This is a genomic window from Promicromonospora soli (genome assembly GCF_014653785.1).
Lineage (GTDB): Bacteria > Actinomycetota > Actinomycetes > Actinomycetales > Cellulomonadaceae > Promicromonospora > Promicromonospora soli.
The window spans coordinates 597,588-654,235 of sequence record NZ_BNAS01000003.1 but is presented as its reverse complement, the minus strand read 5'-3'; the positions used below and the strand labels follow the sequence as shown (position 1 = coordinate 654,235).

The 56,648-nt window shown below is 70.5% G+C and carries 55 protein-coding genes (2 of these 55 cut by a window edge); 18 read left to right on the top strand and 37 right to left on the bottom strand.

Annotated elements, in window-relative coordinates:
• The 5 genes in view from trpS to sigE are tightly spaced (at most 55 nt apart) and all read right to left on the bottom strand, a layout consistent with a single transcriptional unit that may run on beyond the window.
• Window positions 1–472 carry the 5' end (the start) of a tryptophan--tRNA ligase gene (gene trpS / locus IE250_RS13020; RefSeq protein ID WP_189669674.1) on the bottom strand. It extends 602 nt beyond the left edge of the window, so only the first 472 of its 1,074 coding nucleotides appear in the window; it begins with the start codon at window positions 470–472; its stop codon lies beyond the left edge, outside the window.
• Between the two features lie 40 nt (window positions 473–512).
• Complete coding sequence (locus tag IE250_RS13015; RefSeq protein WP_189669673.1) at window positions 513–899, bottom strand: twin-arginine translocase TatA/TatE family subunit; 387 nt, start codon at window positions 897–899, stop codon at window positions 513–515.
• Window positions 900–954: 55 nt separating this feature from the next.
• Window positions 955–2,394, bottom strand: a complete 1,440-nt coding sequence (locus tag IE250_RS13010; RefSeq protein ID WP_189669672.1) for a S1C family serine protease — start codon at window positions 2,392–2,394, stop codon at window positions 955–957.
• Window positions 2,391–3,332 (bottom strand): anti-sigma factor, encoded by a 942-nt coding sequence (locus tag IE250_RS13005; protein ID WP_189669671.1) that lies wholly within the window; start codon window positions 3,330–3,332, stop codon window positions 2,391–2,393. The genes IE250_RS13010 and IE250_RS13005 overlap by 4 nt, the downstream gene beginning before the upstream one ends.
• Window positions 3,329–3,934 carry an RNA polymerase sigma factor SigE gene (gene sigE / locus IE250_RS13000; protein WP_229872411.1) on the bottom strand — a complete coding sequence of 202 codons (606 nt, stop codon included), beginning with the start codon at window positions 3,932–3,934 and terminating at the stop codon, window positions 3,329–3,331. The genes IE250_RS13005 and sigE overlap by 4 nt, the downstream gene beginning before the upstream one ends.
• 98 nt (window positions 3,935–4,032) lie before the next feature.
• Between sigE and IE250_RS12995 the strand changes: the two genes are divergently transcribed.
• Entirely contained in the window at window positions 4,033–4,683 is a 651-nt protein-coding gene (locus tag IE250_RS12995) for an O-methyltransferase (RefSeq protein ID WP_189669761.1), read from the top strand.
• A 72-nt stretch (window positions 4,684–4,755) separates the two neighbouring features.
• On the opposite strand, the gene IE250_RS12990 is transcribed toward IE250_RS12995, so the two are convergent.
• The 4 genes from IE250_RS12990 to dapE all read right to left on the bottom strand — a co-directional run bounded on the left by IE250_RS12990 (window position 4,756) and on the right by dapE (window position 8,112).
• Complete coding sequence (locus IE250_RS12990) at window positions 4,756–4,923, bottom strand: DUF3117 domain-containing protein (RefSeq protein WP_084467633.1); 168 nt, start codon at window positions 4,921–4,923, stop codon at window positions 4,756–4,758.
• A 189-nt stretch (window positions 4,924–5,112) separates the two neighbouring features.
• Entirely contained in the window at window positions 5,113–6,066 is a 954-nt protein-coding gene (locus IE250_RS12985; protein ID WP_189669760.1) for a dihydropteroate synthase, read from the bottom strand.
• Between the two features lie 54 nt (window positions 6,067–6,120).
• Window positions 6,121–6,975 carry an LOG family protein gene (locus IE250_RS12980; protein ID WP_189669670.1) on the bottom strand — a complete coding sequence of 285 codons (855 nt, stop codon included), beginning with the start codon at window positions 6,973–6,975 and terminating at the stop codon, window positions 6,121–6,123.
• Window positions 6,976–6,984: 9 nt separating this feature from the next.
• Window positions 6,985–8,112 (bottom strand): succinyl-diaminopimelate desuccinylase, encoded by a 1,128-nt coding sequence (gene dapE / locus IE250_RS12975; RefSeq protein ID WP_189669669.1) that lies wholly within the window; start codon window positions 8,110–8,112, stop codon window positions 6,985–6,987.
• A 42-nt stretch (window positions 8,113–8,154) separates the two neighbouring features.
• On the opposite strand from dapE, the gene dapD reads away from it, so the two are divergent.
• Window positions 8,155–9,102, top strand: a complete 948-nt coding sequence (gene dapD / locus IE250_RS12970) for a 2,3,4,5-tetrahydropyridine-2,6-dicarboxylate N-succinyltransferase (RefSeq protein ID WP_189669668.1) — start codon at window positions 8,155–8,157, stop codon at window positions 9,100–9,102.
• A gap of 46 nt (window positions 9,103–9,148) precedes the next feature.
• Window positions 9,149–10,117, top strand: a complete 969-nt coding sequence (locus IE250_RS12965) for a hypothetical protein (RefSeq protein WP_189669667.1) — start codon at window positions 9,149–9,151, stop codon at window positions 10,115–10,117.
• An 85-nt stretch (window positions 10,118–10,202) separates the two neighbouring features.
• Here the strand turns inward: IE250_RS12965 and IE250_RS12960 are convergent, their stop codons facing one another.
• The 5 genes from IE250_RS12960 to IE250_RS12940 all read right to left on the bottom strand — a co-directional run bounded on the left by IE250_RS12960 (window position 10,203) and on the right by IE250_RS12940 (window position 17,281).
• Entirely contained in the window at window positions 10,203–12,020 is a 1,818-nt protein-coding gene (locus tag IE250_RS12960) for an ABC transporter ATP-binding protein (RefSeq protein ID WP_189669666.1), read from the bottom strand.
• 2 nt (window positions 12,021–12,022) lie between these two features.
• A complete protein-coding gene (locus tag IE250_RS12955) occupies window positions 12,023–13,021 on the bottom strand; it encodes an ABC transporter permease (RefSeq protein WP_189669665.1) in 999 nt (332 codons plus the stop codon).
• Window positions 13,022–13,048: 27 nt separating this feature from the next.
• Window positions 13,049–14,569, bottom strand: coding sequence for an ABC transporter permease (locus IE250_RS12950; protein ID WP_189669664.1), 1,521 nt, complete (start codon window positions 14,567–14,569; stop codon window positions 13,049–13,051).
• Window positions 14,570–14,769: 200 nt separating this feature from the next.
• Complete coding sequence (locus IE250_RS12945) at window positions 14,770–16,584, bottom strand: ABC transporter substrate-binding protein (RefSeq protein ID WP_189669663.1); 1,815 nt, start codon at window positions 16,582–16,584, stop codon at window positions 14,770–14,772.
• Window positions 16,585–16,831: 247 nt separating this feature from the next.
• Window positions 16,832–17,281: a cold-shock protein gene (locus tag IE250_RS12940; protein ID WP_189669662.1), complete on the bottom strand. Its 450-nt coding sequence runs from the start codon at window positions 17,279–17,281 to the stop codon at window positions 16,832–16,834.
• 280 nt (window positions 17,282–17,561) lie between these two features.
• Here IE250_RS12940 and IE250_RS12935 point away from each other — a divergent pair, with 280 nt between their 5' ends.
• Window positions 17,562–18,143 carry a histone deacetylase gene (locus tag IE250_RS12935; RefSeq protein WP_229872410.1) on the top strand — a complete coding sequence of 194 codons (582 nt, stop codon included), beginning with the start codon at window positions 17,562–17,564 and terminating at the stop codon, window positions 18,141–18,143.
• 9 nt (window positions 18,144–18,152) lie between these two features.
• The gene (locus tag IE250_RS12930; protein WP_189669661.1) at window positions 18,153–18,725 is read left to right on the top strand and encodes a GNAT family N-acetyltransferase; all 573 of its coding nucleotides are present in this window, start codon (window positions 18,153–18,155) and stop codon (window positions 18,723–18,725) included.
• Here the strand turns inward: IE250_RS12930 and IE250_RS12925 are convergent.
• Window positions 18,685–19,473, bottom strand: a complete 789-nt coding sequence (locus IE250_RS12925) for a GNAT family N-acetyltransferase (protein ID WP_189669660.1) — start codon at window positions 19,471–19,473, stop codon at window positions 18,685–18,687. The two genes, IE250_RS12930 and IE250_RS12925, sit on opposite strands and share 41 nt — an antisense overlap.
• A 159-nt stretch (window positions 19,474–19,632) precedes the next feature.
• Window positions 19,633–21,486: a BCCT family transporter gene (locus tag IE250_RS12920; RefSeq protein WP_189669659.1), complete on the bottom strand. Its 1,854-nt coding sequence runs from the start codon at window positions 21,484–21,486 to the stop codon at window positions 19,633–19,635.
• A 315-nt stretch (window positions 21,487–21,801) separates the two neighbouring features.
• Between IE250_RS12920 and IE250_RS12915 the strand changes: the two genes are divergently transcribed.
• The gene (locus tag IE250_RS12915) at window positions 21,802–24,153 is read left to right on the top strand and encodes a pectinesterase family protein (RefSeq protein WP_189669658.1); all 2,352 of its coding nucleotides are present in this window, start codon (window positions 21,802–21,804) and stop codon (window positions 24,151–24,153) included.
• Between the two features lie 82 nt (window positions 24,154–24,235).
• On the opposite strand, the gene IE250_RS12910 is transcribed toward IE250_RS12915, so the two are convergent.
• Genes IE250_RS12910 through IE250_RS12900 form a run of 3 tightly spaced genes read right to left on the bottom strand, consistent with a single transcriptional unit; the run spans window position 24,236 to window position 25,347 of the window.
• Window positions 24,236–24,661, bottom strand: coding sequence for an SRPBCC family protein (locus IE250_RS12910; protein ID WP_189669657.1), 426 nt, complete (start codon window positions 24,659–24,661; stop codon window positions 24,236–24,238).
• 27 nt (window positions 24,662–24,688) lie between these two features.
• Window positions 24,689–25,072 (bottom strand): hypothetical protein, encoded by a 384-nt coding sequence (locus tag IE250_RS12905; protein ID WP_189669656.1) that lies wholly within the window; start codon window positions 25,070–25,072, stop codon window positions 24,689–24,691.
• 20 nt (window positions 25,073–25,092) lie between these two features.
• Complete coding sequence (locus IE250_RS12900) at window positions 25,093–25,347, bottom strand: nickel-binding protein (RefSeq protein ID WP_189669655.1); 255 nt, start codon at window positions 25,345–25,347, stop codon at window positions 25,093–25,095.
• Between the two features lie 173 nt (window positions 25,348–25,520).
• Here IE250_RS12900 and IE250_RS12895 point away from each other — a divergent pair, with 173 nt between their 5' ends.
• Window positions 25,521–29,153, top strand: a complete 3,633-nt coding sequence (locus IE250_RS12895) for an ATP-binding protein (RefSeq protein WP_189669654.1) — start codon at window positions 25,521–25,523, stop codon at window positions 29,151–29,153.
• Window positions 29,154–29,174: 21 nt separating this feature from the next.
• Here IE250_RS12895 and IE250_RS12890 read toward each other — a convergent pair whose 3' ends face one another.
• The 6 genes from IE250_RS12890 to IE250_RS12870 form a co-directional block, all read right to left on the bottom strand.
• Window positions 29,175–31,499, bottom strand: coding sequence for a beta-L-arabinofuranosidase domain-containing protein (locus tag IE250_RS12890; RefSeq protein ID WP_189669653.1), 2,325 nt, complete (start codon window positions 31,497–31,499; stop codon window positions 29,175–29,177).
• A 154-nt stretch (window positions 31,500–31,653) separates the two neighbouring features.
• Window positions 31,654–31,914 (bottom strand): hypothetical protein, encoded by a 261-nt coding sequence (locus IE250_RS24545; RefSeq protein ID WP_229872409.1) that lies wholly within the window; start codon window positions 31,912–31,914, stop codon window positions 31,654–31,656.
• Window positions 31,914–32,537 (bottom strand): SPFH domain-containing protein, encoded by a 624-nt coding sequence (locus IE250_RS12885; protein WP_229872408.1) that lies wholly within the window; start codon window positions 32,535–32,537, stop codon window positions 31,914–31,916. The genes IE250_RS24545 and IE250_RS12885 overlap by 1 nt, the downstream gene beginning before the upstream one ends.
• Before the next feature lie 205 nt (window positions 32,538–32,742).
• Window positions 32,743–33,372, bottom strand: coding sequence for a response regulator (locus IE250_RS12880; RefSeq protein ID WP_189669652.1), 630 nt, complete (start codon window positions 33,370–33,372; stop codon window positions 32,743–32,745).
• Complete coding sequence (locus tag IE250_RS12875) at window positions 33,369–33,782, bottom strand: sensor histidine kinase (RefSeq protein WP_189669651.1); 414 nt, start codon at window positions 33,780–33,782, stop codon at window positions 33,369–33,371. The genes IE250_RS12880 and IE250_RS12875 overlap by 4 nt, the downstream gene beginning before the upstream one ends.
• On the bottom strand, window positions 33,719–35,032 hold the full coding sequence (locus tag IE250_RS12870) for a sensor histidine kinase (RefSeq protein WP_189669650.1): 1,314 nt from the start codon (window positions 35,030–35,032) through the stop codon (window positions 33,719–33,721). Before IE250_RS12870 ends, IE250_RS12875 begins: the two co-directional genes overlap by 64 nt.
• Here IE250_RS12870 and IE250_RS12865 point away from each other — a divergent pair.
• Window positions 35,022–35,261, top strand: coding sequence for a hypothetical protein (locus IE250_RS12865; RefSeq protein WP_189669649.1), 240 nt, complete (start codon window positions 35,022–35,024; stop codon window positions 35,259–35,261). The genes IE250_RS12870 and IE250_RS12865 overlap by 11 nt on opposite strands.
• A gap of 127 nt (window positions 35,262–35,388) precedes the next feature.
• Here IE250_RS12865 and IE250_RS12860 read toward each other — a convergent pair whose 3' ends face one another.
• From IE250_RS12860 to IE250_RS12840, 5 genes are all read right to left on the bottom strand, one after another.
• A complete protein-coding gene (locus IE250_RS12860) occupies window positions 35,389–35,736 on the bottom strand; it encodes a hypothetical protein (RefSeq protein ID WP_189669648.1) in 348 nt (115 codons plus the stop codon).
• Window positions 35,737–35,818: 82 nt separating this feature from the next.
• Window positions 35,819–36,904 (bottom strand): redox-regulated ATPase YchF, encoded by a 1,086-nt coding sequence (gene ychF, locus IE250_RS12855; protein ID WP_189669647.1) that lies wholly within the window; start codon window positions 36,902–36,904, stop codon window positions 35,819–35,821.
• Window positions 36,905–36,915: 11 nt separating this feature from the next.
• Window positions 36,916–37,722: a DinB family protein gene (locus tag IE250_RS12850; RefSeq protein ID WP_189669646.1), complete on the bottom strand. Its 807-nt coding sequence runs from the start codon at window positions 37,720–37,722 to the stop codon at window positions 36,916–36,918.
• 76 nt (window positions 37,723–37,798) lie between these two features.
• Window positions 37,799–39,418, bottom strand: coding sequence for a hypothetical protein (locus IE250_RS12845; RefSeq protein ID WP_189669645.1), 1,620 nt, complete (start codon window positions 39,416–39,418; stop codon window positions 37,799–37,801).
• Window positions 39,400–40,230 (bottom strand): ABC transporter ATP-binding protein, encoded by an 831-nt coding sequence (locus IE250_RS12840; protein WP_189669644.1) that lies wholly within the window; start codon window positions 40,228–40,230, stop codon window positions 39,400–39,402. The genes IE250_RS12845 and IE250_RS12840 overlap by 19 nt, the downstream gene beginning before the upstream one ends.
• A gap of 175 nt (window positions 40,231–40,405) precedes the next feature.
• On the opposite strand from IE250_RS12840, the gene IE250_RS12835 reads away from it, so the two are divergent.
• On the top strand, window positions 40,406–41,896 hold the full coding sequence (locus IE250_RS12835) for a DNA recombination protein RmuC (protein ID WP_189669643.1): 1,491 nt from the start codon (window positions 40,406–40,408) through the stop codon (window positions 41,894–41,896).
• 11 nt (window positions 41,897–41,907) lie between these two features.
• Here the strand turns inward: IE250_RS12835 and IE250_RS12830 are convergent, their stop codons facing one another.
• Entirely contained in the window at window positions 41,908–42,945 is a 1,038-nt protein-coding gene (locus tag IE250_RS12830; protein ID WP_189669642.1) for a 4-hydroxy-3-methylbut-2-enyl diphosphate reductase, read from the bottom strand.
• Window positions 42,946–43,008: 63 nt separating this feature from the next.
• On the opposite strand from IE250_RS12830, the gene xseA reads away from it, so the two are divergent.
• The 3 genes from xseA (at window position 43,009) to IE250_RS12815 (ending at window position 46,401) form a co-directional block, all read left to right on the top strand.
• Window positions 43,009–44,271: an exodeoxyribonuclease VII large subunit gene (xseA, locus tag IE250_RS12825; protein WP_189669641.1), complete on the top strand. Its 1,263-nt coding sequence runs from the start codon at window positions 43,009–43,011 to the stop codon at window positions 44,269–44,271.
• Between the two features lie 33 nt (window positions 44,272–44,304).
• A complete protein-coding gene (locus IE250_RS12820) occupies window positions 44,305–45,183 on the top strand; it encodes a phosphotransferase enzyme family protein (RefSeq protein WP_189669640.1) in 879 nt (292 codons plus the stop codon).
• 75 nt (window positions 45,184–45,258) lie between these two features.
• Window positions 45,259–46,401: an epoxide hydrolase family protein gene (locus tag IE250_RS12815; protein WP_189669639.1), complete on the top strand. Its 1,143-nt coding sequence runs from the start codon at window positions 45,259–45,261 to the stop codon at window positions 46,399–46,401.
• 6 nt (window positions 46,402–46,407) lie between these two features.
• Here IE250_RS12815 and IE250_RS12810 read toward each other — a convergent pair whose 3' ends face one another.
• The gene (locus tag IE250_RS12810; protein WP_189669638.1) at window positions 46,408–47,157 is read right to left on the bottom strand and encodes a class I SAM-dependent methyltransferase; all 750 of its coding nucleotides are present in this window, start codon (window positions 47,155–47,157) and stop codon (window positions 46,408–46,410) included.
• 63 nt (window positions 47,158–47,220) lie between these two features.
• Here IE250_RS12810 and sigJ point away from each other — a divergent pair, with 63 nt between their 5' ends.
• Window positions 47,221–48,174, top strand: coding sequence for an RNA polymerase sigma factor SigJ (sigJ, locus tag IE250_RS12805; RefSeq protein ID WP_189669637.1), 954 nt, complete (start codon window positions 47,221–47,223; stop codon window positions 48,172–48,174).
• On the opposite strand, the gene IE250_RS12800 is transcribed toward sigJ, so the two are convergent.
• Complete coding sequence (locus IE250_RS12800; RefSeq protein WP_189669636.1) at window positions 48,140–48,883, bottom strand: SDR family oxidoreductase; 744 nt, start codon at window positions 48,881–48,883, stop codon at window positions 48,140–48,142. The genes sigJ and IE250_RS12800 overlap by 35 nt on opposite strands.
• A 156-nt stretch (window positions 48,884–49,039) precedes the next feature.
• Here IE250_RS12800 and IE250_RS12795 point away from each other — a divergent pair, with 156 nt between their 5' ends.
• Window positions 49,040–49,654, top strand: coding sequence for an HAD family hydrolase (locus IE250_RS12795; RefSeq protein WP_189669635.1), 615 nt, complete (start codon window positions 49,040–49,042; stop codon window positions 49,652–49,654).
• 58 nt (window positions 49,655–49,712) lie between these two features.
• Here the strand turns inward: IE250_RS12795 and IE250_RS12790 are convergent, their stop codons facing one another.
• Window positions 49,713–51,332 (bottom strand): ABC-F family ATP-binding cassette domain-containing protein, encoded by a 1,620-nt coding sequence (locus IE250_RS12790; protein ID WP_189669634.1) that lies wholly within the window; start codon window positions 51,330–51,332, stop codon window positions 49,713–49,715.
• A 97-nt stretch (window positions 51,333–51,429) separates the two neighbouring features.
• On the opposite strand from IE250_RS12790, the gene IE250_RS12785 reads away from it, so the two are divergent.
• From IE250_RS12785 to IE250_RS12770, 4 genes are read left to right on the top strand one after another with little or no spacing between them, the layout of a single operon-like run.
• Window positions 51,430–51,711: an exodeoxyribonuclease VII small subunit gene (locus tag IE250_RS12785; RefSeq protein ID WP_189669633.1), complete on the top strand. Its 282-nt coding sequence runs from the start codon at window positions 51,430–51,432 to the stop codon at window positions 51,709–51,711.
• Entirely contained in the window at window positions 51,708–52,664 is a 957-nt protein-coding gene (locus IE250_RS12780; RefSeq protein ID WP_189669632.1) for a carbohydrate kinase family protein, read from the top strand. Before IE250_RS12785 ends, IE250_RS12780 begins: the two co-directional genes overlap by 4 nt.
• Window positions 52,661–53,362 carry a carbonic anhydrase gene (locus IE250_RS12775; RefSeq protein WP_229872407.1) on the top strand — a complete coding sequence of 234 codons (702 nt, stop codon included), beginning with the start codon at window positions 52,661–52,663 and terminating at the stop codon, window positions 53,360–53,362. The genes IE250_RS12780 and IE250_RS12775 overlap by 4 nt, the downstream gene beginning before the upstream one ends.
• A gap of 55 nt (window positions 53,363–53,417) precedes the next feature.
• Window positions 53,418–54,860, top strand: a complete 1,443-nt coding sequence (locus IE250_RS12770) for a class II fumarate hydratase (RefSeq protein ID WP_189669631.1) — start codon at window positions 53,418–53,420, stop codon at window positions 54,858–54,860.
• Between the two features lie 148 nt (window positions 54,861–55,008).
• Here IE250_RS12770 and IE250_RS12765 read toward each other — a convergent pair whose 3' ends face one another.
• The 3 genes from IE250_RS12765 to phoH2 form a co-directional block, all read right to left on the bottom strand.
• On the bottom strand, window positions 55,009–55,275 hold the full coding sequence (locus tag IE250_RS12765; RefSeq protein WP_189669630.1) for a TM2 domain-containing protein: 267 nt from the start codon (window positions 55,273–55,275) through the stop codon (window positions 55,009–55,011).
• A gap of 221 nt (window positions 55,276–55,496) precedes the next feature.
• Entirely contained in the window at window positions 55,497–56,282 is a 786-nt protein-coding gene (locus tag IE250_RS12760; protein ID WP_189669629.1) for a GOLPH3/VPS74 family protein, read from the bottom strand.
• Window positions 56,283–56,555: 273 nt separating this feature from the next.
• Window positions 56,556–56,648 carry the 3' end of an RNA 5'-3' helicase PhoH2 gene (gene phoH2 / locus IE250_RS12755; RefSeq protein ID WP_229872423.1) on the bottom strand. It continues 1,167 nt past the right edge of the window, so only the last 93 of its 1,260 coding nucleotides appear in the window; its start codon lies beyond the right edge, outside the window; the stop codon is at window positions 56,556–56,558.

Below are 56,648 nucleotides of genomic sequence, written 5' to 3'. Positions count from 1 at the left end.
ACAGCAGGATGTCGGCCGCCATCAGCACGGGGTACGTGAAGAGACCGACGGTGGTGCCCTCACTGCCCTGCTTAGCGGACTTGTCCTTGAACTGCGTCATGCGCCCGGCCTCGCCGAACCCGGTCTGGCAGCTCAGCAGCCACGCCAGCTCGGTGTGCGCGGCAACGTGGGACTGCACGAACAGGATGGACCGCTCGGGGTCGATGCCACCGGCCAGGTACTGCGCGGCGGTGCGACGGGTGCGCTCGCGCAGCTGGGCCGGGTCAGGGTTCACCGTGAGCGCGTGCAGGTCGACGACGCAGTAGAGCGCGTCGTACGAGTCCTGCAGGGCGATCCACTGAGACAGGGCACCGATGTAGTTACCCAGGTGGAGCGAGCCGTCGGTCGGCTGCATCCCGGAGAAGATGCGCTTCCGGGTGGGGCGGTCGGCAACAGTCTTGGTGCCCACCACGGTCGAGGTTTCGGACGACATGGCCAACATTCTGGCAGGTCCCCTCGCACTCACCGAATCGTCAGGTTGCCTCGTCGTCGTACGGCGCCTTCCCGGGTTCCGCCACCGCGGCGGCGGGCGCCGCGGGCGTGCCATTGGGCGCCGCCGCGCGCGCCGCCTGGGCCGCGGCGGTCCGGGTGTACGTCGACGGCGGGCCGTCGTCGAGCAGGGCATCCCGGACGATCTTGCGCGGGTCGTACTGCCGTGGGTCGAGCTTGGACCAGTCCACGTCGCTGAACTCTGGCCCGAGCTCGTCGTCCACGCGGGCCTTCGCGTTCTGGAGCAGGTCGCGGCCACGCCGCACGAGGGAGCCGAGCTGCTCCGCGTAGACGGGCAACCGCTCTGGGCCGATCACGAGCATCGCGACCACCAGAATGATCACGAGCTCCCAGCCATTGATGCCGAACACGGTCAGAGCCTACTCGCGTCGCGGGACCCGCCGGAGAACGCCAGGTGAACCCGGTTCACTGGCCGCTGGACCGCTCTTCGAGGACCACACGGACCTCGCGCTCCTCGTCGCCGGAACGCACCTGCAGCGTTACCGCGTCACCGGGCGCCTTGGCGCGGATCGCGACGATGAGCTCGTCGGCCACCGACACGGGGCGGCCGTCGATCGAGAGGATCACGTCGCCGGGCTCGATGCCCGCCTGGTCCGCGGGACCGTTCGGCGTCACGGGGGGCGAGCCCTGCTGCGCCTCCTCGGACACGCGCACGCCCTCGCCCTGGTAGCTCGGGTCAAGCAGTACGCCGATGATCGGGAACGTGGCCGTACCCGTCTCGATGAGCTGCTCGGCGGTGTGCCGCGCCTGGTTGGACGGGATGGCGAAGCCGAGGCCGATGTTGCCCGTGGCCGTCGTCGTGCCCGGCCCCTGCGCGATGGCCGAGTTGATGCCGATCACCTCGCCCGCCGAGTTCACGAGCGGGCCGCCGGAGTTGCCGGGGTTGATGGCGGCGTCCGTCTGGATGGCATCGATGAACGCGGCCTCCGCGGCCTCTCCCGCCTTGACGGGGCGGTGCAGCGCGCTGACGATCCCCGTGGTGACCGTGGCCTCCAGCCCCAGGGGCGAGCCGACGGCGAGCACGGAGTCGCCGACCACCACGTCGTCGGAGTCGCCGAGCACGAGCGGTTCCAGACCCGTCTCATCGACCCTGATCACTGCGAGGTCGTAGTCTGGCGTCGCGCCCACCAGCTCGGCGGACTGCTCGTGCCCGTCGGAGAAGGTGACCGTCACGTCGGCCCCCGACGCCGCCTCGGCGACCACGTGGTTGTTCGTGAGGATGTAGCCCTCGGCCTTCAGGATCATGCCCGACCCCGTGGCAACACCCTGCTCGGCCCGCACCTCGATCGAGACGACGCTCGGCAGCGCAGCCGCGGCGATCGCGGCGACCGACCCCTCGGGGCGCGCCACCTCGGTGCCGCCCCCCACGGGCTCGGGCAGCTCGGCGTCCGCCGGGCGCGCCGTCTCCTGCGCGTCCAGCAGCGCGTACGCGCCCACGCCGCCGCCCGCACCCGCGAGCAGCCCCAGGAGCACGACGGCGGACACGGTGCCCGCGCCGAGCCGACCGCGCCGGGACCGGGTGGCCGGACCGTGCGGGGACGCTGCGTGTTCGGACGTCTCGTGAGTCGGCGTCGGGTCCGGGCTCGCCGAGCTCACGGTCGTCAGGTAGCCCGACGTCGGGAGCTGCGCCGTCGGCTTCTCGGCGGGATGCGCGGGAAGCTGCTCGGTAGCCTGCTCGTCCGGCCTGGCGGTGGACCCGGACGTCCGCTCCTCCGGCCCCCCGGCGGACGCCGGCCCGGGCGTGGGTGCGGCGGGCGCAGTCGTCGGCTCGCTCGGAGCCGTCGGCTCGGGCGGGGGCACTGCTGCACGCGGCGTCGGAGGCGCGAACGGGTTCTCGTCGGTCATGGGCTTTCGATGACTCCTGTCACGGTATGCCACCCGCGGGCAATGCGGGGCAGGACCCCGGCATCGTAGCCATGCTCACCGAACGATGCCACGAGCTCGGTCAGCACGTCCTCGGGCGCGTCCGCGACGACGTCGACCACCATGTCGTCCGACTGCCACGCCACATGGACGGGCTCGGTGGCGAGCACCTGGACGCCGTCGACGGTCTTGCCACCGTGGGCGAGCCGGCCCGGGCGTTCCCGGACCACCGCCTGGCCCGAGGGTCCCGTCAGGTCGATCTCCAGCGTCTGGCCCTGGTCGCCGACCAGGCGCATGGCCGAGATCGTGTACCCGTCGGGCAGCTCGGCGGGCGCCACCCAGCCGTTCTCCACGGCCCAGTCGAGGGCGGCGGACGTGCGGCCGGCGGGAGCAACGTCGAGCCCGGCGAGCACGTCCTGGCCGGCCGCGGCGGTGTCCGGACCCGTGCGGCCGAGCATCGTCATGCTGGTCTGCGCGGTGAGCTGCGGGGAGACCACCGGGACGTCGCCGAGCGTGAAGAGAGCCAGCCCGAGCACGCCCGCACCGCCCACGCCGAGCGCGGTGATCCGCGCGGCCCGACGGCGGCGCGCCGGGCGGTCGAGCCGGCCGTCGAACCCGTCGAAGCCGTCAGGCCGCCACACCGGCGCGGCCAGCGGGTCGGTGCCGAGGAAAGGGCGGCGCAGCGGGTCGCCGTCGGTGGGCGGGATGCTCGCCTGGAGCGCCATCAGGCGCGCGGTGAGGGCGGGGTCGGGCACGACGTCGGCGGCGGACGAGAGCGCGCGCCGCGCGGCGCGAGCGGTGTCCAGCTCGCGGGCGCACAGGCGGCACATCGTGACGTGGGAGAGCGCCCGCTCCGTCTCCGCGGGCGAGAGCTGCCCGTCGGCCAGCGCGCTGACCAGGTCCCCGAGATGGCCGCTCATCGCACGCCCCCGCGCGTCGGCGCCAGGTGCTCCAAGGCGTCGCGGAGCTGGGCGCGGGCCCGGTGGATGCGGGACCGCACGGTCCCGAGCTTGACCCCCAGGGTCACGGCGATCTCCTCGTAGCTCAGACCCTCGATGTCGCACAGCACGACGGCGGCGCGGTACTCGGGGCGCAGTGCGTCGAGCGCCTGCTGCACGTCCTGGTCCAGGTTGGCGTGCTCGAACCCGCGTTCCGGGCGGCCGAAGTCGCCGGTGTCGGCGACGTGGCCGTCGTCGTCGCCCATCGCCTCCATGCGAATGCGCTTCTTGCGGCGCGCCTGGTCCAGGAACAGGTTGGTGGTGATGCGGTGCAGCCAGCCCTCGAACGTGCCCGGCGTGTAGCTGGACAGCGAGCGAAACACCCGGATGAACGTCTCCTGGGTGAGGTCCTCGGCGTCCTGCTTGTTACCGGTCAGCCGGTAGGCAAGGCGATAGACGCGCGCGGAGTGCTCGCGCACGATCTCTTCCCACGTCGGCGCCTGCCAGGGCGTGTCGACGGCGTCGGCACCGGTGGGTACCGACGCGCCTGCGTCTACTGCTGCACGAGTGCTCACAGTTGTCATCGTCCTCTCAACGCACTTGGAAGCCCAGGCGTTCCCACGGGCTGTACCCTGGCGCCGCACGTGATGCACACATATGCACCGTTACAGCGGAGGAAGCCATCAGCACAGCGGAGCCGTCCGGCCACGGCAAGGTCGCGGCCTGGGTCTACAGCGAAGCGTTCGTCCCCGAGGACGAGGTACTGCTGCGCGCCCGTGAACGCGCTTCGGAGCTGGGCTGCCCGGCCGTCCTGCCCGGCGTCGGCGCGGTGCTGCGGGTCCTGGCCGCCGCCACGAACGCGCATGCCGTCGTGGAGGTCGGCACGGGTGCCGGCGTGGCCGCGCTCTGGCTGCTGCGGGGTATGTCGTACGACGGTCAGCTCACCACCATCGACCGGGAGGTGGAGCACCAGCGGGCCGCGCGGACGGCGTTCGCGGAGGACGGCGTCGCCCCCCAGCGCACCAGGATCATCCCCGGCCGGCCCGGTGACGTGCTGCCCCGGCTGGCCGACGGCGCCTACGACCTGGTGCTCGTGGCGAGCGACCCGCTCGGCTATCCCGAGTACGTGAACGAGGCCCTGCGGCTGCTGCGCCCGGGCGGTGTGCTCGCCGTCGACGGCGCGCTGCTGCGGGACCGGGTAGCGGACCCTGCCCGCCGCGACGAGCTCACCACCGTGGTGCGCGAGGTGGGCCGCACGCTGCGGAACGACGAGCGGGTACTGCCTGCAATGCTGCCTAGCGGGGACGGTCTGCTGCTGGCCGTCCGCCGCTGACCCGCCGAGAGGCCGGTTCCCGCGACGGACGGCCGCGGAACTCTGCTTTTGGTCGCCTGAGTCTGCGACGAATCAGCCGACGACGGTCTGGAGAGCGTCGCCCAGCTCGCTTGCCTCGGTCGCGTTGAGCTCGACGACGAGCCGACCGCCGCCCTCGAGCGGCACACGCATGACGATGCCGCGCCCCTCCTTGGTGACCTCGAGCGGTCCGTCACCCGTTCGCGGCTTCATCGCAGCCATGTGTGGCTCTCCCATTCCGTTGTCCGGTGTGTAGCAGCATTCATGATCCCGGCGAACGCCGAGGGCACTGACCCATTCTAGTTCAAATGGCGCCCCTTACTTTCCACGCGCCAATTCGTCTGCCTTCGCCGGATCAGTCGTCGGACCAGTACAGAACCCGAGCGAGATCGCAAACTGACCGAGGCAGGATCAGGCGAGACCGCGTAGCGCGACGGCCGGTGGAGCCTCGTCGCGAAGGGCCGCGACGAGGTCGAGAACACGGCGTGTCGCGGTCACGTCGTGGGCGCGGAAGACCCGCGCGCCGAGCCACGCGGCCACCGCCGTGGCGGCCAGCGTTCCCTCCAGACGCTCCTCGGGCGGGAGGTCGAGCGTCTCCCCCACGAAGTCCTTGCGGGACAGGGCCATGAGCAGCGGAAAGCCGAGCCCGGCCAGCGCGTCCGTGCGGCGCAGCAGGTGCAGGGAGTGCCAGGTGTTCTTGCCGAAGTCATGGGTCGGGTCCACGAGCACGGACGCACGCGGCACGCCGCACGCCACGGCCCGCTCGGCGGCGGCCCGCAGGGTCGCGACGACGTCGGCCAGCAGTCCGTCGCGCCCGTCGAAGCGTCCGCTGGTCGAGCGTTCGCTGGTCGAGCTTGTCGAGACCCGGGGTTCGGCGGGCTCGGCCGGCGGCAATCGGTACTCCACGCGGTACGGGTCCGTGCGCGGCACGGCTCCCCCGGTGTGCGAGCAGACGACGCCGACGCCGGCCGCGCCGGCCGCCTCCACCAGGCCGGGGTCGTGCCCGGCCCAGGTGTCGTTGATCAGGTCCGCACCGGCGTCGATCGCGGCCCGGGCCACGCCCGCACGCCAGGTATCCACCGAGACCAGCAAGTCGGGCACGGCGCGGCGGACCGCCGCCACGAACGGGACGACACGCCGGATCTCCTCGGCCTCGTCAACCGGCGCACCGTTGCCTGCCCGCACGCCGCCGACGTCGAGGATCTCGGCCCCGGCCGCGAACGCGCGCTCCGCGGCGGCCAGCGCCGCGGCGTCGTCGGGCAGCCGGGCGGGGGCGTAGAACGAGTCCGTGGTGCGGTTCAGCACCGCCATCACGACAGGGCGTACCGCGCGCCCGTCCAGCCCCACCTCGCGCCCGCGCAGCATCAGCGGCGCGGACGCCGGCGGAACGGTCGCCCTGGGGATGTCCGAACCGTCCACCTAGGCGCTGCCCACGGCGCTCTGCGCCCCTGCTCCCGCGGCCGCCGCTTCCTCGGTGGCGCGCTCCACTGCAGCCGCCGCCAGCAGTGCTGCCTGCTCCGCCGCGATCTGGCTCGCCCGGTCGATGACGTGCCGCACGGCGTCCGCGGGGTCGTCGGTGAGGTGGATGATGTCGAGGTCGACGTCGCTGATGGTGCCGTGTTCCAGCGCCGTCTTCCGGATCCACTCCAGGAGGCCGCCCCAGTACTCCGTGCCGACCAGGACGATCGGGAACTGGGTCACCTTGTGTGTCTGAACCAGAGTCACCGCTTCGAAGAGCTCGTCGAAGGTGCCGAATCCTCCCGGCATCACGATGAATCCCTGTGCGTACTTCAGGAACATCGTCTTTCGCGCGAAGAAGTATCGGAAGTTGATGCCGAGATTCACGTACTCGTTGACGCCCTGTTCGAAGGGCAGCTCGATACCAAGACCCACCGAGGTGCCGCCCGCCAATGCGGCGCCCTTGTTCGCGGCCTCCATCACCCCTGGCCCGCCGCCCGTGATGACGGCATACCCGGCCTCGACCAGGAGCCTGCCCACGGTCTCACCCGCGGCGTAGTCAGCGTGGTCCGGTTTGGTCCGCGCCGAGCCGAACACCGACACCGCCTGCCCGAGCTCCGCCAGCGCGCCGAAACCCTCGACGAACTCGCTCTGGATGCGCATCACGCGCCACGGGTCGGAGTGCAGCCAGTCCGTTTCCTGGTCGGAGGCCAGGAGTCGCTGGTCGGTGGTGGTCCGCGGGATCTGGTTCCCGCGCAGCAGCACGGGACCGCGGGTGTACCCGCTGCCGGACTGTGGAATGCCGTCGTCGCTCATGCCACCCAATTATCCGCCCAGCAGCCAGGCCCGCAGTGCGTCCCGGCACTGCGCGAGCTGCGCCACCGGCAGATGCTCGTCGTCCTTGTGGGCGAGCAGCGGGTTGCCCGGACCGAAGTTGACCGCGGGCACGCCCAGCTCGGAGAACCGGGCGACATCGGTCCACCCGTACTTCGGGGCCGGGACGCCGCCCGTCGTGGCCAGCACCGACTTCACGAACTGGGCGGCCAGCGGGTCGTCGAGGCCGGGGCGAGCGCCGCCCGCGGCGTCGGTCACCACCACGTCGAACCCTTCGAAGACCTCCCGCAGGTGCGCCTCGGCCTCCTCGACGGAGCGCGAGGGCGCGAACCGGTAGTTCACCTCGACGGTGCACGCGTCCGGGATGACGTTGCCCGCGATCCCGCCCTCGATCCGCACGGCGTTGAGGCCCTCGCGGTAGACCAGGCCGTCGACCTCGACCTCGCGCGGCTCGTAGGCCGCGAGCCGGGCCAGCGCCGGCGCCACGGCGTGGATCGCGTTCTCGCCGGTCCACGCCCGCGCCGAGTGCGCAGCGACACCGCGGGTGCGCAGCTCGATGCGCATCGTGCCGTTGCAGCCGCCCTCGATACCGGCGTTCGAGGGCTCGCCAAGGATCGCGAAGTCGCCGTCCAGCAGCTCCGGATGGTTGCGCGCGAGGCGCCCCAGGCCGTTCAGGGCCGAGTCCACCTCCTCGTGGTCGTAGAAGATCCACGTCAGGTCGTGCGCGGGCTCGCTGCCCGGCGCCCCGAGCTCGACCGCCAGCGCCAGCGCGACGGCGACGCCGCCCAGCATGTCGACGGTGCCGCGGCCCCAGAGCTCGGCGCCGTCGTCGGTCCGGACCAGGCGGGTGGGGAGGTTGTCCGCGATCGGCACGGTGTCGATGTGCCCGGCCACGACCACGCGCCGGTCCCGGCCCAGGTTCGTCCGGGCGACCAGGGCATCGCCGTCGCGCAGCACCTCCAGGTGGGCGCAGCCGAGCAGCAAGGCCTCGATCGCGTCGGCGAGGGCCTTCTCGTCGCCGCTGACGGAAGGGATGTCACAGATGGTCCGGGTGAGGGCGACGAGATCGGCATCCTTGCCGGACGGGTCGAGCAGGGCCGGATCGAGCACAGTGTCCACAGGGCAACCCTAAGGGCGGGTCATGGCCATTAGGCTGAAGGTATGACGACCGCATGGGGTTTCGGCCTTGCCACGATCGCCGACGACGGCACCGCCCTCGACACCTGGTTCCCGGAACCCGCCCTCGGCGATGCTCCCGCCGACGCGACCCCGCCGGAGGCCCTCGCGGCGCTCGCCGGCGCGGACGACGTGCGCGGCGTCCGGCTCGAGGTGGTGACGACCGAGATCGATCTCGCCGACCCGCCCAAGGACGTCTCGGACGCCTACCTGCGGCTGCACCTGCTCTCGGCCCGCCTGGTCCGCCCGCACGGGCTGAACATGGACGGGATCTTCGGCGCTCTGACGAACGTCGTCTGGACCAGCGCCGGCCCGTGCGCCGTCGAGGGCTTCGAGGAGACCCGCCTGCGCCTGCGCGCCCGCGGCCACGTCACGGTGTTCGGCGTCGACAAGTTCCCGCGTCTGGTCGACTACCTGGTCCCGTCCGGCGTCCGCATCGCCGACGCCGACCGTGTCCGCCTCGGCGCGTACCTCGCCCCTGGCACCACCGTGATGCACGAGGGCTTCGTCAACTTCAACGCGGGCACGCTCGGCTCGTCCATGGTCGAGGGCCGCATCTCGGCGGGCGTCACCGTCGGCGACGGGTCTGACGTCGGTGGCGGCGCCTCGATCATGGGCACCCTGTCCGGCGGGGGCAAGGAAGTCGTGTCGATCGGCGAGCGGTGCCTGCTGGGCGCCAATGCAGGCCTCGGCATCCCCCTCGGCGACGACTGCGTGGTCGAGGCCGGCCTTTACCTCACCGCCGGCACGAAGGTCACTGTGCTGGGCGCCGCGGCCGATCCGTACGGTGACGGCACCGCCCCCGTCAAGGCGCGTGACCTCGCGGGCCGCAGCAACCTGCTGTTCCGCCGGAACTCCACCAACGGTGCCGTCGAGGTGCTCGACCGGACCGGCGTCGGCATCGAGCTCAACGAGGCGCTCCACTCGAACTGACTCCACGCGATCCTCCGCCAACCGCCCCGGACGACAGGGAGCACGCATGGCACTCCTGGCCGAGGCCGGCCCGCCGGTCCCACCTTCCGTCACCGGCTCCGCGCCGCGGCGTCCGATGATGCGCGTCCTCAAGTACGTCGTTGCCATCGCGTCGGTGTGCGCGGTCGCGACGGTCGGCGTCGTCGTCGGGCTGAACCGCCTGACGGGCGCCGGACCCGTCACCGAGCGCTGCACCGCCGTGCTCGACGGATCGGACTGGTACCTGTCGCCCGCCCAGGCGGACAACGCGGCGCTCGTGGCGGGCACCTCGCTCGCCCGCGGGCTGCCGGCGCGGGCGGCAACGATCGGGCTGGCCACGGCGCTGCAGGAGTCGAAGCTCATCAACATCGAGCACGGCGACCGTGACTCGGTGGGGCTGTTCCAGCAGCGCCCGTCGCAGGGCTGGGGCACGGTCGACGAGATCCTCGACCCCGTGTACTCGACCAACGCCTTCTACGACGTGCTGGTGAAGGTCGAGGGGTACGAGGACATGGCGGTGACCGACGCCGCGCAGACCGTGCAGCGATCGGCGTACCCGGACGCGTACGCGCGGCACGAGATGCGGTCACGCGCGTGGGCCTCGGCCCTGACGGGCAACTCCCCCGAGTCCCTGTCCTGCGAGCTCGCCCCCGTGGCCGACGCCGACCAGCTCGCCCCCGACGCCGCCCGCGACGTGGTGGTGGGCCGCCTCGGCCGGGATCTGGGGCTCGCGCCAGCGACCGGCGCGGCAGACCCGAACCGGCAGGACCCGGCGTCGGCCACGGTGACCGTGGACGCGGCGCCGCTCACCCCGGACGACCCCGAGCGCGGCGCCTGGGCCGCCGGCCAGTGGGCCGTCGCGACGGCCAAGGCCACGCAGGCGATCGAGGTGCACGTGGGCGGGCGGGTCTGGCTCCGCGACGAGGCCGCCTGGACCGCGGCGGAGACGCAGCTCGACCCAGGCGAGGTCCGCATCACGGTGGACGTCGCCGAGTGACCGGCCTGCCGAGATAGAACCGCAGCGAGATAGAACCAGGGCCGGTTCTATCTCGCTGCGGTTCTATCTCGGCAGGGTGTGCGGGTCAGTTGCCGCCGTCGCCCCCGTACCCAGCCAGGCCGGAGGGGTTGCCGACCTCGTCCCGCTTCGGCTGTGGACGCTCGTAGTCGTCCTCGATGTGCAGCTCCGCGATGTCGTCACCGAGCTTGTTCAGCAGCGCGTGCCGCGCCTCGCGGCGGCGGCGCTGTTCCAGGGGCTCCGGCACGGGGGCCGCCGCGATGAGGCGCTGCGTGTACTCCTCGCGGGGGTGGTGCAGCACGTCCTCGCGCGGGCCCTGCTCCACGATCCTGCCGTTCTGCAGCACCACCACACGGTGGGCGAGCAGGTCGATCACCGCGAGATCGTGGCTCACGAAGAGGCAGGCGAACTTGTAGCGCTCCTGCAGCGCAGTGAACATCTTGAGCACGTTGGCCTGCACGGAGACGTCGAGGGCCGACGTCGGCTCGTCCGCGACCAGCAGCTCCGGGTCGAGCGTCAGGGCGCGGGCGATGCTCACGCGCTGGCGCTGGCCACCGGAGAGCTCGTGCGGGTAGCGGTTGTAGACGCTGCGGGGCAGCTCGACGGCGTCGAGCAGCTCCAGAACGCGGCGTCGCCGCGAACGCTCGTCACCCTCCTTGTGCACCACGAGCGGCTCCGCGATCACGTCACCGATCGGCAGGCGCGGGTTCAGGGACGAGGCCGGGTCCTGGAAGACGACGCCGATGCGCCGGCGCATCGCCTTCAGCTCCTTGCCACGCATCTTGTTGAAGTCGGTGCCGAGGATCGACACCGAGCCAGAGGCGGCCGGGATGAGCCCCAGCGCGCACTTCGCGATGGTGGACTTGCCGGAGCCCGACTCGCCCACGAGACCCACGATCTCGCCCTGTGCCACGGACAGCGACACGTCGTCGACGGCCCGGAAGGTAGGCTTGCCCACCCGGTGGTACTCGATGACGAGGTTGCCCAGGTCGAGCGCCGGCAGGTCCTCGGGGGCCGCGACCACCGGGGCGACGTCGCCGAACTGGCCCGGCCCGGCCCCCAGGTGGGGCACGGCCGCCAGCAGGCGCTTCGTGTACTCGTGGCGCGGGTGGTTCAGCACCTGGTCGGCGGTCCCCGTCTCCACGAGGTCACCCTTGAGCATGACGGCGACGCGGTCTGCCATGTCCGCCACGACACCCATGTTGTGCGTGATCAGCAGGATGCCGGTGTTCAGCTTGTCCTTGAGCGAGCGCAGCAGGTCGAGGATGTCGGCCTGCACGGTCACGTCGAGGGCGGTGGTGGGCTCGTCGGCGATGATCACCTTGGGATCGCACGCGATCGCCATGGCGATGACCACGCGCTGCCGCTGGCCGCCGGACAGCTCGTGCGGGTACTGCTTGAGGCGGCGTTCCGGCTCGGGGATGCCGACCATGGTGAGGAGCTCCGCGGCCCGGGCGATGGCCTGCTTGCCGTAGGCGATGCCGTGCAGCTGCAGGCCCTCGGTGAGCTGGTCGCCGATCGTGAGCACGGGGTTCAGGGCGGTCATGGGCTCCTGGAAGACCATGGCCACGTCGTTGCCACGCATGTTGCGCAGCCCCCTGCCGTCGAGGCCGCCCACCACCTTGTCGCCCACGCGGATGGTGCCGCCGATCCGCGCGTTGCGCGGCAGCAGGCCGAGCGCCGTCATCGAGGTGACGGACTTGCCCGAACCGGACTCGCCCACGAGCGCCACGACCTCGCCGGGGCGTACCTCCAGGTCGATGCCCTTGACGGCGTGCACGTCGCCGAACTCGGTCTTGAACGTGACGCTGAGGTCCTCGAAGGAGAGCACGGCGTCGCCGGCCGCCGAGACCGGACCGGGAACGCTGATGTCGAGAGTGGTCATGCTCAGTCCTTGTTCCGGTTCTGGCGGGGGTCGAACGCGTCACGCAGGCCGTCGCCGATGAAGTTCACGCACAGGGCGATCGTCAGGATCAGCATGCCGGGCCACCAGAACAGCCACGGCCGGGTCGCGAAGGCGGCCTGGTACTCGTCGATGAGGGTGCCGAGCGACGTGTCGGGTGCCTGCACGCCGAAGCCCAGGTAGCTGAGCGACGTCTCGAGCAGGATGGCCGAGGCGATGGCGAGAGTCGCGGACACGATGATCACGCCTACCGAGTTGGGCAGGACGTGCCTGGTGATGATGCGCCAGGGGCTGGTGCCGACGGCCTGCGCCGCGAGCACGAAGTCGCGCTCGCGCAGGGAGAGCACCTCGCCGCGCACGAGGCGGGCCAGGCTGGTCCAGGTGACCAGCCCCAGCACGAGGGCCAGGCCCCAGATGCCCCAGCCCGACGCCGTCTTGCCGAGCACGGCTGCGACAACCAGCAGCGGGATGACGATGAAGACGTCGGTCAGCCGCATGAGGATCGCCTCGAGCCAGCCGCGGTAGAAGCCGGCCACGGCCCCGATCAGCGTGCCGACGATCGTGGAGATGATGCCGACGGAGAACGCGATGATCAGCGAGAACTGCGTGCCGCGCATGACCAGGGCGAAGTAGTCCTTGCCGCCCGTGTCCTGGCCGAACGGGTACGCCCACGTGGGCGCGCCGTCGCCGATCTTGTCGTACTGCAGCGTGTAGCCCTTGGGCCACCAGCCGGGGATGGGGCCGATCCCGATGGACGTGAACGCCACGACGATGATGAGGCCGAGCACGATCATCGAGCCGAGCGCGGCCTTGTGCCGGAAGAACCGGCGCGCCACGAGCTGGCCCTGGCTGTAGGACTTGTCCTCGCCGGGCAGCGGGCCTGCCGAACCGCCGGCCGCGAGGCCGATCGCGTCGGTGCTGGTGGCCGACACATGGGGCTCGTACTTCTCGCCGTCGGGGGCGGTGTTCCTGATGTCACTCATGTCTGTGTCTCCTGCCGTAGCCCGCGCTCAGCGCCGGATGCGGGGGTCGAGGGCCGCGTACGCAATGTCTGCCACCAGGTTCATCAGCACGGCAGCAACGCCCGTGACGAGGAAGAACGCCATGACCGGCGCTGGGTCGACGGCGTTCAGGCCGTCCTGGAACAGCGCGCCCATGCCCTTCCAGCCGAACACCTGCTCGGTGATGACCGCGCCGCCGATGAGGGCCGCGAAGTCGAATGCGACGATCGTCGTGATCGGGATCAGGGCGTTACGGAACGCGTGCTTGACGATGACCTCGCGCTCGGACAGACCCTTCGACCGGGCCGTGCGCACGTAGTCCTGGTTCAGCGTCTCGAGCATGGACGACCGCGTGTAGCGGGAGTGTGTGGCCACGGAGACCAGGGTCAGCAGGATCGTCGGCAGCAGGATCTGCGTGCCCATGTCGAGCACCTGCTCCCAGAACCCGCCGGTGAAGTTCGGCGTCTGCGAGCCGATGGTCGAGATCGGACGCGACTTGATGCTCAGGAAGCTGGCCCAGTGCGCGATGAGGATGTCCGCCACGACCATGATGCTGGTGATGAGTCCCGTGATGCCGGTGACGAGCATGACCTGCTTGCGCGCGTAGCCGCCCCAGGCGGCGCCGATCGCCACCGAGACCACGATCGCAACCACGAAGAGCACGGCGAGCAGCAGCCACGACGGGTCGTTGACCAGCATCGGGGCGAACGCAACGTACGCGACCGTGCCGACGACGGCGGTGGTGAGCGCCGCGTAGAGCGCCCGCCGGTTACGGAGGCCGACGACCAGCGCGGCGACGAGCACGCCCGCGGCAGCCGAGACCACGAGCACGCCGGCGATGCCGAACATCGGGTTACGCCACCAGTCGAGGGCGTTGAAGACGAAGAGCATGACGGTGACGAACGCGAAAGTAGCCGCGGCAGTGATCAGCCGGCGCCTCGTGGTCCCGCCGAGCACTGCCTGGAGGAGGAACCCCGCCAGTATCGCGACTATCACGATGGTCCACGGTGCGTACTGGCCCACGGCTATCCAGTTGTTGTACTGGATCGCCGCGAACTCCTTGAGCAGGGTCGCCGCCCAGAACACCGGCAGCGAGAAGAAGAGGAACGCGCTGAACGTGATCGAGTAGTCGAAGCCCGAGTACTGGCGGATCGCGGTGAGGATACCGAGCGCGATGCCGACGACGATGGCGAGCAGCGTGGCCACGGTGATGAGCCGCAGTGTCGAGGTGGCCGCCTGCTGGGTCAGGCCCAGCACGTCGACGCCGTTGATGGTGACGCCGAGGTCGCAGTTGCCCGTGAAACACCCTCCGACGCCGCTGAGCCAGTCCCAGTACCGCTCCCACGGCGAGTCGTCGAGCCGCAGCAGCGCGGACCGCTGGTCCATGAGCTGCTGCTTGTTCTGCACGTTGGACTCGCGCAGGTCCTTGAGCGGGTCGCCCGAGTTGATGGTCAAGAAGAACATGAGCAGTGAGGCGCCGAGCAGGACGAGCGCCGAAGCGCCGATGCGCCGGAGGATGAACTTGAGCACGGGTTGGCCCTTCGAGGCGGACGCAGCACGGCGTCTGCTGGGGAAAGCGATCAGCGTGTCACTATAGGACACCGGACGAAAATAGCCGCCATCGGCGCAGGTCAGACCGGGAAATTATCCTGAACGGCGGGGGACAGCCCTGCGGGGAAGGGAACAGACGCTCCCTTCCCCGCAGGTCCTTCGTGGCAGTCAGGCTCGCGTCAGGAGGCGCGAGACCACTGCTCGGCGTTCCAGAACACGCCGCTCTGGGTGGCCGTGTTCTGCACGTTGCTCAGGCTCGAGCTGTAGGCGATGACACCCGGGTGGGCGAACAGCGGGATACCGAAGAGCGTGTCCCACAGCTGCTTCTCGATGATCACGGTCTGCTCGGCGTGCACCGCCTCGTCCGTGGTCGAGGCCAGCGTGTCCCATGCCTCGTCGACGGTCTCGTCGGAGTACTTGCCGTAGTTCTGCGGGAAGCCCGTCGCGTAGATGTTCTGACCCGAGGCGATCTGGCCCGAGCCGGCCCACGCGAACAGAGCGACCTCGTAGTCACCGTTCGGCAGCGCCTTGTCGAAGAACTCCGGGTCGGCGCTGTCGACGATGTCGAAGCCCACCTGGTCGCACGAGGACTTGATGGCCTCGACCTCGGCGGCGCGACGCGGGTTCGGCGCGGCGTAGCCGATGCGAACCTTCTCGCCCTCCTTGAGGCCCGCGGCAGCGAACTTCTCCTTGGCGGCCTCGAGGTCGACCTCGTCGTACCGGCCGTCGTAGGACTCGGACACGACGTCGTCGTAGCTCTCCTGGAACGGGAAGACCTCGCGGGCGTTCATCATGACGGCGTCGGGGGCGATCGGCTTGATCAGGTCGTCCACGATCTTCTGGCGCGGCACGCAGAGCGCGAACGCCTCACGAGCCTCCAGGCTGTCGGCGAAGACGCCCGAGCCGAAGTTGAAGTCGAGGTGCTCCCAGGTCAGGTTCTGGTTGGTGTCCACCGTGACGGCGTCACCGAGCTGCTCGAGCTGCGTCACCGTGTCGACGGTGGGGCCGTTCGGCTGGATGACGTCGAGGTCACCGTTGGCGAGCGCCTGGATCTGCGCGTCGGCGGCGACGAAGCGGAGCGTGAGCTCGTTCGTGGCGGCCGGCGTGCCCCAGTACTCGGGGTTCGCCTCGAGGGTGATGTACTGACCGGCCTCCCAGCCGTCGGCCTTGAAGTTGTACTGGCCGGTGACGGGGGTGATCGCCGGGTCCGGAACCTCGCCCGGCTGCGACAGCCAGCCCTCGTTCCAGAACTTGGCGGCCTTCTCCAGGACCGTCATGTCGAGCTCCTGGATGGCGGTGACGAGCTCCTCGGTGGAGACGCCCGCCTGCTCGGCGACGACGTGCGCCGGGAAGGCGGAGCCGATCAGGATCTTCCAGTCGGCGTACACCCGCTCGTAGTCGTAGGTGAACGTCTTGGCGTCCGCGGCGTCAGCCTGCGGGCCCTCCGGGACGTAGTCACCCAGCGTCAGGCCGGAGATGTGGTTGAACAGCGGCGTCTCCGACGCGTCATCGGTGACCTTGCCGTCCTCCGTGATCGCCTGGGCGGCCCAGTCGAGCAGGTAGTCCGCGTAGCTGACCGGCGTGCCGTCCGACCAGACAGCCTCGTCGTTGAGGGTGTACTCGACCTGCAGCGGGTCCTCGGAGACGGCCTCGTAGGTGCCGTATGCCTCGTCCGTGCAGATGGTGCCGTCGGTACCGAAGTAGTAGAAGCCGCTGAACAGCCGGTCGGTGACCGCGCTGTTGTACGTCGAGTAGGTCTCCGGGGTGTTCGAGTTGTACCCGAGGAACTCGTCCTCGACGGAGGCCTTGATCTCACCCTCAGCGGTGGTGATGTCGCCGAGATCGGCCTTGCACGGGCCTTCGGCCGCAGCCGAGGTTGCCGTGGTCTCGCCGGCATCCGGGTCGTCGTTGCCCGCCGGGCTGGTGCACGCCGAGAACAGCAGCGCACCACTGGCAGCCACTGCGACGGCGGCGCTCAGTCGCCTGATCTTCAATGTTCCTCCTCAAAGGGATGCCGGTGTCGAACCACCGCCACCAGCATGGAGCCCGGTAGGGCCGCAACGCGTGGGGGTGAGATGTCCATCACCGTCATGGTTTCCACTCACGCTACTCACGCGATGGGAGGGTTTGCCCTGCTTCCTTGTTTGCCGTATCTGATCGTTACCGACCTGATATCGCTCCGTAGCGGCACCGTTGCCGCTTACCTGAGACCCGAAACAGGGCGGTAACACCCGGGTGAAGTCACACCCAACCGTGCGAGCGCGCCACCGCGACGAACGCACCTCGCGTCGCCAGGACCTGCTCGGCCGTGAGGGTCGGCACCGCCGCGAGCAGCACCTCTGTGACCTCGACGGCGAGCTCCCGTTCGGAGGGTGCGTCGTCGGAGCGCGGCCCTGCGTCGGGCAGCGGCGGGAGGAAGGTGGGAGCGGCCGGCGAGGCAGGCGCCACGGAGCCGACCGCGGCCGACGCCATCGCCGGTACCGGGGCCGGCGAGACCAGGGTGACCGACGAGGCCTTCAGGCCCCGGTCGCCGTCCTCCACCACGAAGTCCACGACGGCGCCCACCGCTAGGTTGCGCTTGTCGAACTCGAGGTCGTTGACGTGGATGAACACGTCGTCGCCGCCGGTGTCCGGAGCGACAAAGCCGTAGCCGCGAACCTCATCGAACCTGATGACCTTGCCTTGAACCACGACACACACTCCGCCTCGTAAGAACCCCTGCACCATCGAGTCTAGGACGCTTGTCCAACTCCACTTCGTCAACGCGCGTGCGTCTATCGGCGTTCCGTCAGGGCGGCTCTCGGACAGCCGGTACCAAGAATGGTTCCGGCTCGGTTCGGCTGCAGGAATCTGGGACGGGGGGGTGGTAGCGCGCCCATGTGCGCGCTAACATGGGCGTCGTTTGACTGACACCGCTCTCTTCGGGGGAGATCTTCTGCCGAGCATTTCGCCGAGTACCGAGGTCTGGTACGTGAGCTACGGGTCCAACATGGCCCGGGCTCGCCTGGCGTGCTATCTCGCCGGCGGACGCCCGCCGGGAGCTCGGCGACACTACCCCGGCGCGCGGGACCGCGCTCTCCCCCGCGAGGACCGGGCCGTACACCTGCCCGGACGCGTCTGGTTCGCGGGCAGGTCAGCCGTGTGGGGCGGCGGCACGGCGTTCTACGACCACCATGCCGTCGGCCCGACGCCGGCCCGCGCGTACCGCATCACCGCAGGCCAGCTCACCGACGTCGCCGCACAGGAGATGCACCGCTCCCCCGCGCACGACGATCCGCTGGAGGCCGCGCTCGTCGCGGGTATCGACGGTCGGCACGCGGCGGGGCCGGGCCGGTACGAGACGCTGGTCGCCGTCGGGCACCTGGACGGGCTGCCGATGGTCACCCTCACCGCGCCGCACGGGCACGCGGACGTGCCCCACGCGGCGCCTTCCGCCGCGTACGCGGCGACGATCAGCGCGGGTCTGCGCGAGGCGCACGGCTGGTCCGACGCCGAGGTCGCGGCCTACCTCGGGAAGGTCACCCCCCGCGACGACGCCGGCGGACGGCGCTAGCGTGCGGTAATGATGATCCGCGCGCTGGAGATCCCCGAGGTGCTGCGCCGCGCCGACGAGATTGCCGGGATCTTCCAACGTGCCTTCGGCCACTCCGACGAGCGCCGCGACCACTTCCGGGACACCCGGCTCGCCTACCTCCCGCTCTACGACGGCGCGCTGACGCTCGGCGCCTTCGACGGCGACGCCCTCGTGGGGTTCGTGTACGGGTTCGACTACCAGCCCGAGCACTGGTGGCCGAAGCAGGTCGGGCCGGCGCTCGAGGCCGCAGGGCACGCCGACTGGACGGTGGACACGTTCGAGCTCAACGAGCTCGAGATCCTCCCGGAGCGTCAGGGTCGGGGTATCGGGACCGCGCTCATGACCGAGCTGCTCGGCCGGACGACGCACCGCCACACGCTGCTGTCCACCACCGCCGACCCCGCCGACCGGGCCAAGGTGCTCTACCGCCGCCTCGGGTTCGTGGACCTGGTGCCGGGCTTCCGGTACGCCGGCGTCAACGAGCCGGCGAACATCATGGGCCGGCGGCGGGCGTCGCCCGTCAGCGCCGCCAGACGTACGGCGTCGTGGTCGACACCCTGACCAGGCCATAGCGCTCCAGGATGGGCCGTGAGTACTCCGTCGAGTCGCTGTGGATCAGCGTCTTGCCGCGCGCCAGGGCGGAGCGCGCGCGGGCCGCGGTCAGGGCCCGGTAGATACCGCGACCACGCCATTCGGGCCGGGAGCAGCCGCCCCAGATCCCCGCGAAGTCCGTGTCCACCACCGGCTCCAGGCGACCCGCCGTGACGATCTGCCCGTCGGCCTCAGCGACCCAGAGCTCCATGCCGTCGTCCAGACCGAGGCGACGCAGGATCGCGTTCGCGCTCTTGTCCGACGGCGGTTCGCCGAACACCTCGTCCGCCATCGCGGCCATGGAGCGCACGTCCGGCTCCTCGGTGATCCGGCGCAGCGTGACGCCGTCGGGCAGCGGGACGTCGACCGCGAGGGCTGCCGCTTCGCCGATCATGATCGACTCCGGCTCTTCCGGGACGAACCCGTGCTTCAGCAGGGCCTCGTGCAGGCCCGGGGCGTGGTCGTGGCCACGGGTCTTCCACTCGACCTTCGTGATGCCGCCGTCGGCCCGGAAGTGGGCAATGCCCTGGTCGACCAGCTCCTGCACGCCTGCCTCGTCGGCGCCGTCGAGGTCGCGGTACGAGACGAAACCACGCCCGCCCAGGAAGGTGACCAGCCGCAGCGGCCCGAGGTGGGTCACCGAGATCGCGCTCGGGGTCTCGGCGTCGGTGCGTAGCTGCTCGTCGTAGGCCCGAAGGAGGCGGGTGGTGTCGGTCATGGGCACACCGTCCTTGTGGGCGGTGGCGTCACGCAACCGAATATCGGTCGAGGCGTTGCGGGCGTCAGCGCGCGAACCGAGGAGGCACGGAACCAGTGCGGTTCCGTGCCTCCCAGGATGCGCCTGCCGGCGCGCTCGACGAGCGCGCCTGTGGCGCCGTCAGTCCTTGCCGTCGCGTCCGCTTCCGGCCCCCGCCAACGCTCCGTTGCCCGACGCCGCCGGCACGCCGTTCCCGGAGCCCGCCAGGAGGTTGTCCTCGGGGGCCGGCGCCGTGGCGAGCTCGAACGGCTCGCCGTCGTGCTTCTCGACGCCGGTGTCCACGGTCTCGGCCAGCACCTGGTCCGCCAGCTCGCGCTTCAGGACCAGCGGGTCGCGCGCGAGGTCCTTCCACAGCGCGACGCACAGCACGAGCATCACCACGACGAACGGCAACGCCGAGACGATGGTGATGTTCTTGAGGCCGTTCAGGGCGCTGGCCGGGTCGTTGCCGCCGGCCAGCAGCATGGCGGCGGCCACGGCACCCGTGCTCACGCCCCAGAACACCACCGACCTTCTGCTGGGGTGCTCGGCCCCGTTCTCGGAGAGCCCGCCCATGATGATGGAGGCCGAGTCGGCGCCGGTGACGAAGAAGATCGCCACGAGCACTACCGCGAGCCCCATCAGGACGAGCCCGACCCAGCCGGGAACCGGAAGGGCCCCGAGGGTCTGGAACAGGATGAGGTCGAAGTTGATGTCCGCCCCGCCCTCGCCGATGGCGGCAAGGGCCGCGCCGCTGTCCTGCGCCCGCTCGGCGCGCTCCTGGATGCCGATGGCACCGCCACCGAAGATCGCGAACCACAGCGTGGACACGACGGACGGCACCAGCAGCACGCCGACGACGAACTGGCGCACGGTGCGCCCGCGCGAGATGCGGGCGATGAACGGGCCGACGAACGGCGTCCAGGAGACCCACCAGGCCCAGTAGAAGATGGTCCAGGAGCCCATCCAGTCGGCCAGGGCCTGGTCCCCGGAGGCCGCCGTGCGCGAGGCCATCTCGGGGAGGTTGCCGACAAACGCGCCGAGCGATGCGGGCAGCACGTTCAGGATGAACAGGGTGGGACCGCCGACGAACACGATGATGGCGAGCACCAGGGCGAGCCACATGTTGGCGTTGGACAGCCACTGGATGCCGCGCTCGATGCCGGAGACCGCCGAGACGACGAACAGGGCGGTCAGGATCGCGATGATGACGACCAGCCCGCCGGTGCCCACGGCTCCGAGGAAGCCGGAGTGCTGGAGGCCTCCGCCGATCTGCAGGGCGCCGAGGCCGAGCGAACAGGCGGAGCCGAACAGTGTCGCGAGGATCGCCAGGATGTTGATGACCCGCCCGCCGACGCCGTTGACCGCCTTGTGCCCGAACAGCGAGGTGAACATCGAGCTGAACAGCTGGGTACGGCCAAGGCGGTAGGTGCCGTAGGCCATGCCCAGGCCCACGATCGCATACATGGCCCATGGGTACAGGGTCCAGTGGAACAGGGTGGTACCCATCGCGGTGGCCGCGGCCTCAGGCGTGGATCCGTCGACCGTCCCGGGCGGCGGGGACATGTAGAAGTACAGGGGCTCGCCGACGCCGTAGAACATCAGGCCGATGCCCATCCCGGTCGCGAACATCATCGCGATCCAGGAGGAGGTCTTGTACTGCGGCTTCTCGCCGTCCTGGCCGAGAGTGATCCTCCCGAACCGGCCGAGGGCCACGACGAGCACGAAGACGGTGAACACCGTCGCAGCGATCACGAACAGCCAGCCGAAGTTCTGGAGGACGCCGGCGAGGGCCGAGTCGGCCACCGTGCCGAGGCTGCCGGGGCTCGCGAAGCCCCAGACGATGAACGCGACGGCGATCAGGCCGGCGACGCCGAAGACGATCTTGTCGGTGCCGACGCGCTGCTCGGGGGTGTCCAGGGCGGCGCGCTCGACACGGTGTGCGGCGCGCTGGACGCGCCCCAACAGGGTCTTTGTGGATTCTGAAGTACTCATCACAACGGCACCCCTTCCCACTCGGGTCTACCGAGCTGTCTCACCGGGGCGCCAGGACTCCTTCGCTCATGATTACGGAAACAAAACGCCCACACGGTAGCAGCACATCCAAACTTCACCCCGGCCCGGTGCGGCGACCGGGGGACCTTGACCCTTGCCAATAACGCTGGCTAAATTGTCCGAAGTGTCCGTGTTTGCGCTAACGCACAGGGTTGTGCGTCGCGCCGTCGCGCACCGATCGGAAACACGGCTCCGCTGAGGCAGCCTGCCGAGCGGGACCGTTGCTCGTTCACCCGACGAAGGGATCGATCGACAATGAAGCGCGTCCTCAGAGATGCCCGGAGGGGGATCGCCGCCCTCGCGATCGCCGCCACCGCACTGCTCACCTCCACGGCCGCAGCCGTGGGCACCGCATCGGTCGCGGCCGCCGGCGTGCCGACGGCCGGAGGCACCTACCAGCTCATCGCCGGGCACAGCGGCATGTGTCTCGACGTTCCCGGCGCGTCGTCCGACAACGGCGTCGGGCTGCAGCAGTGGGGCTGCACGGACGGAGCCGCCTGGCAGCAGTTCCGGCTCACCGCCGTCGGCCAGGACCGGTACCAGCTCGTCAGCACCGGCAACGGCAAGTGCCTCGACCTGGCCGCCGGGTCCACCGCGGTCGGAGCCCGGGTGCTGCAGTGGGACTGCGCCGCCGACAAGGCCTGGCAGCAGTGGACGCTCACCGCCGGGACCGACGGCGCCTACCGCGTCGCGAGCGTGCAGAGCGGCCTGTGCCTCACGGTCCAGAACGCGTCCACCACGTCCGGCGCTGCGATCGTCCAGGGCGCGTGCACCACGGCGACCGACAAGCAGTGGACGTTCGACGACGGAGCCGCCGCGCCGGGCTCGTACACGGTGGCCGCCGACGGCACCGGGCAGTACCGCACCGTCCAGGCGGCGGTCGACGCCGTCGGCACGGGCAACGCGAGCCGGGTGACCATCACGATCAAGCCCGGCACGTACCGCGAGCGCGTCGTCGTCCCTGGCGACAAGCCGTACGTCAGCCTGGTGGGTGGCGGTGACAGCCCCGACGACGTCGTGATCGTCAACAACATCAGCGCCGGCATGGCCGGCAGCCACCGCGGCAGCGCGACGCTCGTCGCCGAGGGCCACGACTTCTTCGCGGACAATCTCACCGTCTCCAACGACTTCGACGAGACGAGCCAGACGTCCGGGCACCAGGCGCTCGCCGTCTACCTGAACGCGGACCGGGCCGTGCTCGACGACCTGCGCCTCCTGGGCGACCAGGACACGTTTCTGGTCAACAACAACGCGCGCGCCTACGTCACCGACTCGTACATCGAGGGCACCGTCGACTTCATCTACGGCGGCGGGATCGCTGTCTTCGAGCGCTGCAAGATCTACGAGAAGCGTTCCACCGGCGGCCCGATCACGGCTGCGAGCACGCCGGCGGAACGGGCCTACGGCTTCCTGTTCTACCGGTCGACCGTCACGGGGGCCACCAACGGCACCACCCAGCTCGGCCGCCCCTGGCGCCAGGGTGCGCAGGTCGTGTACCGGGAGTCGTCGCTGTCCGCGACCATCGCGACCAGCCAACCCTGGACCGACATGTCCGACGCCCAGTGGGAGAGCGCGCGCTACTTCGAGTACCGCAACACCGGCGCGGGCGCGACGGTCAACGCCAACCGTCCGCAGCTGACCGACGCCCAGGCCCTTGACTACACGCCGCGTCGCTACCTGGCCGGATCGGACGGCTGGAACCCGGTCGGCTCGCCGTGGTCCGCCACACCCGACGGGTTCGCCGCAACCGGGGGCGGCACCAACGGCGGCTCGGGCGGCCAGACCGTCACCGTCACGACCTACGCAGACCTCGAGCGCTACGCCACGGCGTCCGGACCGTATGTCATCCGGGTCGCGGCACCGATCACGGTCACCCCGTACGGCCGCGAGCTCCCGGTCACGTCCGACAAGACGATCATCGGCGTCGGGACCCAGGGCCACATCGTCAACGGAGGCTTCTTCCTCGGCGAGGGCGTGCACGACGTGATCATCCGCAACCTCACGATCCGGGACACGCGCATGGCCGACGACGACCCGGACGACAAGGTCTACGACTACGACGGCATCCAGATGGACACCGCCGACCACATCTGGATCGACCACAACCGGATCTCCCGGATGAACGACGGCCTCATCGACAGCCGCAAGGACACCAGCTACCTGACGGTCTCGTGGAACGTCCTGGAGGAGGGGAACAAGTCGTTCGGCATCGGCTGGACCACGAACGTCACCTCACGCATGACGATCCACCACAACTGGATCCGCGCTACCGCCCAGCGCAACCCCAGCATCGACAACGTCGCGCTGGCGCACCTCTACAACAACTACCTGCAGGACATCACCAGCTACGGCAACCTGTCGCGCGGCGCGGCGAGGACCGTGATCGAGAACGGCTACTTCGAGCGCGTGAACAACCCCTTCTACCGGGACACGACGGCGGCGTCGCTCACCCAGACCGGCAGCATCCTCGTCGACACGACGGGCCGGGCCGAGACGGGCGGCACGACGTTCCGCCCCGCGGACCACTACTCCTACCAGCTCGACCCGGCGGCCGACGTGCCGGCGATCGTCCGGGCGGGTGCGGGTCCGCAGCCGACGATCGGCTGACCGGGCCGACGGCGGGGTGGTTGCCTCGAGTGAGGCGACCACCCCGCAACCGCCCGCCGGGCTGGACGTCTTCCCGCGGTGGTCAGGATCGTTCGAGGACCTGCTTGAGGTTCTCGACGAACTGGTCATTGCGCTTGGCGACCATGCCGAGCATCCGCTTCGTCATCCAACCCATGAAGCCTCCTGCGTCGAGGTCCACGTGCCGGGTGAACCGCACGCCGCCCTCGACCGGCTGGATCGTGCGGATGTCGGTCGGAACCATCTTTCCCATGTTGCCGCCCTTGAGGACGACTCTGCGCGGGGCCTCGTAGGCGATGATCTCCTCGGTGCCGGAAACCATGGCCTTGACGTCGAAGACTGTGCCCGCACCGCGTTGGCCGTCTCCCTTGATCAAGGTCGCCGAGTGGACGTCCTTGTGCCAGGTCGGGTCGTTGCGCACGTCCGCGACGTACGCGAAGACCTCGTCCGCCGGCCTGGCGATGAAGGTGCTGCTTTCCCAGCTGATCATGGCTCTGTCCTCCATATCGATTGTGCCTCAGGCAGCCGTCGAACGGGTGAAGCCGGCGAGGTGCTCGGGCACCACGGTGACTCCCGGGTCGTACTGCCGGATGGAGTCGACGATCGGGGCGCCGGAGCCGCCGTAGACATGGCTGCTCACGACTTCTCCCAGATAGTCGCCGAGTGCCGAGCTGATGTGCTCGGAGACCACCTTCATGTGGAACTCCATCGACTCGGGATCGCGGTGGAGCTGCACGACCGACACCGTCTCGGCGTCCGCGTCGATGAAGACATGGAAGGCCACCAGCCGTGGCTCGTTGGCCTCGACGAACTCGGCGTGCTCGGCGAGCTTCTTCCGGGCGTCCTCGAGTCGACCGGGGCGAACCCGGTAGGTGCCCGTGTAGACGAAAGTCGTGGACATCGTTCTTCCCTCCTGTGCGGTCAGTGGCCCTCGACCACTTCGTAGATGCGGTTGGCGAGGAGCCCGTGCCCCTCGCGGTGGACGGCCGCCGCGGCCTCGGCGCTGGGGGCCTCGACGAGGCAGAAGACCTTCCCCACCGTGAGGTCGGCCCAGTACTGCTTGAAGGTCACGCCGTGCCTGTCCTGGTTCTGGAGATCGATGCGGTGGGCCTGTTCCAGCGCCTCGAGCGTCAGGCCTTCGGGGGCCTGTTCGTGGATGTCGAGATAGAGCGGCATACCTTCCTCCTCCTTGCGTCCGGTCTGTTCGCTCAGGCTCTCCGAGCCCGCTAGAACCTCGCTAAGGGCTGCCGGGTGGCCCGTAGAGTCAGACTGTGAGCGTGCCGGTCGGCAGGCCAGCCGACGTCGATGTTCGTCTCCTCGGACCGCTGGAGGTACGGCGAGGAGGCAGGGTGATCGCTGTGCCGGGCGGGCGAGCGCGGAGCCTGCTGACGATTCTCGCCCTCCAGGTCGGCGAGGCGATCACCGTCGACAGGCTGATCGACGCCCTGTGGGGCGACGCCGCTCCGGCCACCGCGAAGACTGTGCTGCAGGGATTCGTCTCGAAGCTCCGGAAGTCCCTGGGCACCACCGCCGTGGAGACCACCGGCACCAGCTATTGCCTCGCGGTCCCTGCGAGCGCCATCGACCTCAACCGGTTCCACGAGCTGGTCCGGGCAGCTCGTGAGCTCGAGGGTGACGAGCGTTCAGCGACGCTGGAGCTGGCACTGGCCCTGTGGCGCGGCCCCGCCCTGGCGGATGTGGCCTACGAGCCGTTCGCCCAGGCCGCCATCGCTGCCATGGAGGAACACCGGCTGACGGCGCGCGAGGCGCTGATCGATGCCCGGCTCGCCACCGGGAGGCACGCGGAGCTGATCCCGGAGCTCGAGGCGCTGATCGCCTCCCATCCCTACCGCGAGGGCCTGCGCGGTCAGCTGCTGCTCGCGCTCTACCGGGCCGGCCGTCAGGCCGATGCGCTGGAGGCTTACGGGCAGGTGCGCCGGACCTTGGTCGCTGAGCTCGGCGTCGAGCCCTGCCTTGAGCTACGGACCCTGCACGGAAGGATCCTGAACCAGGATCCTGCTCTCGCTGCGGTGCCCTCGCCCGTCCGCCTGCCCGAGACGTCGACCTGGCTACCCGGCGAGCGCAGGACGGTGACGGTTCTCTTCGTCGATCTGACCCTCACCGACGCCGACAGCGATCCCGAAGCGGGGCAGACCAAGGCCGCGGAGTCGCTGGCGTTGGTCACCGAGGCGCTGCGCAGCAACGGGGCGCGCGTCGAGGTTCCCGTCGGTGGTGGGGTCATGGGGTGGTTCGGACTGCCCTTCGCACACGACGACGACCCGCTCCGGGCCGTCGTGGCCGCTCACCAGGCACGTGAGCGTGTGCTCGCCCTCCCCGGTCAACCACGTGAGTTCCGCGCCGGGGTCGAGGCGGGTGAGGTCGTGTCAGGTGTCACGGGCGCCCGCGCGGCGAGCGGGCCGGCGGTATCGCTGGCCTCCCGGCTGCAGCAGGCCGCCCGCCCCGGCGAGGTGCTCATCGGGCCGCAGGCCATGATGCTGGTCCGGGGCGCCGCGGTCGTCGAGCGGGTCCGGGAACCGGCCGACCCCGTCGCGTGGCGCCTGCTCCACGTCGACGCCGACGCCCGGCTGATCCCACGTCACCTTCGCGCACAGATGGTCGGCCGGGAAAGCGAGGTTACCCGCCTGAGGACCGCGTTCGGCCGCATGGCGCGGCGACGGACACCACAGCGGATGACCGTGCTCGGCGAAGCCGGCATCGGCAAGACCCGGCTCGCCCGGGCGTTCGCGGAGTCGGTCGACGGACAGGTCCGGACGATCACCACGGCCTGCCCCGACGGAGGTACCGGTCGGGTGCCCGGACTCCTGCACGACCTGCTCGTCCAGGCGGGTGGTGGCGCCGGCTGGGCGGGGGTGGCCGGCCTCCTGGACGACGTCGAGCCCGGGCTGGGCGGCCGCCTGACCGGTGCGCTCGGAGCGGGGCAACCGCAGGGCCTGCCGCATGGGCTCTTCGCGGACCTCCGCCGGGCCCTCGAGATCCTCAGCGCCGTCCAGCCGCTCGTGATGATCGTGGATGACCTGCACTGGGCCGAGGCGACCTTGTTCGAGTTGTGCGAGTACCTCACGGACACGCTCAGCGGGCCCGTGTTCCTCCTCTTCCTGGCTCGCCCGGAACTCGTCGAGCTGCACCCCGACTGGAGTGTCGGAGGCGAACGAGCAGACCTGATGTACCTCGACCCGCTCGATCCCGACGCCATCGGGCAGGTGGTCAGGGCCCAGGCCTCGCTCGAGCTGCCCGCAGCAGCGGAAGAGCGGATCATCGAGACGGCGCAGGGCAACCCGTTGTTCGCCGAGCAACTTCTGGCCGCGTTCGAGCACGCCGAGACCGATACCATCCCCGCTTCGCTGCGGGGCTTGCTCGCCACCCGGATCGACCGGCTCGGCCCCGGCGAGCGGGACCTGCTTCGAGCCGCGGCCGTCACGGGTGACCAGCTGAGCCTCGAGGCCCTGCAGGTGCTGGCGCCTGAGGCGGCACGTCCGTTCCTGGCGGGAAACATGCAGTCGCTGATCCGGAAGCGACTCCTGCGGCGCACTGGGCACAGCCGGGTGGAGTTTCCGCACGGACTCATCCGGGACGCCGTGTACCGGACCCTCACCCGCCGCGACCGGGAACGCCTCCATCTCACGTTCGCGGACTGGCTGGAGGACAGCGCCGGACCCCTCGGCGACGAGCTGGACGCGGTCGTCGGCCACCACCTCGAGCAGGCCGTGGTCAACCGGCGGCTGGTCGGACTAGGACCCGATGGCGTACTCGAGGCGCGAGCGGGCACCAAGCTGGCCTCCGCGGGGACTCGGGCGTACCTGCGTACCGACATGGCGGCGGCCTCGGACCTGCTGGCGCGGGCGCTCGACCTCCTCCCGGAGGGGCATCCCCTGGTCCCTGGCACCACCCAGCGGCTGGCCGAGGTCTCGCTGCCACTCGGGGACCATGCCCGGGCGCAGAAGCTGCTGCTGGCATTGACCACCATGCCGGACGTCGGCCCGGTCGACCGCTGGCTCGCCCGGCTCGAAAATGCACGAAGCCTGTGCATCACCGGTCCCCAGGGTGTGACGGCCGATGACCTGGCCGCCACCGCACGGCAAGCGGGCGACTTCTTCGCCGAGGCGGGCGACGACAACGGGCTCGCGCAGGCATTCTTCCTGCTCGGCTGGCTGGAGCAACGACGGGGCGACCTGGTCGCCGCCGCGAGCCTCGGGCGTCGCAGCCTGGAAGTGGCACGGCGTGGCGGGGCCGTGCGCGAACAGCTCGCCGCGGCAGTCCTGGTCGCGCGAAGCCTCGTCGACGGGCCGACTCCGGTGCCGGACTGCATCGCGGAGATCGAGTCGCTCCTGCCTCCGCACGCCCCGCCCAACCCCGTCACCATGGGAATGCTCGCTCACGCCCGTGCCATGGCGGGCGAGCTGGAGCCGGCGAGGGAGCTCCTCGACCGCGCTCGCTCGCTCGTGATCGAACGGATGCGCGCACCCCGGCTTCTCGCCTTCCTCGCCTGGGCCGGCGCCGACGTCGAGGCGGTCGCAGGCGACATCCTCGCGGCGGTCGGCGGGTACCGGGTCGCACTGCAGCCCTTCCGTCGGGGCGGGGAGGCTGAGCATGTGGGCGAGACCTCCTCCCGGCTCGCCCTGGTCCTCGCGGAGCAGGGTCGACGGGAAGAGGCGAGGTCACTCGCCGACGAGGCCCGGGCGGTGGCTCCTGCCGACTGTGTCGCTGTGCGTGCCAGGGCATTGATGGCGGTGGCCCGGTGCCTCGCCCCGGACCAGGTCGAGGCCGCGCTGGCCATGACCACCACCGCCGTCGACCTGGCTCCCGCCGTGCTGCCGAACCTCAAGGCAGACCTGCTGGTCCAGCGGTCGCGGGTGGAGACGGCCGCCCGACTGGCCACGGACGCTCGATCCTCGATGGACCGGGCGACCAGGCTGTACGAGAGCAAGGGAAACGTCGCCGCCCTCAGGCGCCTCAGAGCCTGAGCCTCTCGGGCCGAACCCCCATCAGCCCTGCTGCAGGAGGACCTCGACGGCCAGCAGGTCGCCGCTGTCCGCGCCGTCCACCGCCTCTACGCGGAACACCACCTCGCCCAGGGCGCCCGCCTCGCGCACCGCCTCCGTGAGGCCGTACTCGTGCTCGGCGAGGCCCTCGCCGTCGGCCGGCTCTGTCAGCGTCCGTGACGTGACTGCTTCACGGCCGTTGAGGAGGACCCTGCGCCGGCTGGCGACGCGGTCGACGAAGCGCGTCCGCACCAGGGCCGCGCCGTCCGGGCAGCGGAGCCGGTACTCGAACCACGCCGTCGTGCTGCGCCAGTGGATCCCGTCGGCCCCGCCCGCCTTGGTCCGCTCCCCCGTGAACCCGTGGTCCACCTCGGGCTGCTGCTCGCCGGCCGTCACCTTGTCGAAGACGGCGGTGGTTTCGGCGTCGTCGAGGGTCCGGAGAGTGGCCAGGGCACGGGACGGGTCGGCGTCGGCCGCGAAGTAGATGCTGTAGCGCTCGTCATGGATGCCTGCGAAGGGTTCGAGCAGCACAGTGGCGGGAACGAGCTCGCCGGACCGTTCGCGAAGCACCTGGAGCTCGAAGGTCAGCGTGCGCTCGTCGACGGCCGACACGGCCGACTCCGGCGGCTGGGCGGCCACGATGCCGCTGCGCCGCACCGGCATCTTGCGGCCGTGGGCCACGTGCGCCATGCGGTCCGGGCCCGCGACGAGCCCCTCGAGGTCTTCGCCGCCGCCGCGCGATGCGAGCACGACGGGGCCGTAGCGGAAGGCCACCCAGCCGGACCCGTCGGGCAGCGCCTCCGCGACGAGCCGGGGCGCGAGGCGGACGGTGACCGCGGTCGTGCCGCTCCAGGTGCGGGCGACCTCGGCGTAGCCGTCGACGACGGCGGCGTCGACCGGCTCGTCGTCGACGCTCAGGCCCACGAGCTCCGCCCAGGACGGCACGCGGAGGCGCAGCGTGCGCGCCCTGGGCGAGGCGGAGGTGACGACGACCCGAGCCTCGTCGCGGAACGGCAGCTCGGTCGACAGCTCGACCCGCAGGCCCTCCTCCGTCCAGTCGAGGACCGACGGCGTGTAGAGCTCGACGCGGAGGTCGGGCCCGTCGTGGGTGTAGACGAGCTCGTTGTACCTGGTGTGGCCCTCGAGGCCGGAGCCGACACAGCACCACATGGACAGGTGCGGCCGGGAGTACACCCGGTAGTGCGCCGGCCGCATCGGCGTGAAGTACACGAATCCCCCGCGCCGGGGGTGGACCGACGAGACCACGTGGTTGAAGAGCGCCCGCTCGGCGAGCTCGACGGCGGTCCCGTCGTGCCCCCGGTCGAGCCGCAGCCGCGCGAGCTCGACCATGTTGTGGGTGTTGCAGGTCTCCGGCCCCTCGGGGTCCGTCATCACCTCGGTGAAGTCCGACGACGGATGGAAGTGCTCACGCACGCTGTTCCCGCCGATCGCCAGCGTGCGGCGCTCGACAACCGAGGACCAGAAGGCGTCGGCCGCTGCGGCGAACCGCTCAGCGCCCGGGTCGCCGTCCGGCGCCAGGTCGGCCAGGCGCTGATAGCCCAGCACCTTGGGGATCTGCGTGTTGGCGTGGAGCCCGTCCAGCGGGTCGCCCCCGTCGGCCAGCGGGTCCAGCAGCCTGTGATGGGCCAGCCGCCGCCCCTCGGCGACGAGGTCCTCGCGGCCGGTGAGTGCGCCCAGCTCCACGAACGCCTCGTTGAGCCCGCCGAATTCGGCGGTGAGGATCTGCTCGACCTGCTCGCCGGTGAGGGTCTTCGTGACCGACAGCCACCAGTCGGCCCAGCGCGTCGCCATGGTCAGCGCGCGCACGGAGCGCCCGTGGGTCGCCGCGTCGACGAGGCCGGCGAGCGTCTTGTGCAGGTTGTAGACCGGGACCCACCGGCCGTTGAGGGCGAACAGGTCGGCGTCGATGAGCCCGGCGGCGAGCTCCTCGCCCAGGGCCGGCCCGTCCGGGACCCCGCCGACATAGCCGGTGCCGACCGCGTCCTGGCAGCGCTCGAGCACGTCGAGCAGGTGCTCCATGCGGTCGTGCAGCACGTCCTGGCCGGTCACCGCCCACAGCTTCGCGTGCGCGGACAGGACGTGACCGCCGATGTGGCCGTCGAGCCCCCCGCTCTCCCAGTCGCCGTACGGCTCGGCCCGCCCGTCGAGCCCCGCCGCGGCGAGGAACGGGGCGAGAAGCCGGTCCAGGTCGATGTCGAGCACCGCCTCCAGCGCCCGCTGCTGGGCGACGGCGAACGGTCCTGGGCCGAGCCGGACATCCCCCAGCGGGAACGTCCGACCGGTGGTCGAGGGCACTGCGGTACTCATGGACGGTTTGGCTCCTTGCAAGGGCTCACGGCTCCGTCGCCGGGCTGTGCTGTGGACGGCGCGACTCTACGGGAAACGGTCGCGCCTCGGTCGTCCGTGCCGAGGTCATGCCACCTCCACCGCCTCGGCCGGCGTGGCCGCGGCCGGAGCAGGTTCAATGCGCCGGAGTCGTGTCGGCAGGTGCCAGTGCACCGTTGGTCACGGGTGCTGCAACCTGTCCCTGTGCCGTGGTGGAGTCGTCGACGCCGGCAGGTGCGTTCGCTGTCGCGGCCGCTTCTTCACGGGCCAGGAAGGTGCCGAGCTCGCCGATGGTGCTCATCAGCGGCGCCGGAAACACGACCGTGGTGTTCTTGTCGACGCCGAGTTCGACCAACGTCTGCAAGTTGCGCAGCTGTAGCGCCAGCGGATGCGCCATCATGATGTCGGAGGCGTCGCCCAGCCTCGTAGCGGCGAGGTGCTCGCTTCGGCGTTGATGATCTTCGCGCGCTTCTCCCGCTCGGCTTCGGCCTGACGTGCCATGGCGCGTTTCATGCTCTCGGGCAGCTGGATGTCCTTGAGCTCGACCAATGTGACCTCGAGGCCCCAATCGGTGGTCGTGCGATCGAGGATCATGCGGATGTCCTCGTTGATTCGGTCCGTTTCCGCCAGGATCTCGTCGAGGGCGTGCTGCCCGACAACGTTCCGCAGCGTGGTCTGGGCGATCTGGTTGATGGCTGAGGTTACGTTTTCGATCACGATCACGGACTTCACGGGATCGACCACTCGGAAGTAGGCGACGGCGGCCACGTCGACGCTGACGTTGTCCTTGGTGATGATGCCCTGGGACTGGATGGGCATGGTGACGATCCGCAGGGAGATGCGATGTAGTACGTCGACTACCGGGATGATGATCCGAAAGCCCGGCTCGCGGGTGCCCTTGAGTCGGCCAAACCGGAAGAGCACACCCTTCTCGTACTGCTTGACGATCTTGACAGCCATTCCGAGGCCGATCAGGACCAGGATCAGCGTCAAGATCAGGATCCAGGTCGCGGCGCTCATCGGGGTGCTCCGCGAGGTCCGCGCAGGAAGCCGTCAACCGGCGGGCCGACGATCGACGTCATCATGACGCCCCACCTCTCAAACAGGTTCAGGACAAGTCCTGGTGGAGGCGTCCTGACTTGGTTGCTCCTCACGGTACTCCGGTGCGGCAAGGTGATCGGCATCCCTCGTGCCATGGGCGCCAGCCCCGGCGTGATCCGCCCGCTCAGGACCGGCCCAGGCCTCCCGCCTGGCCGAGGGCGATCGCCTCGTCACGTGATGCCACCCCGAGCTTGGCGAGCATCTCCGAGACCCGGTTGCGGACCGTCTTCGGCGCGAGGAAGAGGCGCGCCGCGACCTGTGACGTTGGCAGACCCTGCACGAGAAGCTCGAGGATCTCCAGGTCCCGTGCATCGAGAGCGCCGAGCGCGTCGGTCCGCGGTGCGGAGGCCGCAGCGGCGACAACCGCACCCGACGCCCCCCTGCCCAGCACGAGGGTCCCACGCGCAGCGCTGTGGATGGCTGCCAGCACGTCCTCGGGATCGGAGTCCTTGAGGAGATAGCCGTCCAAGCCGGCACCGAGGCTGCGTATCACCGCCTGGTCGTCGGCGTGCATGGTGAGCACGACGACGCGCAGGCCTGGCCAGGTGAGCTTGAGCATCGCACCGAGCTCGATGCCATCACCGTCCGGCAGTCCGAGATCGAGCACCGCCACGTCCGGCTCGATGGTGACGGCACGGGCCTCCGCGGCGGTCCGGGCTGTCGCGACGAGCTCGAGCCCGTCCTCCGACTCGATCAGAGCCGATAGCCCCGACAGCACTATCGGGTGATCGTGGACGAGCATCACTCTCGTCATGCTGCTCCCGTCGTCGGCAGCTCCAGGTGGAGCAGAACTCCGCCGCCGTCGTGAGGTCCCACGGCCAGCGATCCGCCCAGCTGTTCCGCCCGCTGCCGCAGTGATGTGAGCCCAACGCCTGGGGCGATCGGGCCACCGATCCCATCGTCCCGAACGTCGACGGCGACGTGGCCGGCAACGGTTGTCGCCACCCGGACCGCCACATGGCTCGCCCGGCCGTGGCGCAATGCGTTTGTGATGCCTTCGGCCACGGAGCGATAGACGGCGACGTTCACCGCGCCGGGCAGCGGACGCTCGACGGTGATCTCCAGCCCGACCTGACGGTCGTCCCCGTCGAAGGTCGCGATCAGCCGCTTGAGCGCTCCGGCCAGGTCGGCGTCGAGCAGCGCCGACGGGTTGAGCCCGGACACGATCCGGCGGAGGTCTCCCCTTGCCTCGGCCAGCCCCGAGGCCAGTGATTGCAGCAGCAGGCTGGGGCTCCGGCGCAACTCGGCCTCTGGACCCGCATGCTCATTCCGGACAGCACCGGGCCGAGGCCGTCGTGCAGGTCGCCAAGGATGCGAGCCCGCTCGGCGTCCCGCTCGCGAGCGACATCCTGGCGAGCGTGCTCGGCCTCGACGGCGAGCCCGACAGCCCGGCAGACGAGCGCGACGGTCGGCACCAGCTGTCCGACCAGGCGCGCCTGACGCGGCTCGGGTCCCTCCGGGTCGTCGTGGTTCAGCAGCAGCGTACCGACGCGGTCGCCGCCGACCAGCAGCGGATGGTCGACCCAGCCGGGTGGGACGTCGGGGCTGTCCTCACCCACCACCAGCGTCACCTCGAGGTGGCCACTGGAGACGGCCACCATCTCGGCGGCCTTGGCGAGCAGCTCGCGCGGGTCAGTGAGGCGGTGCAGGCCAGCGGTGATGGAAGCGACATCGGCGGGGGTCAGCGTTCCGGTGCCGTAGCGGCGAGTGAGCCGCGACCGCCGCCACCAGGCCGCAGCCGGCCAGGCCAGCGCAGTGGACGTCACGGCGGCGAAGGCGGCAGTGAGGTCCGGAGCAGGAACGCCGGCGCGGGTGCCGGCCAGTCTCACGACCACGCCCATGGCTGCACCGATCGCCAAGGTCAGTGCCGCCGCGACGACATCGAGGAGCGGCTCATCGACGGGTCTGAGCTCGGTCGCGGTCGTCAGCCGCGTCACGAGACCGGCGAGCGACCACATGCCCAAGGTCAGTACGACGGCCTCGCCGCGCGGGTCGAGCGTCAAATCGGCCACCGCGACAGCGCCGACCACGACCGAGGACCACACCAGCACCCAGAACAGCCGGCGGCGCGGGATACGCCCCGGGGCGTAGCCCATCGCCCAGGCGAGCAGCACCAGCGTGAGGAGCACGACAACGAAGTCCGCCGCACGCCACAGCTCCTCGACCCGGGTCCAGACCGGACCACCCGCCGTCGACAGCGCGATCACCGCCATCGCTGCCGGGACGACGGCAAGCGCCGCGACGGCCCGGCCCACGCGCGGATCTGTACGCCGATCGAGCAGGATCGCAGCCGCCACCCCGAACGCCGGCCACCCCGCGCCGTACAACGCGCCCGTCGGGAGACTCGACTCGGAGAAGCCCGCCAGCAGAGGCAAGGCGCCGAATCCGGTCGCGACAGCCGCGATGCGCGCCAAGGTCGGCGCGATCGTGCTCGGCGCTCTCGCGATCATCACGCTGCCGCTGAACTGGTCCGGAGCACCGGCGGCGCTCGGCGCCTCAGCCGCGTGGCTGGGCGGCCTGGCACGCGGAAGCCACCCCCAGGCCGGCGCCGCCCGCGGCTTCGGCATCGTCGGGATCGTGATCGTCGTCCTCGAGATCGTCGCGACCGTGTTCGGCGGGGTCGCCGGACAGTTGTTCGGCTGAGGAGGAGGGGCATCACTCTGCGCAGGACAATCCTCGGCCACCTGAGCCCGGATCGCGACCTCTGGACATGCCGCGATCCGGGTGATGCTCAGACATTGAAGCGGAACTCCACCACGTCGCCTGGCTGTCAGGCTCGAGCGATGCCTACGGAGTACGTGCCGGTCCGGATCGGAACCAGACACACGCCAGGGTTCAGTCTGTTGAAAGCACCGGCAGGATTCGTGTAGTACAGGTAGTAGTTGTCGTTCGGGGGACACGACTCGCGCACGTTGCCCCTCGTCGTGGCGAACGACTGGAGATACTCGGTACCCCCGGTTCCGGTGTTGTGCAGCTTGATCCAGTCGGACGGGATACCGTCGCTCACCTCGTAGAAGTGAACGCTGCTCCCGACGATGGCCTGGGCGGGCGCCGACGCGACGAGTCCGCCAACGACGAGGCCAAAGGCCACCAGGATGACCGTGATGAACTTTTTCACAGGGCTACTCTCCTGTTCTTGCGGCAAGAGCCGGCCAATGTGGACCAAACCTCCCGTGGAACTTTCCCTTTTCACGAGGTAACTAAACGTTGAACCTGAATTCAACGACGTCGCCGTCCTGCATAACGTAGTCCTTACCCTCGATACGGGCCTTTCCAGCCGCCTTTGCCCCGGCCACGGAGCCGGTCTCTACGAGGTCGTCGAACGAGATGACCTCGGCCTTGATGAAGCCGCGCTCGAAGTCGGTGTGGATCACGCCGGCGGCCTGCGGGGCGGTCCAGCCCTTGTGGATGGTCCAGGCACGCGTCTCCTTGGGGCCCGCCGTGAGGTAGGTCTGCAGGCCGAGCGTGTCGAAGCCGACGTGCGCGAGCTGGTCCAGGCCGGACTCCGCCTGGCCGGACTCGGCAAGCATCTCGGCGGCCTCGTCGGGCTCGAGCTCGACGAGCTCCGACTCGAACTTCGCGTCCAGGAAGATCGCCTGGGCGGGCGCGACGACCTTGCGCAGCGCCTCCTGGGACTGGGTGTCCGCCAGGCCGTCGTCGTCCGTGTTGAAGACGTAGATGAACGGCTTGGCCGTCATCAGCTGCAGGCTGGCGATCTCGGCCAGGTCCAGGCCGGCGTCGGCGGCGCCCTGGTAGAGCGTGATGCCCTGGTCCAGGATCTCCTGGGCCTTCTTCGCGGCAGCGTAGAGGACGGGGTCGCCGCGCTTGATCTTGACCTCCTTCTCCATCCTCGGGAGGGCCTTCTCGAGGGTCTGGAGGTCGGCCAGGATGAGCTCGGTGGAGACGGTCTCGATGTCGCCGGGGGCGTCCTGGGAGCCGTCGACCCGGACGACGTCAGGATCGTCGAACGCGCGGGTGACCTGGCAGATCGCGTCCGCCTCGCGGATGTTCGCGAGGAACTTGTTGCCCAGGCCCTCCCCCTCGGACGCACCCTTGACGATGCCCGCGATGTCCACGAACGACACCGTGGCCGGCAGGATCCGCTGGCTCCCGAAGATCTCGGCGAGCTTGGTCAGCCGCTCGTCGGGCAGCGAGACCACCCCCACGTTGGGCTCGATCGTCGCGAACGGGTAGTTCGCCGCGAGCACCTGGTTGCGGGTCAGAGCGTTGAAGAGGGTGGACTTGCCGACGTTGGGCAGGCCGACGATGCCGATAGTGAGAGCCACGTCGCGCAAGTTTACGTGGACGAGCCGCTGCCCGTGTCGATCAGGTCCAGGTCCCTGGTGGCGTACGAGTGGTGATGCCACTCCTCGGTGAGCACCACCCACACGCACTGCGCTACGTCGAAGGGCTCGGACTGATCCATCCACGGCGGCGGTTCGGCCGCACTGCCCGCCTGCTCGGGCGTGATCGTCGAGAGGAACTCACGGACTTCCCGCATCCGGCCCCTCCGGACCTCGAGCACCTCGTCGTACGACGGCGCAGCGGCCGGGTCGATCCCGATCCCCGGCGCATCGGCGGCGAATGCGGAGTGCGGCACCCCAGCGGGCCAGAACACGTCCTCACGCCGGCCCTGCGCACCCCAGCGCAGCCAGCCGTCGGTGCAGAACACGAGGTGCCGCAAGGTCTGGGCGAACGACCACTCCTCGTCGACCGAGACGTCCACCGTGCCCGGAGGCATCGACGCGACCCGTTCGTAGGTGGCCTCCCACAGCTGGTCGTAGGCGTCGAGCGCCGCGAGGAGCCCGGTCAGTGTGCGGTCCTGGAGCAGCGCACGCTCCGGATGCCGCCTGTTCAGCTCGGCCTCGACCAGGGGTTCCACCTCGACACCGTTGATGCGCAGGCCGTAGATGAAGCCGTCTATGTCGGCCTCGGCCAGCTCGACCCCACGCATCCGCACGCCGTTGAGGCCGACCTCGCGGAACGAGGCACCGCTCATGTCAGCGTTGCGGATGTCGGCCCCGCGCAGGTCTGCGCCAACGATCCCGTCCACGCGTCCGTCGATGTGGCGTCCGTCGATGTTGCGCCCGTCAATGCGACTCATGTGTGCCGACGCTACGCCGAGCCTCCGACATCCAGGCTCTGGCGCACGGGCTCAAGGGCTCAAGGGCTCAAGGCACTCACGGGAACGACTGGACCTGCTGGAGCAGCTCCGGCAGCCGCCGGTTGTACACACGAGCGCCGAACCGCACCGCCAGGACCAGGATCAGGGCCCCGTACAGGACGCAGACGACGAGCGTCGCCGCGCCCCACAGCACTCCGCCCAGCATGAGGGCGGCGACTCCCATAGCAAGGACCGGGAGCGACAGCCCGGCCGTCACCAGGAAGCCGAGCCCCTGCGACACGATCGTGGCCGTCGCGGCGCCCTGCGGGGACTTGAGCGGGCTCTCCCCCGGCTTGGCGACCGGGTAGACGAGCCGCGCCGAGACCGCGCAGGACACGGCAGTGCCGACCAGCAGCAGCCCGAGGGACAGGCCCAGCAGGGGCAGCGTGAGGTGCCACGAGTCGGCGATCCAGACCGACACCACCACCGTGGCGACGCAGACCACGGGTCCCACGAGGAGCATCGGGATAGCCCGGCCCCACCGGTCTGCCCTGCCGTCGACGCCCGCCGCGACGTGCAGGGCGAACGCTGTGTTGTCGTAGCCCACGTCGTTGGAGATGCTGAAGCCGAGGATCCAGGCCACGAACGGCCCGGTCGCCAGCAGCATGAAGAAGTTGCCCGTGCTCTGCGCCGAGACGTACATGACGACCGGCAGCAGCGGCACGATCGCGATCGATCCGGAGTAGCGGGGGTCCCGGACCCAGTAGGTGGCGGTCCGGGCGGCGACGGCCCAGGTGGGGGAGAACGGCACGCGGCCGAACGCCCCCAGCCCCTTGGCCTTGCCGCCGCTGCCGTCGCCGACGGGCGGGCGCTCCAGGGCACGGGCCAGCGCCCGGTCCCAGACCAGCCAGGCCAGCCCTATGGTGCCGAGCGCGACGGCGAGGTGTCCGGCAAGGCCGGCCCAGTCGCCGTCGTGCGCGGTGCCGGCGAGCGACCAGGCCGCGCCGAACGGTGTCCAGCCGACGAGGGCGGCCGCCTGCTCGAACAACGGTAGGAGCAGCATGCCCATGCTGCTGCCGCTTCCGGGGTCGGCCTCGACCGACACCTCGACGTCGTTCGCGAGCCAGCCGATCAGCGGGCCGGTCATCACGACCAGCATCACCGCGACGATCGTGACGACCTCACGGTACCTACGGGACTCCAGCACGGGGGCCAGCAGCGTGGTGATCGCGCGGGACCCGATCACGCACGTCGCGACCCCGAGCACGGCGCCCAGGAGAGCGACCACCAGCACGCCCGGCTCCAGCACCCACGCGAACGACGTTCCGATGGCGACGAGCACCGTGGCGATACCGGGCACGGACACCAGGCCCGCGACCGCCAGACCCGCGAGCAGGGTGCGCCGGGGGATCGCGTACGTCGCGAACCGGTGCGGGTCCAGGGTGGCGTCCACGCCGAAGGCAAAGATCGGGATGATCCACCAGCCCACGACCGTGAGGGCTCCGCCAAGGGTGATCGCCAGGCCGGCCCAGGCCGGGTCCCCCACATATGCCAGGGCACCCACCAGGGTCACGAGAGCTCCGACGACGCCCAGCGCGTACAGCGCCGCGACGACCATGCCGATCGTCTGCCAGACGCTCTTGCGGAACGTGTTGCCCATCAGCGTCAGCTTGAGGGTCACGAACCGCGCAACCATGAGAGCCCCTCCGAGTGCTGACGGCCGCCGACGAGGTCCACGAACCGGTCTTCCAGGCTCTGCTCGCCGCGCACCTCGTCCACCGTGCCGGCCGCGAGGACCTGCCCGGCCGCCATCACGGCGACGTGGTCGCACATGCGCTGAACCAGGTCCATGACGTGGCTGGAGACGATCACGGTGCCGCCACCCGCCACGTAGTCCTTGAGGATGTCGCGGATGTTCGCCGCGCTCACCGGGTCCACCGCCTCGAACGGCTCGTCGAGGACCAGGGTGCGCGGAGCATGGATCATGGCGCTGCCCAGCGCGATCTTCTTGGTCATGCCGGCGGAGTAGTCGACGACGAACGTGTCCGCGTCGGCGCCCAGGTCGAAGGCCAGCAACAGGTCGTCGGTGCGCTCGATGACCGTGTCCTTCTCCATCCCCCGCAGCATCCCGGCGTACGTCAGCAGCTGGCGGCCGGTCAGGCGGTCGAACAGACGCACGCCGTCAGGCAGCACGCCCAGCGTGGCCTTGGCCACGTCGGGACGCGCCCACAGGTCCACTCCGTGCACCCAGGCCCCGCCGAGGTCCGGCCGCAGCAGTCCGGTGGCCATCGAGAGCATGGTGGTCTTCCCGGCCCCGTTGGGGCCGACCAGGCCGTAGAACGAGCCGGCGGGCACGTCCAGGCTGACGCCGGCGACCGCGGTCTTCTGCCCGAACCGCTTCCAGAGGCCGCGCACGCTGAGCGCAGCCGACGGGTCGTGCCGGGGCGGCTCCGGGACACCTTGCGGGTCGGGGCTGCCCGGCGGGCTCGGGTCGACTGGGGTCGTCATGGCACCCAACGTAGCCGCGAGGTACGACACGGTGGATCCGGCGCGAGGATGAGGGCGGGTGATACGGCATCCCTCTGGGGGCGGATCACGCGGGCCCGGGTTCATGTCGAGCGATTCCGACCCCTCGGGGTGTCACCGTGCCGGAGTGTCAGTAGCTCGTGGCAGCCTGTCGCACATGGACATCGCCGCAACGATTCTGCTGGTCTTCGGCGCTCTCGTCGTCGGGGTGCTGCTGGGGTGGCTCGGTCACGCACAGCGTTCCGCGCCCGCCCTGCGCGACGCGGACCTGGAGGCTGTACGCCTGCGCGCTCAGGTCGAGTCGGCCGAGCACCAGGTGGTCGCAGCCCGTAACCGCGCGGACGAGCAGATCGCCGCGGCGCGGGAACGTGCCACCGAGCAGATCGCCGCCGCGCGCATCGAGCAGGAGAACGCCCGGCGTCAGTTCCAGGCGCTGGCCGGCGACGCGCTGGACGCCAACAGCAAGCGTTTCCTCGAGCTCGCGGAGGAGCGGCTCAAGCGGTCGGCGTCCGACGGCGAGCAGGCCCTGGCAAAGCGCGAGCAGGCCGTGAAGTCGCTGGTGGACCCGCTGACCAAGGCGGTTGAGCTGGTGCGCAGCGAGGTGCTCCAGGCGGAGAAGGCCCGCATCGAGGGCCAGGGCGCGCTGGTGGAACAGATGCGCAACGTCGCCGAGGTGTCGACGGACCTGCGCAACGGCACGGCCGACCTGGTCACCGCCCTGCGCTCGTCGCAGACCCGCGGTGCGTGGGGCGAGCTGCAGCTGCGCAAGGTCGTGGAGTCCGCGGGCATGATCAACCGCGTCGACTTCACCGAGCAGGCGCAGGTCACGACGGAGGACGGCACGCTCCGGCCCGACATGGTGATCAACCTCGCGGGCGGCAAGCGCGTGGTCGTGGACTCCAAGGTCGCGTTCCTGGGCTTCCTGGAGGCGCAGCAGTCCGACGACGTCGCATACCGCGAGCAGCGCCTCGACGCGCACGTGCGGCACATGCGCAAACACGTGGACGACCTGGCCGGCAAGAAGTACTGGAACCAGTTCGAGCCCGCGCCGGAGTTCGTCGTGATGTTCGTACCCGCCGAAGCATTCCTGTCGGCGTCCCTGGAGCGCGCGCCGGAGCTGCTGGAGTACGCGGCGCAGAAGAACGTCATCATCGCGACGCCCACCACGATGCTCGCCCTGCTCCGCACCGTCGCCTATGCGTGGCGGCAGGAGGCCCTGGCGGAGAACGCGCAGAAGGTGCTCACCGTCGGCAAGGAGCTCTACGCGCGCCTGGTCACCATGACCGGCCACGTCACCCGGACGGGCCGCGCCCTGGAGTCGGCGACGAAGAGCTACAACCAGATGATCGGCTCGCTGGAGCGCAACGTGCTCACGTCGGCCCGCCGGATGGTGGAGCTCGACGTCGTCGACGCGAAGGAGACCATCGACGAGATCAGGGGCATCGAAGAGGTGCCGCGCCCCATCACCAAGCCGGAGCTGCTGGCGGCCGACGAGGGCGGCGTCATCGCGATCGACCGCGCGCAGGACACCGAGAGGATCCTGGTGCAGGAGCTGGAGATCACCGAGCTCGCGGCTACGGACATGCGCGCCCTGGAGGCCGTCGAGGACGCAGAAGACGGCAACAAGGGCAGCGCGGCCGCCGGCTGAGTCGGACCCGATCAGGCGAGCGGAAGCTCCGTGCGGGCCTCGCGACGCGGACGCTTGGGCTCCTCGCCGGCGGCCTTGAGCCCGGCCCGCAGCTCGCGCGGCAGCGAGAACATGAGGTCCTCGGTAGCGGTCCGTACCTCGTCGACGGTGCCGAAGCCGTGGTCGGCGAGGTACGTGATGACGTCCTGCACCAGGATCTCCGGCACCGACGCGCCCGAGGTCACGCCCACCGTGGTGACGCCTTCGAGCCACTCTTCCTTGATCTCCGTCATGCGGTCCACGCGGTAGGAGGCGGCGGCGCCTGACTGGAGCGCAACCTCGACCAGCCGCACCGAGTTGGACGAGTTCGCCGAACCCACCACGATGACGAGCTCGCACTCGGGCGCCAGCTTCTTCACCGCGACCTGGCGGTTCTGCGTGGCGTAGCAGATGTCGTCGCTCGGCGGGTCCTGCAAGGACGGGAACTTGTCCCGCAGCCGGCGCACCGTCTCCATGGTCTCGTCGACCGACAGCGTGGTCTGCGAGATCCACACGACCTTGTCGGGGTCGCGCACCACCACCTGGTCCACCTCGTCCGGCGAGTTCACCACCTGCACGTGGTCAGGCGCCTCGCCCGCTGTGCCCTCGACCTCCTCGTGACCGGTGTGCCCGATCAGCAGGATGTCGTAGTCGTCCTTCGCGAACCGCACGGCCTCCTTGTGCACCTTGGTGACCAGGGGGCAGGTGGCGTCGATGGTCTCGAGGCTGCGCGCCTCGGCCGAGGCGCGCACGGCGGGCGACACCCCGTGCGCGGAGAACACGAGCCGGCCGCCCTCGGGCACCTCGTCGGTCTCGTTGACGAAGATCGCGCCACGCTCGCGGAGCGTCTCGACAACGTGCTTGTTGTGCACGATCTCCTTGCGCACGTACACCGGCGTGCCGTACGTCTCCAGGGCCTTCTCGACGGCGACCACCGCGCGGTCCACGCCGGCGCAATAGCCGCGCGGGGCGGCCAGCAGTACGCGCTTGGTCTTGGTCTCAGCAGGGCGCTCAGGGCTCGTGACACTCACAGGTGCAGTCTAGGGGTGGCGTGCGGAGGGCTTGTGTCGGTGGTGGGTGGCAGGGTTGGACACGTGACGGAACCAACCCGACGGCCGCTCCCGACCGAGCTCCCCCTGAGAGCACTCGACACCACGGCCACCAGCCCCTGGCCCGTTCGTGTGCTCTCGGAGAAGATCAGGGGCTACATCGACAAGATGCCGCCGGTCTGGGTCGAGGGGCAGGTCGTGCAGTTCAACCATCGGGCCGGCTCCGGAATGCAGTGGTTGACGCTCCGCGACACGGACGCCGACTATTCCCTGCCGGTGACGATCTTCTCGCGTGTCCTGGCCATGCTGCCGCAGCTGCCCGCGGAGGGCGACCACGTGGTGGTGCACGCCAAGCCCGTGTTCTGGACCAAGCGCGGCACCCTGCAGATGCAGGCAGGCGAGATCAGGGCCGTCGGCGTCGGCGAGCTGCTGGCCCGGATCGAGGCCCTGAAGAAGGTCCTGGCGGCGGAGGGGCTGTTCGACATCTCGCGCAAGAAGAGCCTCCCCTTCCTGCCCGCCGTCGTGGGGCTGGTGTGCGGGCGCGAGTCCAAGGCGGAGCACGACGTCGTCGTGAACGCCCGCGCCCGCTGGCCACAGGTGCGGTTCGAGATCCGTGAGGTCGCGGTGCAGGGCGTCAACGCCGTGCACGAGGTGTCGAACGCGATCGCCGAGCTCGACCGGGACCCCAGGGTCGACGTCATAGTCGTCGCCCGCGGCGGCGGCTCGGTCGAGGATCTGCTGCCGTTCAGCAACGAGTCGCTGGTACGCGCCGTCGCGCAGGCCCGCACTCCCCTGGTCAGCGCGATCGGCCACGAGACCGACGCGCCCCTGCTCGACCTGGTCGCCGACTACCGCGCCTCAACCCCGACCGACGCCGCCAAGCGGATCGTGCCGGACGTCTCCGAGGAGCGGCTCCGCCTCACCCAGGCCCGCGGCCGGATGCGGGGTGCCATCGCGGCCCTGATCAGCCGTGAGCAGCACGGGCTCGACGGCGTCCGCTCGCGCCCGGTCCTCGCCGTGCCGCAGACGATGCTGCAGTCGCGCGAGCGCGACATCGTCCAGGCGATCCGGCACGGCCGGCACGCCCTGGACGCCCTGCTGCTGCGGGCGAGCGGCGAGATCGGGCGGCTCGCCGCCCAGGTCAGGGCGTTGTCACCGGCTTCAACCCTGGAGCGCGGCTACGCCGTCGTGCAGCGTGCGGACGGCCACGTCGTACGGCGGCCCGACGACGTCACGGTCGGCGCCGGCGTGCACGTCCGCCTCGCGGAGGGCGCGCTGGACGCGAAGGTCACGGCGACTATTCCCTAGGGCGATGGTCCGGGACCTGCGAGGGTGGCCGGCATGGACGCGCAGGCGCTGGTCAGGCTTCTCCACCTCCACTGGGGGCTCTCCTCGGCAACCATCTCGCCGCTGGGCGGGGGCATGAACTCCGAGACCTGGCTGGTCCAAGCCGGCGACCGCTCCTACGTCGCCAAACGGGTCGCGGCCTCGGACGTCGCGCAGCTCGCAGCGGGCAGTGCGGTGGCAGAGCGGCTCGCGCTCGCAGGCCTGACAACCGGCCGACCGGTGCGTACGACGCGCGGCTCGCTCGTCGTACCGGGTGAGCGGCTCGCGCTGCTCGGGTACGTCCCCGGGCGAGAGCTGGAGGGGACGACGCGCGAGGAGCAGCGCCAGATCGGCCGCACCCTCGCCGAGGTACACGCCGCAAGCACACTCGTCAGCGACACCACCGGCCGGTTCTTCGACTGGCTCTCACCAGCCGCGCCGGGCGTCAGCGCCCATCCCTGGCTCCCGCCGGCCATCGAGGCGGCTCGCGCCGCGGCCGATCACCTGGCGGTCACGTGGTCCGTCCTGCATACCGACCCGGCACCCGAGGCATTCCGGCACGACGACGCCACCGGAACCACCGGGCTGATCGACTGGACCGGGGCATGTCGCGGACCCGTGCTCTACGACGTCGCGTCGGCGGTGATGTACCTCGGCGGACCGCGGCACGCCACAGCCTTTCTCGACGCGTACTCGGCCGCGAGCCCCCTCGATCCCGCCGAGCTGCTCCACCTCGACACCTTCCGCCGGTTCCGCTGGGCGGTCCAGGCGGCGTACTTCGCGCGAAGGCTCAGCACAAACGACCTGACCGGCATCAGCCACCAGGGCGACAACGAGCGCGGGCTCGACGACGCTCGGCGCGGTCTGGGGGAGCTGTCGCGGGCGGAGCGGTAGCTTGCCAGAATTCTTACCCGAGCCTTATGCAGTAGCGGACAGAACCTGTCCGCTACGCCTGGAAGGGTGAGCCTCATGCCCGACAACAACGCACTCACACCGTTCCGCATCAACATCCCGCAGGCCGACGTCGACGACCTGCGCGACCGGCTCGCGCGCACGCGCCGGCCAATCGCCGTCGCGGGCCGGGACGACCGCACGGACTTCAGCCGCGGCATCCCGCAGGCGTACCTCACGGAGCTCGCCGAGTACTGGCGCGACGGGTTCGACTGGCGCGCGCAGGAGGCTGCGCTCAACGAGTACGAGCAGCTCACGACCGTCGTCGACGGCCAGACGTTCCACGTCGTGCACGTGCGCTCGGCGAACCCCGAGGCCACCCCGCTCATCCTGAGCCACGGCTGGCCGGGCTCGTTCGTCGAGTATCAGCGGCTCATCCCGCTCCTGACGGACGAGTTCCACGTCGTCATCCCGTCGCTGCCCGGATTCGGGTTCTCGACGCCACTGTCCGGAACCGGCTGGGAGGTGGCGCGGACCACCGAGGCGTACGCCGAGATCATGACGCGACTCGGGTACGAGCGGTTCGCGGCGCACGGCACCGACATCGGCGCCGGCACCACCGGCCGCCTCGCGGCGCTCTACCCGGAACGTGTCATCGGCACCCACGCCGGGAGCGACGGCAGGATGCTCGGCATGGTGGGCGACAAGTTCCCCTACCCCGAGGGGCTGTCCGAGGACGAGGTGGCCCAGATCGAGCAGATCCGCGCCAAGGACGTTGCCGAGCGCGGGTACTTCGAGATGCAGAACCACCGCCCCGACACGATCGGCGCGGCGCTCGCCGACTCACCCGTCGGTCAGCTCGCGTGGATCGCCGAGAAGTTCCAGACCTGGACCAACCCCGCGCACGCCACCCCGGACGAGGCCGTCGACCGCGACCAGCTGCTCACCAACGTCAGCCTGTACTGGTTCACCCGCAGCGGTGCGTCGAGCGCGCAGTTCTACTACGAGTCCGAGCACTCGGGGCTCGGCTGGGTAGCGCCTTCCGGCGTGCCGGCCGGCTGGGCCGTCTTCGACACGCACCCGCTCATGCGCCGGGCGATGGACCCGTGGAATGCCGTCAGCCACTGGAGCGAGTTCACCGAGGGCGGGCACTTCCCCGCCATGGAGGAGCCCGAGCTGCTCGCGAACGACATCCGCGCCTTCTTCTCCGGCCTCCGCTGATCCGCCTCACGCCCGGCGGGCCACGAACACCCACTCCAGTCCCGGCCGGTCCGGCGCGTCCAGGACCTCGTGCACCTCGAGTCCCGCATCGGCCAGCGACTCCTCGATCTCGTCCAGCTCCCGGAACCGGAGGGTCGAGACCGAGGTGACCACGTCGCCGTCGGGCAGGACGCCGCTCGGGAAGCGGTAGGACTGCTGGAAGGTGACCAGCGGGAGTGCGACATCCAGGAGGTCGCTCCACATCTCGACCTGCCCGACGCCGGGGATGTCGCGGCGAGCAGACCTCCGCTCGCGGGTCCAACCGAGCCAGGCCTGCCGGTCCGGTACACGGGTCTCGAACACGAGGCTGCCGCCGGGCCGGAGGACGTCCCGCACCGCGTCGAGCGCCTGCGCCCACTCTGCGTCGCTCTGGAACACCTGCGCGACGTTGCCGGTCATCGTCGCCAGGTCGACGGTCAGGTCGAGGCCCGCGATCGTATCGGCCCCGCCCTCGACCCAGGTGACGGCCTCCGCGCCCGGCTTGGCCCGGGCTACCTCGAGCGACGCCGCGGCGGGGTCGACGCCGGTCACGCGCACGCCCCGCTCGGCCAGCAGCAGGGCGAACACGCCAGTCCCACAGCCGACGTCGAGCACGCTGCGGGCGCCGAGATGCTCGGCCAGCCTGACGTAGATGTCGAGGTCGCCGCGGTCGTCGTCGAAGGCGTCGTAGAGCCGCGCGAGGCGAGGATCCACGAAGATCGGATCGGGTGTGGTCATGGCAACATGTTCACCCGCCGCTGGGCGGGGCCCAAATGCGCTTCGTCGCGTACGGTCGGGACGATGACCAGTGATGCGGACACGCTCGACGACGCGGCGGCGGTATTCACTTCCGCACGACGACGGCTGTTCGGCATCGCGTACCGGATGCTCGGCTCCACCGCCGAGGCCGAGGACGTGGTGCAGGAGACGTGGGTGCGGTGGCAGACGACTGACCGTTCAGCGGTCGTCAACCCGCAGGCTTTCCTCACGACGGCGGCGACCCGGCTGGCGATCAACGTGCTGCAGAGCGCGCGGTCCCGGCGCGAGACGTATGTCGGGCCCTGGTTGCCCGAGCCGGTGGACACCAGCGAGGACCCGACGCTCGGCGCGGAGCGGGCTGAGGCCCTGGACGTCGCCGTGCTGGTCCTGCTCGAGCGCCTCACTCCCACCGAGCGTGCCGCGTACGTGCTGCGCGAGGCGTTCGACTACGGGTATCCGGAGATCGCCCGGATCGTGGGCGTGTCCCCGACCGCCACCCGCCAGCTGGTGAGCCGGGCGCGCAAGCATCTCGCCTCGGAGCGCCGCAGCTCGGTGAGCGACGCGGCGCGCCGCGACCTGCTCGCTGCCCTCCTCGCCGCCGCCCGGGCGGGCGACGTCGAACGGCTGGAGCGCCTGTTCGCCGAGGACGTCGTCAGCCGGACCGACAGCAACGGGCGGGTGAAGCAGGTCGCGCGGGTAGCGGTCGTCGGCCGCTCCAAGGTCGCACGGCTCCTGACCGCGTTCAGCACATTCTGGGAAGGCGTCACCGTTGAGCCGCTCGAGCTCAACGGTGACGCCGCCATGGGCCTGGTGCGAGACGGTGAGCTGTTCGCGACCCTCACGGTCACGGCCTCCGACGCCGGCCTGCACCAGGCCATGTGGCAGATGAACCCCGACAAGCTCGGGGCGCTCCGGCGGGCCCGCGCTGGTCGGGCCGCGCCGGGCGCCACGGACGGATCCGCTACGCCTGGGCCTTCCGCCACTGCTCGTAGCTGACCTCGCCCAGCAGGGCCTCCCCGTGGGGCACGAGCTCGCCGTCCTGCAGCGCTGCACCGAAGTACGTGGCGCTCGGGTCGGTGCGGACCTCGCGGGGGTCGTCCTTCGACGCGAGGTGCTGACGCACTATCTCGTCGAAGCCGAAGGTCTCCGGCCCGGCGATCTCGATGGTCGCGTTCAGGGGTGTTCCTACGGCCGTCCTCGCCACGAACCGGGCGACGTCCGCCGAGGCGATCGGCTGGAAACGGACGGGCGCGATGTGGACCACGCCGTCGACCGTCGCCGTGTCGGCGATCGAGCCGAGGAACTCGAGGAACTGCGTGGACCGCACGATCGACCAGCCCGAGCCGGACGCCTTGACGAGGTCCTCCTGCACGATCTTGGCGCGCATGTAGCCGGAGTCGATCCCGTCGGCGCCCACGATCGAGAGGATCACATGGTGCTGTACGCCGGCCTTCGCCTCGGCCTCGAGCAGGTTCGTCGTCGAGGTCCGGAAGAAGCTGGTGACGTCCTTCTCCGCGAACGAGGGCGAGTTGCTGAGGTCGACCACTACCTGTGCGCCCTCGAGCACCTCCGGCAGACCCTCACCGGTCAGTGTGTTCACGCCGGTCTGCGGCGCGGCGGCTACCGCTTCGTGACCGTGCTCCCGCAGGTTGTCCACCACCTGGCTGCCTACGAGGCCGGTACCGCCGATGACCACGATCTTCATGGTGTGCTCCATTCGTTTCGCGACGTTCTCGCGAGCTCTCGCGACGAGCCGGAAGGCTCGCCATGAGTTCGACCGGGAGCCCCACCGATCTGTGACAGCCCCCGACGGGCGTGGCGGCTCCGACGGCCCTTCGTCCTCAACCGTTACGGTTCCCTGGTGACGACCATCCGACACGTACTCTTCGACGCCGACGGCGTCCTCCAGGAGATCCGCGGCGGTTTCTACACCTCGGCGACGCCGCTCCTCGGCGAGCGCGCCCGCGAGATCCTGAACCTCGCGTCCGAGCACGAACGGCCGCTCCTCGCGGGCGACGACGACTTTCTGCCGGTCCTCGCCGAGGTCCTCCGGCAGTACGACGTCGACGTAGCGGCCGCTGACGTGTTCACGGCCGTCTGGGAGAACATCGCCACCTCGGCGGCCTCGCTGGACCTGGTCCGCGGGCTGCGAGACGCCGGCTACGGCGTGCACCTCGGGACCAACCAGGTCCGGCGTCGTGCCGACTACATGCGAGCCGCGCTGCCCTACGACGAGCTGTTCGACGTCAAGCTCTACTCCTGTGACCTGGGTGTGGCCAAGCCGGAAGCCGCGTTCTTCCAGAAGGCCGCGACGCGGATCGGAGCCGAACCGGCCGCGATCCTCTTCATCGACGACCACTTCCCCAACGTCGAGGGCGCCCGGTCGACCGGGATGGCCGCCGTGCACTGGCGCATCAAAGAGGGGCACGACGTGCTGCTGGAGCGGCTCGCCGCGTACGGCGTCGCACCCGCGTGAGCTGCGCCGCGCCCACGCGCGGTACCCAGCTCCAGCGGGCGGGCGCGGGCACCGCGGCCTACCGCTCCCGCTCGACCCGTCGCTCGTCCCACACCGGCTCCGAGGTCTCGCGCACGACGCCGTCGGACCCGAAGACGAGGTACCGGTCGAACGACCGCGCGAACCAGCGGTCGTGCGTCACGGCCAGCACGGTCCCGTCGAACGACTCCAGGCCCTCCTGCAGCGCCTCGGCCGACTCGAGGTCGAGGTTGTCGGTGGGCTCGTCGAGCAGCAGCGCGGTCGAGCCGGCGAGCTCGAGCAGCAGGATCTGGAACCGCGCCTGCTGGCCGCCGGACAACCGGTCGAAGGGCCGGTCCGCCGCCTCGGTGAGCTCGTAGCGCCGCAGCCGGGCCATCGCCTTGCCCTTGTCCTGCGCGTGGTCCTCCCACAGGATGTCGAGCAGCGCGCGGCCGAACAGCTCGGGATGCGCGTGCGTCTGCGCGAAGTGCCCGGCAACGACCCGCGCTCCGAGCTTCCACGAGCCCGTGTGCGCGACGTCCCCGCCCCCGAGCAGGCGCAGGAAGTGGGACTTGCCCGAGCCGTTGGAGCCCAGCACCGCCACGCGCTCGCCGTAGAAGACCTCGATGTCGAACGGCTTCATCAGCCCCGTGAGCTCCAGCCCTTGGCAGGTCACGGCCCGCAGGCCCGTCCGCCCGCCGCGCAGGCGCATCGAGATGTCCTGCTCGCGGGGCGGCTCGGGCGGGGGCCCCGCCTCCTCGAACTTCCGCAGCCGGGTCTGCGCGGCCCGGTATCGCGAGGCCATGTCGGGGCTGCTCGCCGCCTGGTTCCGCAGCGTCAGGACCAGCTTCTTGAGCTGGGCGTGCTTCTCGTCCCAGCGCCGGCGCAGCTCCTCGAACCGCGCGAACCGCTCGCGCCGCGCGTCGTGGAACGTCGCGAACCCGCCGCCGTGCACCCAGGCGTCGGCGCCCGCGGGGCTCGGCTCCAGCGACACGATCCGGTCCGCCGCCCGCGACAGCAGCTCCCGGTCGTGCGACACGAACAGGACTGTCTTCTTGGTCGCCCTGAGCTGCTCCTCCAGCCAGCGCTTGCCCGGCACGTCGAGGTAGTTGTCCGGCTCGTCGAGCAGCAGCACCTCGTCGGTGCCGCGCAGCAGCGCCTCGAGCACGAGCCGCTTCTGCTCGCCGCCCGACATCGTCCGCACCTCGCGGAACTGCACCCGGTCGTAGGGCATGCCGAGCGCCGCCATGGTGCACACGTCCCAGAGGGTCTCGGCCTCGTACCCGCGCACCTCGGCCCAGTCCGAGAGCGCCTGGGCGTACGCCATCTGCGCGGCCTCGTCGTCCACGGTCAGCATCGCGTGCTCGGCCTCGTCGACGGCGCGCGCGACCTCGCGCAGGCGGGGCGCCGACACGGACACGAGCAGATCGCGCACCGTGGTCGCGTCGCGCACCGAGCCGACGAACTGGCGCATGACACCGAGCCCGCCGCTCGCCACGACCGAGCCGCCGTGCGGCGTGAGCTCACCGGTGATGAGGCGCAGGAGCGTGGTCTTGCCCGCCCCGTTCGGGCCGACGAGCGCCGTCGCGTTGCCCTCGCCCACCCGGAACGAGACGTCCCCGAGGAGGGTCCGGCCATCCGGCAGGTGGTATTCGACGTGCGCGACTTCGAGATGGCCCATGGGTCACCATGGTCCGACGTCGGACGGCCCAGGACCAAACTGTTTCCGCTGTGGACGGAGACAACGGATGTCGGTGGTGTGCTGTTGACTGTTCCTCGTGAGTACAGATGCTGTGACTGGAACCGATCCGGTGGAGGACGCCCCAGCCGTCGCGACGCTCAGCTATGAGCAGGCCCGCGACGAGCTCGTGCGGGTTGTCGGCCGGCTGGAGACCGGCGGGGAGCCGCTGGAGACGTCGCTCGCGCTCTGGGAGCGCGGCGAGGCGCTTGCGGCCCGCTGCCAGGAGTGGCTCGACGGCGCGCGCGAGCGCCTCGCCGCCGCGCAGAACGGCTCGGCGGCATCGCCGGAGTCCCCGGACTCGCCGGAGGACGACGAGTGAGCCCGCACGTCCTCGCCGTGGGCGAGGCTCTCGTGGACGAGGTGCGCCGGCCCGACGGATCCACCGCAGAGCATCCCGGCGGCAGCATCGCCAACGTCGCACTCACGCTGGGCCGTCTCGGCCGGGAGGTCCGGCTCGCGACGTGGCTCGGGGCGGACCCCCGAGGCGACCTGGTGCGGGGCTGGCTCGCCGAGTCCGGGGTCGGGCTGGTCGAGGGCAGCGACGGCGCGGAGCACACCAGCGTGGCGGTGGCCACGCTGGACGAGGGCGGCTCGGCGACCTACGACTTCGACCTGACCTGGCAGGTCCCGGCCCAGGCCCTGCCGGGCGTTGACACCAGCGCCGAGGCGAGCGCCCAGGTCGGCGGCAGCAGCGCGCTGGCCGTCCACACGGGTTCGATCGCGGCGATGCTCGAACCGGGCGCCACGCAGGTGCGGCAGCTCCTGGAGGCCGCACGGACGACGTCGACCACCACCTACGACCCGAATGCGCGGCCCGCGATCATGGGCTCCGCCGTGGACGTGCGCCCGCGCGTCGAGGCGCTCGTACAGCTCTCGGATGTCGTCAAGGTGAGCGACGAGGACCTGGGCTGGCTCTATCCCGACACCGACCCGGTGTCCGTCGCGCGCGAGTGGCAGCGCGGTACGCCCGCACTTGTGGTCGTCACGTTCGGCGGCAAGGGCGCGGTGGCCGTGTCCGACGCCGGCGAGGTCGAGGCGGTCGCCCCTCGGGTCGAGGTGGTCGACACCGTGGGGGCCGGCGACTCGTTCATGGGCGCCCTGATCGACGGCCTGTGGGAGCACGACCTGCTGGGGGCCGACCGGCGGGACGCCTTGAACGCCGTCGGACCGGCCACGGTGCAGCAGGTCCTGGACCGTTGCTGCACGGTTGCCGCCATCACCGTTTCCCGGGCGGGCGCCAACCCGCCGCGTCGTCAGGAGGTCGGGCTGTGAACCCTGGACTGAAGCGAGAGCTGGACCCGGAGCCGCTCACGCCGCGCGATGCCTGGGCGCTGCTGCGCTCCGGCAACGACCGGTTCGTCGCGGACGCGCCGGCGCACCCGTCGCAGAACGCGGACCGGCGACGCGAGCTGCAGGCCGCACAGCACCCGCACACGGTGATCTTCGGCTGCTCGGACTCCCGCGTCGCCGCGGAGATCATCTTCGATCAGGGCCTCGGCGACGTGTTCGTGGTCCGCACCGCGGGGCACGTCCTGGACACCACCGTGATCGGCTCGATCGAGTACGGGGTGGACGTGCTCGGCGCGTCCCTCGTGGTGGTGCTGGGGCACGACTCGTGCGGAGCGGTCGCGGCCGCCGCGCACACGCTCGCCACGGGCGAGCAGGCCACCGGGTTCGTGCGCGCGGTGGTGGACCGGGTGATCCCGTCGATAGTGAACATCACGTCGGGCGACCCGGCCGCGGCAATGGCCGCGCTGTCCGACCAGGACGTGCTGCGCCGCGAGCACGTGAAGCACACCGTCGGGATGCTGCACAGCTACTCGGCCGGGCTGGCACGCGCCGTCGAGGAGGGCCGGTGCGCCGTCGTCGGCCTCGAGTACGACCTCGCCGTGGGCAGCGCCCGCATGGTCGACGTGATCGGCGACGTCGGCGAGCTGCCCGGACCCATCGGGATGCCGCGCGCGGGGTGACACGAGTCACGCGTTCGGTTGCGTTGCCGCGCCGAGGCTACGGCACCATAGAACTATGACTGCTGACACCGTCGTCTCTCCGAGCTCTCCCGAGTCCGGCGACACAACTGCCTACCGCATCGAGCACGACACCATGGGCGAGGTCCGAGTTCCCGCGAACGCTCTGTATCGAGCGCAGACGCAGCGTGCCGTCGAGAACTTCCCGATCTCCGGCACCCCGCTCGAGCGCGCCCACATCGAGGCCCTGGCTCGCGTGAAGAAGGCCGCTGCCACCGCGAACGCGGAGCTCGGCGTGCTCGACAAGGACATCGCCGACGCGATAGTCGCGGCCGCGGACGAGGTCGCCTCCGGCAAGTACGACGGCCACTTCCCGATCGACGTCTACCAGACCGGCTCGGGCACGTCGTCGAACATGAACACCAACGAGGTCATCGCGACGCTCGCCACCGCCGCGCTCGGCAAGGACGTGCACCCGAACGACCACGTCAACGCGTCGCAGTCGTCGAACGACGTGTTCCCCACCTCCGTGCACGTCGCCGCGACGTCGGGCGTCGTGAACGACCTGATCCCCGCACTGACCCACCTGTCCGACGCGCTGCAGGCGAAGTCGGACGAGTACGCGACGGTTGTGAAGTCCGGCCGCACCCACCTCATGGACGCCACCCCGGTCACGCTCGGCCAGGAGTTCGGCGGGTACGCCGCGGCGATCCGCTACGGCGTCGAGCGGCTCCAGGCCGCGCTGCCGCGCGCCGCCGAGGTCCCGCTGGGCGGAACCGCCGTCGGCACCGGCATCAACACCCCGGCCGGCTTCCCGCAGCGCGTCATAGCCCTGCTCGCGCAGGACACCGGCCTGCCGCTGACCGAGGCCCGCGACCACTTCGAGGCGCAGTCGGCACGGGACGGCCTGGTCGAGCTGTCGGGTGCGCTGCGCACCATCGCGGTCTCCGTGACGAAGATCTGCAACGACCTGCGCTGGATGGGCTCTGGCCCCAACACGGGCTTGGGCGAGATCTCGCTGCCCGACCTGCAGCCGGGCTCCTCGATCATGCCGGGCAAGGTCAACCCGGTCATCCCGGAGGCCGTGCTCATGGTGTGCGCGCGCGTCATCGGCAACGACGCCACCGTGACGTGGGCCGGCGCCTCCGGCTCGTTCGAGCTCAACGTGCAGATCCCGGTGATCGCCAATGCGGTCCTCGAGTCGATCCGCCTCTTGTCGAACTCGTCGCGCGTGCTGGCGGACAAGACCGTCGTCGGCATCACCGCGAACGTCGACCGAGCCCGCGCGCTGGCCGAGTCGTCGCCGTCCATCGTCACGCCGCTGAACCGCGTGATCGGCTACGAGGCCGCGGCCAAGGTCGCCAAGCACTCCGTCAAGGAGGGCATCACGGTGCGCCAGGCCGTGATCGACCTCGGCTTCGTCGAGCGCGGTGAGGTCACCGAGGAGCAGCTCGACACGGCACTCGACGTGCTGTCCATGACGCGCCCGCCGCAGGCGTGAGCAGGAGCCGCCCGTCTCACTGAGCCGGGCAGTCCGCAGGCATGGAAACGGCTGGTGTCCCGGCTCGGACACCAGCCTTTTCCATGCCCACAGCGGGCTGACAATGGCCACGCAGCGGCGCGCCTGGCGCCGCCCGGGCCCGGCAGGGTCAGCTCCAGACGAGGGTCGCGCCCTCCTTGTCCTGGAACTTCGAGCGCGCGATCGCGATGATGTCGACGATCGCCCAGACGGCGCCGCCGATACCCAGGGTCACGATGGCCACGCCGAGCACTGCGAAGCCGGTGCCGACCTTGCCCACGTAGAAGCGGTGCACGCCGAGCGTCCCCAGGAAGATGCAGAGCAGCAGCGTGACGAGCGTGTTCTTCTCGCTCTTCGTCGCGGAAGCCGGGGGCTGGCTGATGTGGGTCTCGCTCATTTCAGGTCTCCAAAGAATTGCGGTGAGCCCCTTGCTCACCGTGACAGGAGCGAAAAGTATCTAGAACCGCGCTTAATGCGCCAATCGCCCGCAGAACTTCACCTGCACCATGAACTCCCTTGAGGGAGCCGGTTGGGCGGGCCATCAAACACGGCGAGGGCCGCTTCCCCCTGGGAAGCGGCCCTCGTCGTTCTCCGGCAGACAGCTGCCGGTGCGAGTGCTCAGGCCACGGGGGCGGTGGCCGCCTCGTCCGACGCCGGCGCCGGGCTCGCGGCGTCGTCCTTCGCCGCCGCGTCGTCCTTCGCCGCGGCGAGGATGAGTGCCGTGGCTACCGCCGCGCCGACCGTGGCGACGGTGGCGACCGTGGCCGCGATCGCGACCTGGGTCGCGACGGTGGCCACGCCCCACTCGCTGCCGGCGATCTCCTCGGCGCGCTCCTCGGCGGCCTTGCGCTGCTCCTTGCCGACCAGGCCGGACACCAGGCCCGACCCGTGCAGCAGGGAGATCAGGGTCGCGGTGCGCTCGTCGGGCTCGGCACCCTCGACGAGGACCTTCGTGAGGTTGGCGCGCAGCGTGGCCTCGTGGCTCGAGTCGGCGGCGGGCCAGCGGGTGACCGGGAGCATGCGGAAGAGCCTGGACTCCTCCTTCTCGAGGATCCCACGCTCGACCAGGGCGGCCAGGAGGTTCTCCTCCGCGTTCTCGGAGATGGCCTCGACGACCTTCCGAGCGGGTGCCTCGGGGGTGTCGAGCACAGCCTGCAGGGCGGCGTCGAGCGCCACGTGGCCGGTGGGGGCGTTGTCGGTGACGAGGATCGTGGTGTCGCCGGCCTTCTCGCGCTCTTCCTTGGTCGCGCCGGCCTCCGGCGCGCCCCGCATGAGGGTCTTGTTCGCGGCGGCGAGGTCGGCCAGGAGCGCACCGGCGAGGCGAACACCCAGGTTGTCGACGTTGGCGGTCTTGCCCGTCTCGTCGTCGACGGCGAGCAGGAGGAAGTCTTCGGCAATCAGCATGCCCCGATGCTATATCCGACAAGCGAGACACACCCCAATTGAGACGAGTCACCGCGAGGTTGTGGGCAGTGTCGGATGGCGAGCACCATATGGTTAGCCTTACCTAAGTCTGCTACTGTCGGCCGTGCACGCATCGAGAGGCGCGCCGCCGGACTGCGGGGCTGGGGGGTTCCGTCCGGCGGCACGCCTCTCCCGTGCCAGAAGGTCAGGAACATGTCAGAGGCTCAGGCCACCGAAGATGACCTGAGCCTCTGCCACGTCGGCCGGGTGCCGTCAGACCTCCAGGCGCTCCAGCATGTCGGTCACCAGCGCTGCCACCGGCGAGCGCTCCGACCGGGTCAGGGTCACGTGCGCGAAGAGCGGGTG

Coding starts and splice junctions, on each gene's coding strand:
- IE250_RS13010 (WP_189669672.1), bottom strand. CDS start 2,394: ATGACCGACGAGAACCCGTTCGCGCCTCCGACGCCGCGTGCAGCAGTG.
- IE250_RS13005 (WP_189669671.1), bottom strand. CDS start 3,332: ATGAGCGGCCATCTCGGGGACCTGGTCAGCGCGCTGGCCGACGGGCAG.
- sigE (WP_229872411.1), bottom strand. CDS start 3,934: ATGACAACTGTGAGCACTCGTGCAGCAGTAGACGCAGGCGCGTCGGTA.
- IE250_RS12990 (WP_084467633.1), bottom strand. CDS start 4,923: ATGGCTGCGATGAAGCCGCGAACGGGTGACGGACCGCTCGAGGTCACC.
- IE250_RS12985 (WP_189669760.1), bottom strand. CDS start 6,066: ATGCTGCGCGGGCGCGAGGTGGGGCTGGACGGGCGCGCGGTACGCCCT.
- IE250_RS12980 (WP_189669670.1), bottom strand. CDS start 6,975: ATGAGCGACGACGGCATTCCACAGTCCGGCAGCGGGTACACCCGCGGT.
- dapD (WP_189669668.1), top strand. CDS start 8,155: ATGACGACCGCATGGGGTTTCGGCCTTGCCACGATCGCCGACGACGGC.
- IE250_RS12965 (WP_189669667.1), top strand. CDS start 9,149: ATGGCACTCCTGGCCGAGGCCGGCCCGCCGGTCCCACCTTCCGTCACC.
- IE250_RS12960 (WP_189669666.1), bottom strand. CDS start 12,020: ATGACCACTCTCGACATCAGCGTTCCCGGTCCGGTCTCGGCGGCCGGC.
- IE250_RS12955 (WP_189669665.1), bottom strand. CDS start 13,021: ATGAGTGACATCAGGAACACCGCCCCCGACGGCGAGAAGTACGAGCCC.
- IE250_RS12930 (WP_189669661.1), top strand. CDS start 18,153: ATGATGATCCGCGCGCTGGAGATCCCCGAGGTGCTGCGCCGCGCCGAC.
- IE250_RS12925 (WP_189669660.1), bottom strand. CDS start 19,473: ATGACCGACACCACCCGCCTCCTTCGGGCCTACGACGAGCAGCTACGC.
- IE250_RS12920 (WP_189669659.1), bottom strand. CDS start 21,486: ATGAGTACTTCAGAATCCACAAAGACCCTGTTGGGGCGCGTCCAGCGC.
- IE250_RS12915 (WP_189669658.1), top strand. CDS start 21,802: ATGAAGCGCGTCCTCAGAGATGCCCGGAGGGGGATCGCCGCCCTCGCG.
- IE250_RS12910 (WP_189669657.1), bottom strand. CDS start 24,661: ATGATCAGCTGGGAAAGCAGCACCTTCATCGCCAGGCCGGCGGACGAG.
- IE250_RS12905 (WP_189669656.1), bottom strand. CDS start 25,072: ATGTCCACGACTTTCGTCTACACGGGCACCTACCGGGTTCGCCCCGGT.
- IE250_RS12900 (WP_189669655.1), bottom strand. CDS start 25,347: ATGCCGCTCTATCTCGACATCCACGAACAGGCCCCCGAAGGCCTGACG.
- IE250_RS12890 (WP_189669653.1), bottom strand. CDS start 31,499: ATGAGTACCGCAGTGCCCTCGACCACCGGTCGGACGTTCCCGCTGGGG.
- IE250_RS24545 (WP_229872409.1), bottom strand. CDS start 31,914: ATGGCGCATCCGCTGGCGCTACAGCTGCGCAACTTGCAGACGTTGGTC.
- IE250_RS12885 (WP_229872408.1), bottom strand. CDS start 32,537: ATGAGCGCCGCGACCTGGATCCTGATCTTGACGCTGATCCTGGTCCTG.
- IE250_RS12880 (WP_189669652.1), bottom strand. CDS start 33,372: ATGACGAGAGTGATGCTCGTCCACGATCACCCGATAGTGCTGTCGGGG.
- IE250_RS12865 (WP_189669649.1), top strand. CDS start 35,022: ATGCGCGCCAAGGTCGGCGCGATCGTGCTCGGCGCTCTCGCGATCATC.
- IE250_RS12850 (WP_189669646.1), bottom strand. CDS start 37,722: ATGAGTCGCATTGACGGGCGCAACATCGACGGACGCCACATCGACGGA.
- IE250_RS12845 (WP_189669645.1), bottom strand. CDS start 39,418: ATGGTTGCGCGGTTCGTGACCCTCAAGCTGACGCTGATGGGCAACACG.
- IE250_RS12840 (WP_189669644.1), bottom strand. CDS start 40,230: ATGACGACCCCAGTCGACCCGAGCCCGCCGGGCAGCCCCGACCCGCAA.
- IE250_RS12835 (WP_189669643.1), top strand. CDS start 40,406: ATGGACATCGCCGCAACGATTCTGCTGGTCTTCGGCGCTCTCGTCGTC.
- IE250_RS12820 (WP_189669640.1), top strand. CDS start 44,305: ATGGACGCGCAGGCGCTGGTCAGGCTTCTCCACCTCCACTGGGGGCTC.
- IE250_RS12815 (WP_189669639.1), top strand. CDS start 45,259: ATGCCCGACAACAACGCACTCACACCGTTCCGCATCAACATCCCGCAG.
- IE250_RS12810 (WP_189669638.1), bottom strand. CDS start 47,157: ATGACCACACCCGATCCGATCTTCGTGGATCCTCGCCTCGCGCGGCTC.
- sigJ (WP_189669637.1), top strand. CDS start 47,221: ATGACCAGTGATGCGGACACGCTCGACGACGCGGCGGCGGTATTCACT.
- IE250_RS12800 (WP_189669636.1), bottom strand. CDS start 48,883: ATGAAGATCGTGGTCATCGGCGGTACCGGCCTCGTAGGCAGCCAGGTG.
- IE250_RS12790 (WP_189669634.1), bottom strand. CDS start 51,332: ATGGGCCATCTCGAAGTCGCGCACGTCGAATACCACCTGCCGGATGGC.
- IE250_RS12770 (WP_189669631.1), top strand. CDS start 53,418: ATGACTGCTGACACCGTCGTCTCTCCGAGCTCTCCCGAGTCCGGCGAC.
- IE250_RS12765 (WP_189669630.1), bottom strand. CDS start 55,275: ATGAGCGAGACCCACATCAGCCAGCCCCCGGCTTCCGCGACGAAGAGC.
- IE250_RS12760 (WP_189669629.1), bottom strand. CDS start 56,282: ATGCTGATTGCCGAAGACTTCCTCCTGCTCGCCGTCGACGACGAGACG.